General features: G+C 42.5%; 64 protein-coding genes (1 of these 64 running past the window's edge). 53 read left to right on the top strand and 11 right to left on the bottom strand.

Going from position 1 to position 57146, the window contains the following annotated elements:
• Positions 1-393: 393 nt before the first annotated feature.
• The 3 genes from VKA52_RS05535 (at position 394) to VKA52_RS05525 (ending at position 2082) form a co-directional block, all read left to right on the top strand.
• Positions 394-1080, top strand: coding sequence for a YrrS family protein (locus VKA52_RS05535; protein WP_326314477.1), 687 nt, complete (start codon positions 394-396; stop codon positions 1078-1080).
• A gap of 16 nt (positions 1081-1096) precedes the next feature.
• Entirely contained in the window at positions 1097-1789 is a 693-nt protein-coding gene (gene mtnN, locus VKA52_RS05530; protein WP_326314476.1) for a 5'-methylthioadenosine/S-adenosylhomocysteine nucleosidase, read from the top strand.
• Positions 1790-1854: 65 nt separating this feature from the next.
• Positions 1855-2082, top strand: a complete 228-nt coding sequence (locus tag VKA52_RS05525) for a YrhC family protein (protein WP_326314475.1) — start codon at positions 1855-1857, stop codon at positions 2080-2082.
• A gap of 44 nt (positions 2083-2126) precedes the next feature.
• On the opposite strand, the gene sigK is transcribed toward VKA52_RS05525, so the two are convergent.
• From sigK to VKA52_RS05485, 8 genes are all read right to left on the bottom strand, one after another.
• The gene (gene sigK / locus VKA52_RS05520) at positions 2127-2840 is read right to left on the bottom strand and encodes an RNA polymerase sporulation sigma factor SigK (RefSeq protein ID WP_089654342.1); all 714 of its coding nucleotides are present in this window, start codon (positions 2838-2840) and stop codon (positions 2127-2129) included.
• Between the two features lie 138 nt (positions 2841-2978).
• A complete protein-coding gene (gene mnhG / locus VKA52_RS05515) occupies positions 2979-3365 on the bottom strand; it encodes a monovalent cation/H(+) antiporter subunit G (RefSeq protein WP_160915140.1) in 387 nt (128 codons plus the stop codon).
• A complete protein-coding gene (locus VKA52_RS05510; protein ID WP_370551065.1) occupies positions 3346-3639 on the bottom strand; it encodes a Na(+)/H(+) antiporter subunit F1 in 294 nt (97 codons plus the stop codon). The genes mnhG and VKA52_RS05510 overlap by 20 nt, the downstream gene beginning before the upstream one ends.
• An 18-nt stretch (positions 3640-3657) precedes the next feature.
• A complete protein-coding gene (locus VKA52_RS05505; RefSeq protein ID WP_089654339.1) occupies positions 3658-4134 on the bottom strand; it encodes a Na+/H+ antiporter subunit E in 477 nt (158 codons plus the stop codon).
• 6 nt (positions 4135-4140) lie between these two features.
• Positions 4141-5625: a Na+/H+ antiporter subunit D gene (locus VKA52_RS05500; protein WP_160915134.1), complete on the bottom strand. Its 1485-nt coding sequence runs from the start codon at positions 5623-5625 to the stop codon at positions 4141-4143.
• Positions 5618-5956: a Na(+)/H(+) antiporter subunit C gene (locus VKA52_RS05495; protein ID WP_160915132.1), complete on the bottom strand. Its 339-nt coding sequence runs from the start codon at positions 5954-5956 to the stop codon at positions 5618-5620. Before VKA52_RS05495 ends, VKA52_RS05500 begins: the two co-directional genes overlap by 8 nt.
• A 3-nt stretch (positions 5957-5959) precedes the next feature.
• A complete protein-coding gene (locus VKA52_RS05490) occupies positions 5960-8296 on the bottom strand; it encodes a Na+/H+ antiporter subunit A (protein ID WP_326314474.1) in 2337 nt (778 codons plus the stop codon).
• 279 nt (positions 8297-8575) lie between these two features.
• The gene (locus VKA52_RS05485) at positions 8576-8728 is read right to left on the bottom strand and encodes a sporulation histidine kinase inhibitor Sda (protein WP_160915210.1); all 153 of its coding nucleotides are present in this window, start codon (positions 8726-8728) and stop codon (positions 8576-8578) included.
• A gap of 338 nt (positions 8729-9066) precedes the next feature.
• Between VKA52_RS05485 and VKA52_RS05480 the strand changes: the two genes are divergently transcribed.
• Genes VKA52_RS05480 through VKA52_RS05445 form a run of 8 tightly spaced genes read left to right on the top strand, consistent with a single transcriptional unit; the run spans position 9067 to position 14092 of the window.
• On the top strand, positions 9067-9591 hold the full coding sequence (locus VKA52_RS05480; protein WP_160915128.1) for a YqeG family HAD IIIA-type phosphatase: 525 nt from the start codon (positions 9067-9069) through the stop codon (positions 9589-9591).
• Positions 9591-10691, top strand: a complete 1101-nt coding sequence (yqeH, locus tag VKA52_RS05475; RefSeq protein WP_202412507.1) for a ribosome biogenesis GTPase YqeH — start codon at positions 9591-9593, stop codon at positions 10689-10691. The genes VKA52_RS05480 and yqeH overlap by 1 nt, the downstream gene beginning before the upstream one ends.
• 11 nt (positions 10692-10702) lie before the next feature.
• On the top strand, positions 10703-11539 hold the full coding sequence (aroE, locus tag VKA52_RS05470; protein WP_160915124.1) for a shikimate dehydrogenase: 837 nt from the start codon (positions 10703-10705) through the stop codon (positions 11537-11539).
• A gap of 1 nt (position 11540) precedes the next feature.
• A complete protein-coding gene (gene yhbY / locus VKA52_RS05465) occupies positions 11541-11831 on the top strand; it encodes a ribosome assembly RNA-binding protein YhbY (protein ID WP_160915122.1) in 291 nt (96 codons plus the stop codon).
• Between the two features lie 12 nt (positions 11832-11843).
• Entirely contained in the window at positions 11844-12416 is a 573-nt protein-coding gene (locus tag VKA52_RS05460) for a nicotinate-nucleotide adenylyltransferase (RefSeq protein WP_326314472.1), read from the top strand.
• Complete coding sequence (yqeK, locus tag VKA52_RS05455; protein ID WP_326314471.1) at positions 12400-12960, top strand: bis(5'-nucleosyl)-tetraphosphatase (symmetrical) YqeK; 561 nt, start codon at positions 12400-12402, stop codon at positions 12958-12960. The genes VKA52_RS05460 and yqeK overlap by 17 nt, the downstream gene beginning before the upstream one ends.
• Before the next feature lie 45 nt (positions 12961-13005).
• A complete protein-coding gene (rsfS, locus tag VKA52_RS05450) occupies positions 13006-13359 on the top strand; it encodes a ribosome silencing factor (protein WP_160915116.1) in 354 nt (117 codons plus the stop codon).
• 16 nt (positions 13360-13375) lie between these two features.
• A complete protein-coding gene (locus tag VKA52_RS05445) occupies positions 13376-14092 on the top strand; it encodes a class I SAM-dependent DNA methyltransferase (RefSeq protein ID WP_326314470.1) in 717 nt (238 codons plus the stop codon).
• Between the two features lie 119 nt (positions 14093-14211).
• Here VKA52_RS05445 and comER read toward each other — a convergent pair whose 3' ends face one another.
• Complete coding sequence (comER, locus tag VKA52_RS05440) at positions 14212-15021, bottom strand: late competence protein ComER (RefSeq protein ID WP_326314469.1); 810 nt, start codon at positions 15019-15021, stop codon at positions 14212-14214.
• Positions 15022-15093: 72 nt separating this feature from the next.
• Here comER and VKA52_RS05435 point away from each other — a divergent pair, with 72 nt between their 5' ends.
• From VKA52_RS05435 to VKA52_RS05425, 3 genes are read left to right on the top strand one after another with little or no spacing between them, the layout of a single operon-like run.
• Positions 15094-15678 carry a helix-hairpin-helix domain-containing protein gene (locus VKA52_RS05435; RefSeq protein WP_326314468.1) on the top strand — a complete coding sequence of 195 codons (585 nt, stop codon included), beginning with the start codon at positions 15094-15096 and terminating at the stop codon, positions 15676-15678.
• Positions 15679-15733: 55 nt separating this feature from the next.
• Complete coding sequence (locus VKA52_RS05430) at positions 15734-16291, top strand: ComE operon protein 2 (protein ID WP_160915110.1); 558 nt, start codon at positions 15734-15736, stop codon at positions 16289-16291.
• Positions 16288-18561 (top strand): DNA internalization-related competence protein ComEC/Rec2, encoded by a 2274-nt coding sequence (locus VKA52_RS05425; protein WP_326314467.1) that lies wholly within the window; start codon positions 16288-16290, stop codon positions 18559-18561. Before VKA52_RS05430 ends, VKA52_RS05425 begins: the two co-directional genes overlap by 4 nt.
• Positions 18562-18604: 43 nt before the next feature.
• Here VKA52_RS05425 and VKA52_RS05420 read toward each other — a convergent pair whose 3' ends face one another.
• The gene (locus tag VKA52_RS05420; RefSeq protein ID WP_089654323.1) at positions 18605-18739 is read right to left on the bottom strand and encodes a YqzM family protein; all 135 of its coding nucleotides are present in this window, start codon (positions 18737-18739) and stop codon (positions 18605-18607) included.
• Between the two features lie 348 nt (positions 18740-19087).
• Between VKA52_RS05420 and holA the strand changes: the two genes are divergently transcribed.
• Entirely contained in the window at positions 19088-20107 is a 1020-nt protein-coding gene (gene holA, locus VKA52_RS05415; protein ID WP_326314466.1) for a DNA polymerase III subunit delta, read from the top strand.
• 180 nt (positions 20108-20287) lie between these two features.
• Here holA and rpsT read toward each other — a convergent pair whose 3' ends face one another.
• On the bottom strand, positions 20288-20548 hold the full coding sequence (gene rpsT / locus VKA52_RS05410; RefSeq protein WP_160915105.1) for a 30S ribosomal protein S20: 261 nt from the start codon (positions 20546-20548) through the stop codon (positions 20288-20290).
• Positions 20549-20709: 161 nt separating this feature from the next.
• Between rpsT and gpr the strand changes: the two genes are divergently transcribed.
• The 38 genes from gpr to VKA52_RS05220 all read left to right on the top strand — a co-directional run.
• Positions 20710-21801: a GPR endopeptidase gene (gene gpr, locus VKA52_RS05405; RefSeq protein WP_160915103.1), complete on the top strand. Its 1092-nt coding sequence runs from the start codon at positions 20710-20712 to the stop codon at positions 21799-21801.
• Positions 21802-21879: 78 nt separating this feature from the next.
• Positions 21880-23028: a stage II sporulation protein P gene (gene spoIIP / locus VKA52_RS05400; protein ID WP_326314465.1), complete on the top strand. Its 1149-nt coding sequence runs from the start codon at positions 21880-21882 to the stop codon at positions 23026-23028.
• A 14-nt stretch (positions 23029-23042) separates the two neighbouring features.
• Positions 23043-23357 carry a hypothetical protein gene (locus VKA52_RS05395; RefSeq protein WP_326314464.1) on the top strand — a complete coding sequence of 105 codons (315 nt, stop codon included), beginning with the start codon at positions 23043-23045 and terminating at the stop codon, positions 23355-23357.
• A 99-nt stretch (positions 23358-23456) separates the two neighbouring features.
• Positions 23457-25271, top strand: a complete 1815-nt coding sequence (gene lepA / locus VKA52_RS05390; protein WP_160915097.1) for a translation elongation factor 4 — start codon at positions 23457-23459, stop codon at positions 25269-25271.
• A 73-nt stretch (positions 25272-25344) separates the two neighbouring features.
• Positions 25345-26484 (top strand): radical SAM family heme chaperone HemW, encoded by a 1140-nt coding sequence (hemW, locus tag VKA52_RS05385; RefSeq protein WP_206945756.1) that lies wholly within the window; start codon positions 25345-25347, stop codon positions 26482-26484.
• A gap of 379 nt (positions 26485-26863) precedes the next feature.
• Complete coding sequence (gene hrcA / locus VKA52_RS05380) at positions 26864-27886, top strand: heat-inducible transcriptional repressor HrcA (protein WP_160915093.1); 1023 nt, start codon at positions 26864-26866, stop codon at positions 27884-27886.
• Between the two features lie 117 nt (positions 27887-28003).
• Positions 28004-28534: a nucleotide exchange factor GrpE gene (gene grpE, locus VKA52_RS05375; RefSeq protein WP_160915091.1), complete on the top strand. Its 531-nt coding sequence runs from the start codon at positions 28004-28006 to the stop codon at positions 28532-28534.
• Between the two features lie 42 nt (positions 28535-28576).
• Positions 28577-30409, top strand: a complete 1833-nt coding sequence (dnaK, locus tag VKA52_RS05370) for a molecular chaperone DnaK (protein WP_160915089.1) — start codon at positions 28577-28579, stop codon at positions 30407-30409.
• Positions 30410-30552: 143 nt separating this feature from the next.
• Complete coding sequence (gene dnaJ / locus VKA52_RS05365; protein WP_160915087.1) at positions 30553-31683, top strand: molecular chaperone DnaJ; 1131 nt, start codon at positions 30553-30555, stop codon at positions 31681-31683.
• 142 nt (positions 31684-31825) lie between these two features.
• Positions 31826-32764 (top strand): 50S ribosomal protein L11 methyltransferase, encoded by a 939-nt coding sequence (gene prmA / locus VKA52_RS05360; RefSeq protein ID WP_160915085.1) that lies wholly within the window; start codon positions 31826-31828, stop codon positions 32762-32764.
• A 4-nt stretch (positions 32765-32768) separates the two neighbouring features.
• Positions 32769-33518, top strand: coding sequence for a 16S rRNA (uracil(1498)-N(3))-methyltransferase (locus tag VKA52_RS05355; RefSeq protein ID WP_160915083.1), 750 nt, complete (start codon positions 32769-32771; stop codon positions 33516-33518).
• An 89-nt stretch (positions 33519-33607) separates the two neighbouring features.
• Complete coding sequence (gene deoC, locus VKA52_RS05350; RefSeq protein ID WP_160915081.1) at positions 33608-34279, top strand: deoxyribose-phosphate aldolase; 672 nt, start codon at positions 33608-33610, stop codon at positions 34277-34279.
• A 586-nt stretch (positions 34280-34865) separates the two neighbouring features.
• Positions 34866-35432 carry a flavin reductase family protein gene (locus tag VKA52_RS05345; protein WP_326314463.1) on the top strand — a complete coding sequence of 189 codons (567 nt, stop codon included), beginning with the start codon at positions 34866-34868 and terminating at the stop codon, positions 35430-35432.
• A 94-nt stretch (positions 35433-35526) separates the two neighbouring features.
• Positions 35527-35700, top strand: a complete 174-nt coding sequence (rpsU, locus tag VKA52_RS05340; RefSeq protein ID WP_008638284.1) for a 30S ribosomal protein S21 — start codon at positions 35527-35529, stop codon at positions 35698-35700.
• 20 nt (positions 35701-35720) lie between these two features.
• Complete coding sequence (locus VKA52_RS05335; protein ID WP_146812806.1) at positions 35721-36167, top strand: GatB/YqeY domain-containing protein; 447 nt, start codon at positions 35721-35723, stop codon at positions 36165-36167.
• Between the two features lie 158 nt (positions 36168-36325).
• Entirely contained in the window at positions 36326-37684 is a 1359-nt protein-coding gene (locus tag VKA52_RS05330) for an NfeD family protein (protein WP_326314462.1), read from the top strand.
• A 14-nt stretch (positions 37685-37698) separates the two neighbouring features.
• The gene (gene floA / locus VKA52_RS05325; RefSeq protein WP_202412515.1) at positions 37699-38667 is read left to right on the top strand and encodes a flotillin-like protein FloA; all 969 of its coding nucleotides are present in this window, start codon (positions 37699-37701) and stop codon (positions 38665-38667) included.
• A gap of 28 nt (positions 38668-38695) precedes the next feature.
• A complete protein-coding gene (locus tag VKA52_RS05320; RefSeq protein WP_160915074.1) occupies positions 38696-39187 on the top strand; it encodes a hypothetical protein in 492 nt (163 codons plus the stop codon).
• 71 nt (positions 39188-39258) lie between these two features.
• Positions 39259-39552 carry a sporulation protein YqfC gene (gene yqfC, locus VKA52_RS05315; protein WP_160910986.1) on the top strand — a complete coding sequence of 98 codons (294 nt, stop codon included), beginning with the start codon at positions 39259-39261 and terminating at the stop codon, positions 39550-39552.
• Between the two features lie 4 nt (positions 39553-39556).
• Positions 39557-40738 (top strand): sporulation protein YqfD, encoded by a 1182-nt coding sequence (yqfD, locus tag VKA52_RS05310; protein ID WP_160915071.1) that lies wholly within the window; start codon positions 39557-39559, stop codon positions 40736-40738.
• 2 nt (positions 40739-40740) lie between these two features.
• Positions 40741-41703: a PhoH family protein gene (locus tag VKA52_RS05305; protein ID WP_326314461.1), complete on the top strand. Its 963-nt coding sequence runs from the start codon at positions 40741-40743 to the stop codon at positions 41701-41703.
• A 64-nt stretch (positions 41704-41767) separates the two neighbouring features.
• On the top strand, positions 41768-43885 hold the full coding sequence (locus VKA52_RS05300) for an HD family phosphohydrolase (protein ID WP_326314460.1): 2118 nt from the start codon (positions 41768-41770) through the stop codon (positions 43883-43885).
• A gap of 1 nt (position 43886) precedes the next feature.
• Positions 43887-44357: an rRNA maturation RNase YbeY gene (gene ybeY, locus VKA52_RS05295; protein ID WP_202412505.1), complete on the top strand. Its 471-nt coding sequence runs from the start codon at positions 43887-43889 to the stop codon at positions 44355-44357.
• Positions 44332-44709 carry a diacylglycerol kinase family protein gene (locus VKA52_RS05290; RefSeq protein WP_326314459.1) on the top strand — a complete coding sequence of 126 codons (378 nt, stop codon included), beginning with the start codon at positions 44332-44334 and terminating at the stop codon, positions 44707-44709. Before ybeY ends, VKA52_RS05290 begins: the two co-directional genes overlap by 26 nt.
• Before the next feature lie 77 nt (positions 44710-44786).
• Complete coding sequence (era, locus tag VKA52_RS05285) at positions 44787-45692, top strand: GTPase Era (RefSeq protein ID WP_160915064.1); 906 nt, start codon at positions 44787-44789, stop codon at positions 45690-45692.
• A gap of 52 nt (positions 45693-45744) precedes the next feature.
• Positions 45745-45939 (top strand): YqzL family protein, encoded by a 195-nt coding sequence (locus tag VKA52_RS05280; protein ID WP_326314458.1) that lies wholly within the window; start codon positions 45745-45747, stop codon positions 45937-45939.
• An 18-nt stretch (positions 45940-45957) separates the two neighbouring features.
• Positions 45958-46704 carry a DNA repair protein RecO gene (recO, locus tag VKA52_RS05275; protein WP_160915062.1) on the top strand — a complete coding sequence of 249 codons (747 nt, stop codon included), beginning with the start codon at positions 45958-45960 and terminating at the stop codon, positions 46702-46704.
• Positions 46705-46991: 287 nt separating this feature from the next.
• Entirely contained in the window at positions 46992-47879 is an 888-nt protein-coding gene (gene glyQ / locus VKA52_RS05270) for a glycine--tRNA ligase subunit alpha (protein WP_160915060.1), read from the top strand.
• The gene (gene glyS / locus VKA52_RS05265; RefSeq protein ID WP_326314457.1) at positions 47872-49956 is read left to right on the top strand and encodes a glycine--tRNA ligase subunit beta; all 2085 of its coding nucleotides are present in this window, start codon (positions 47872-47874) and stop codon (positions 49954-49956) included. Before glyQ ends, glyS begins: the two co-directional genes overlap by 8 nt.
• A gap of 81 nt (positions 49957-50037) precedes the next feature.
• A complete protein-coding gene (locus VKA52_RS05260) occupies positions 50038-50667 on the top strand; it encodes a helix-turn-helix transcriptional regulator (RefSeq protein WP_326314456.1) in 630 nt (209 codons plus the stop codon).
• Between the two features lie 25 nt (positions 50668-50692).
• The gene (locus VKA52_RS05255; RefSeq protein ID WP_089654291.1) at positions 50693-51505 is read left to right on the top strand and encodes a pyruvate, water dikinase regulatory protein; all 813 of its coding nucleotides are present in this window, start codon (positions 50693-50695) and stop codon (positions 51503-51505) included.
• A 255-nt stretch (positions 51506-51760) separates the two neighbouring features.
• Complete coding sequence (locus VKA52_RS05250) at positions 51761-52222, top strand: YaiI/YqxD family protein (RefSeq protein ID WP_160915054.1); 462 nt, start codon at positions 51761-51763, stop codon at positions 52220-52222.
• Between the two features lie 37 nt (positions 52223-52259).
• Complete coding sequence (gene dnaG / locus VKA52_RS05245) at positions 52260-54071, top strand: DNA primase (protein ID WP_326314455.1); 1812 nt, start codon at positions 52260-52262, stop codon at positions 54069-54071.
• Between the two features lie 37 nt (positions 54072-54108).
• Positions 54109-55242, top strand: a complete 1134-nt coding sequence (rpoD, locus tag VKA52_RS05240; protein WP_089654288.1) for an RNA polymerase sigma factor RpoD — start codon at positions 54109-54111, stop codon at positions 55240-55242.
• A gap of 79 nt (positions 55243-55321) precedes the next feature.
• Positions 55322-55852, top strand: a complete 531-nt coding sequence (locus VKA52_RS05235) for a hypothetical protein (protein WP_326314454.1) — start codon at positions 55322-55324, stop codon at positions 55850-55852.
• A gap of 108 nt (positions 55853-55960) precedes the next feature.
• Entirely contained in the window at positions 55961-56329 is a 369-nt protein-coding gene (cccA, locus tag VKA52_RS05230; RefSeq protein WP_146812822.1) for a cytochrome c550, read from the top strand.
• 69 nt (positions 56330-56398) lie between these two features.
• Positions 56399-57106, top strand: a complete 708-nt coding sequence (locus VKA52_RS05225; RefSeq protein WP_160915048.1) for a tRNA (adenine(22)-N(1))-methyltransferase — start codon at positions 56399-56401, stop codon at positions 57104-57106.
• On the top strand, positions 57103-57146 hold the start of the coding sequence (locus VKA52_RS05220) for a Nif3-like dinuclear metal center hexameric protein (RefSeq protein ID WP_326314453.1). The gene runs 1075 nt beyond the window's last position; 44 of the gene's 1119 nt are visible here — the first part of the coding sequence; it begins with the start codon at positions 57103-57105; its stop codon lies off the right edge, out of view. Before VKA52_RS05225 ends, VKA52_RS05220 begins: the two co-directional genes overlap by 4 nt.

The following is a 57146-nucleotide window of genomic DNA, read 5'->3' as shown; positions in this document are numbered from 1 at the left end:
AGGCGCCTCGATCAGCGGCGTATGGACTGGACTGAGCTGGCGGAGATAAAGGAAACACGGAGAGCGTAGCGATTCGATGTTGACTTATCGTACAGAAGCGAGGGAAGTCTCACTAGCCGCTAGGCGCCGGAACCGGATATCTACGAGGAAAAAAGTGCATGGTGAGACCCCACAGGACGCAGTCCGAGGATGCTCACCGCGCTCCCGCGGAAAGCGAGTTATTCCCCGCAGCCCCCGTCACTCAACAAAAGTCTCGAAACTGAGTCTTCAACTAAAGGGAGCGAGAGTGAGGTTTGGAATATAGCCCGGGAAATGAGATAGGAAAAAGAAAGCATTGGTAAGAGTCAAAACTTCATGTATAATAAACGGCGAGTAAAAAGGAGGCAGAAGATCATGTCGAACAAACAATCCCCGTATTCCCGTTCAGGTCGTTACGAGAAAAAGCGTCGTGGTACGAAGATGTTGACTTGGCTTGTAGGGGCAGGCGGTGTTTTCATGTTGTTACTCATTGGAATAATGGTCTTTGGTGGAGAGGAACAAAAAGGACAAGCTCAGGATAAAGAAAGTCCACAGGTCACAAAGGAAGAACAAGGTTCAAATGAAGATGCTTCGGCAGAAACCGGCAAGAAGAGTGACAAAGAAGATAAAGAAGTAAAAGATACAGAGGAGCAATCAGATAAACAACAGGTTTCCATTGAAGAATTTGAAGAACTGAAACCGATTGAAGACGAAAAAGGATTGAAAATTGAGAAAAGTGATGACCCTAATGTAGAACGCGTGATCACAAAGGGTTGGCCGGTTATCCCTACAGAGATGGAAACGAACGGTGAACATGGGATTACCTACCAACCAGGTACGCAGGACTATGAAGAGTTAAAGCAGGCAATCAGAAGCGCTGTCGGCCTTTCTGAGGACAATATCATCTATTGGGATGTAAGTAACAGAGGTCACCATCAAAAAGCTAAGGCGACAGTCTCTGACAAAAATAAGACCGGATACCTCCGGGTACAAATTGACTGGATCGATGGACAAGGGTATAAACCAGTCAAACTTGAGATTCTAAAAAATAAAAACGGTTGAGAGAGGAAGTTCAGTTATGGCCATTGGAATTATTGGTGCTATGGATGAAGAAGTTGAATTATTAAAAGCAAATATGGAAGTAGCCTCAGAGAAAGAGGTAGCGGGCAGTCATTTTGTTGATGGCCTTTTGCATGGGAAGAAAGTTGTTTTATTAAAGTCGGGCATTGGTAAAGTTAATGCAGCGATGGCAACGACTATTCTTCATGAACAATACGAAATTGATGCCGTCATCAATACTGGATCAGCTGGAGGTTTTGCCAAAAATCTTGAAGTGGGTGACGTGGTCATTTCATCCTTAGTGACACATCATGATGTCGATGTCACAGCTTTTGAATATAAATATGGACAAGTTCCGGGCATGCCCGACATGTATGCCGCAGATGAAAAACTTGTGAAACAAGCGATGACTGCTGTCGAAAAGACAGATGCTAAAGCGGCGAAAGGTATCATTGCCACAGGTGATTCCTTTATGCAGGAGGAATCCAGGGTGAATTTCGTTCGAGGCAAGTTTCCTGAGATGATTGCAGCAGAAATGGAAGCTGCTGCGATTGCCCAGGTTTGTTATAAGTATGGAACACCCTTTGTTGTCATTCGCGCGTTGTCTGATATCGCTGGTAAGGAATCTTCCATTTCATTTGATCAGTTTCTACCGAAAGCTGCAGAAAATGCAGCTGTCATGATTATGGAAATGGTTAAAAACTACGAATGACATTTATTTCCACCGACACTATGATTCTCATATGTTAAGATCTTCATAGTAGGAGGTGGACCGTTTTGGATACTTCCCAAGAATTAAAGAAAAAAGTAATGGATTATAAACGGTTTGTGATGACGTTATTAATCATGAGCACTTATCTCTATATAGGCACATTGATCAGCCTTTATGAATACGGTACAACGACTTATTTGTTTTTATATCCGGTCATTGGTCTGACCCTTTTCACAGCTTTCTTCATGACTTTGAAAATCAGAAAATGGAAAAGACAACTCATAAAGGACTGAATGAAACAGCCACTCCATTCTCATAAGATGGTAGTGGCTGTTTTTTATCCATTCTTCCCTTGTTTGCTCTGCTTATAGAATTCATGAAAAATTTTCATTAATGCTCGCTTTTCGATTCTTGATACATAACTCCTAGAAATACCCAGCTCTTTGGCAATTTCCCGCTGCGTTTTTTCTTCTGTCTGGTTTAGTCCGTAGCGGAAGATAATCACTTCTTTTTCCCGCTCATCCAATACAGTAATGAAATCTTTAATCTTCTCCAATTCCATATGAAGTTGGATTTCCTCCACAATATCCGTAACATCAGCCTGAAGAATATCAAGAAGGTTCAATTCGTTTCCTTCTTTATCATGGCCGATCGGGTCTTGCAGTGAAATATCCTTGCTCATCTTTTTCGTCGACCTGAGGTGCATGAGGATTTCGTTCTCAATGCAACGTGCGGCATAAGTGGCAAGTTTCGTTCCTTTCCCTGTCGAATAACTTTCTATTCCTTTAATTAAACCGATGGTTCCGATAGAAATAAGGTCTTCAAAATCTTCTTTCGTGTTTTCAAACTTTTTCACAATGTGTGCGACAAGTCGTAAATTGTGTTCAATCAGTTTGTTCCTGGCTTCATGACTTCCTTCTGCCATCAATTGGAGTTGTTTAGCTTCTTCTTCTGGAGGCAGGGGATTCGGAAAAGCCTGGTTTTTTACATAAGACATGAAGAAGAGAGACTCTTTGAAAAAATAAAGGATGGAAGCGATGAGACTGCTCATAGGACGCACCTCCTCAAGGATTAGGCGAATGCCTACAACATACTTATGTCCTTGAGATGTCGTCTGTGCTTGTCTGTCGTTAAAAATAATGTTCATAAAGGTAAAAAAATGCCCCCATTGGAATGGAGGCATGTCGTATTATGAATCTGGTGCTTGTCGCTTCTGCTCTTTTTTTAATACTTCAGCGTATTCATCCTTAACACTCTTTTCCCAAAGAGGAACACCAGCCCGGTAGGCAGCTCTTGAAATCATATGTCCCGATACCGGAGCAGTCAACAGGACGAAGAATATTCCGAGAAGCAGCTTACCACTTACGATGTCATGTTCTACGTAGTGAAACAAAAATGCACCGATCATGATTCCGGAAACTCCGAGGGTCGAACTTTTTGTCGCTGCATGAAGTCTTGTGTACACATCAGGAAAACGCAAAATTCCCAGGGAGCCAGAGATAAGGAAAAAGGCACCAATCAATAGAGATAGACATATAGTGATGTCGAAAATTAAATTAATCCATGTCCCGCTCAATGATAACACCCTTTTCTAAGAATTTCGCCAGTGCGACCGTACCGATGAAGAGTAGTATTCCAATCAGTAGGACCACGTCATTAAATCTTGTTGTTACGAGCAGGACGGCGATTAGTCCTGCTAAAGCCATGAGATTTATTCCTATAATATCAAGGGCAACCGCTCTATCCGGGTTCGTCGGTCCAAGGATTGCGCGATATAAAAGAAGAATCACAGAGATTGCTACAGCGACAACTGCAATGATCGCTGATATTTGTATCCATGTTTGCGTCATATTGAGGATGTCTTCCATTTAACGGGTCACCTCCATGATACGCTTCTCGAATGAATTCTTAATTTCACTCACAGATTCCTGAACATCCGGCATATCCATTGCATGAATGAAAATCTTCGTATGATCCTCACTAACTACAACAGATAGGGTTCCGGGAGTCAATGATATCAAGTTGGCGAGAAGAGTGATTTCAAAGTTTGTTTTCACATCAATCGGAAGTGCGAATATCCCTGGCTGCATATCCATTTTTGGCTTATAAACATGCTTGACAATGTCGATGTTGGACAAGAAAAGCTCTCGTATAAACAAGAGAATGAGAAGGAAAAACTTCCACGCCCGTTTCATATAGAATGAATCTGGTACAAAACGCTGCAGGACGAAGAGGAGTATGATTCCTAAGATATAACCGACAAAGAAGGTTGTGAAATTGTATGTTTCACTCAGGAACATCCACATCATAGCGATGATGATGTTCAGTACGATTTGTAAAGGCATCAGCTTCTACTCCTTTAACACAGAATCAATGTAGAGTTCTGGATCCATCATGTATTGAGAGATGGTTTCTATTGTCGGGAAGAACCATTCAGCACCCACACCGAGGAGAATGGAAACCGTAAGCAGCCCGGCAGCAGGAAGAGCCATTCGTTTTCCTTTCTTTTCCCGCTCTGGAACAGGAATGTCCATTTTTTCTCCCCAATATCCTCTGATGAATATTCTGATCATCGAAAATAGGATCAGTAGGCTTGAGATGAGAGCGGTGATGACGATGAAGATTTCCTCTTCACCTAATCCGCCTCGTAATAATAATAGCTTTCCTATGAAACCACTGAAAGGTGGGATTCCAGCCAGTACCAAGGATGCTAGAAACATAAGCCATCCGAGAACGGGATAATGGTGGATCAATCCACCCATTTTACGGAGATCCGATGTCCCGGCTACATAGGCAGTAGCTCCCGCCAGGATAAAGAGTGCTCCTTTGATTACCATATCATGAACAAGGTAATAAATGGTCCCGCTTATCGAAACCTCTGTAAAGATTCCTATTCCCATAAGCATGAAGCCTACGGCTGGGATAATATTGTACGCGACAATCAGCTTAATATTGTTGGTTGAAAGAGCACCAACTACTCCGAAAATCATCGTCAATGCTGCTAAGTAGATGAAAAGGGTGTGCGTCAAAGCAACCTCTTGATTAAATATCAGGGTGAACGTCCTCAAGATCGAATAAACCCCTACCTTAGTTAACAACGCTCCGAATAAAGCGGATACGACCGGATTCGGAGATATATACGGTCGTGGCAGCCAATAATAAAGAGGAAAGACGGCCGCTTTTGTTGCAAATACAAAGAAGAACAAAATAGCAATGGTCGTTAGAATCCCCTGTTGGTCCACTTCCTGAACGCGCTGAGCAGCCTGAGCCATGTTGACTGTTCCCACAACCGAATATAGGAAAGCAATCGTTGTGACGAATAACATGGAAGAAAATAAGTTGATCAGCACATATTTGATGGATTCCCTAAGTTGTGCCTTCCCATTCCCAAGTACAATCAATCCATAGGAAGCCATCAAGAGTACTTCGAAAAATACGAAGAGGTTGAATAAGTCACCCGTTAAAAATGCACCGCTCACTCCTGAGATCAACATGAAGAAAAACGTATAGAAGTAAAAGGATTCTTCTTTTTCTGATAAGGATTGAGGTGCAAAGAAAACACTCGCTACAGCAATAATGTTTGTAGTCAGAACCAAAGTCATTGCAAGTAAATCAGCGACAAGCACAATGCCGAAGGGGGCTTCCCAGCTCCCCATTTCAAGAACAATGTTTCCATTTCCTCTCACTTGCAGGAAGATGATCCCGACCACGAGGAGGTTAATGATTGCAAATGCTTTGGATAAATTCCGAACTAATTTTGTTTTTGTGTGTATGAAAGCTAAGAAGATGCCTGCTAATAAAGGCAGCAGAATAGGCAATACAGCTAAATTACTCATAATCGTTACCCCTTAATTGCTCCATATTATCAGTTCCGTTAATTTTTGCAGCACGATAAGCCAATACAAGTAGCAGGCTTGTCACACCGAAACTTATGACGATTGATGTCAAAATCAAGGCTTGTGGGAGCGGATCCGTGTACTTTTCTACTCCTTCAGTTAGTACAGGCGGTGCCCCTGTTTTCAACTCTCCCATTGTAAGGATGAACAGGTGGGCTCCATGTGAAATGAGTCCTGTACCAATGATGATTCGTAACAATTGCTTTTGAAGGAGGTTGTAGACACCCGTAGTGAAGAGAATGCCGGCTAAAACGGCCATAATAATTTCCATGTATTATTCCTCCTCCTTGTTCTTTCTCAAGCGGATCAATCCGTAAATGGCCATGGCAGCAATTCCAAGTACAACAATTTCAAACAATGTATCCAATCCACGAAAATCAACGAGGATGACGTTTACAATGTTATCTCCGCCGCCGAGTTTGTAAGAATTGTCTGTAAAGTATTCAGAAATTGAATCAAAGAACTTACTGCTGTGAGATGAAATGGCTACCATTGTCATTAATGCGCCGAAACCGACAGAAATAACAAGATTAAGCACCTTCGTACTTGCGGGTTCATCTTTTTTACGTAGCTTTGGTAAATGGTAAAAGACAAGCAAGAACAAAGCGACGGTTACAGTTTCTATGATTAATTGAGTTAGAGCTAGGTCAGGTGCGCGGTATAGGACGAAAAGCATTGATAACCCATAACCTACGACCCCAAGAATGAGGATGGCCGCTATTCGATTATTGGTTAGAGCGGTACCTATGGCTGCAATGACCATTGTCACGGCCACAAGTATTTCTGGAGCCGTAATCTCAGCAACATTCGAAGCATCCACTGTGAATCCACCTGTGATGGCCATGAAGGCGAATGAAATAACAATGATGGCCGCTAGGATTAATCGGACATATCGTCCAAGGGAACCATTCATGTATCCTTTGGTGATGGTTGTAGAATATCGTTCTACACGATCAACGGCGCCGTCATAAACTTTGTTCATACTTAGAACTCCCGGCACAATGTTGTAAACGGGCGACCAGACTTTTCGGGATAGAGCCAGGATACTTCCAAAGACGAGAACAGTAAGGGACATAATGAATGGCGGAATAAATCCATGCCAGAAATATATGTGTTTCTCTTCTAAAGCTGCCCCTTTGACAGCCTCAGCCGCATGGGCAATAAAAGGCTCATTAATCAAACTTGGGAATAAGCCAATAATGACGACACCAGCGACTAGAACCATCGGTGATATAAGCATTCCGATGGGGGCTTCGTGAGGTTTTTTAGGTAGTTCATTCAAATGTGATGGACCACGGAAAGTTCCAAAGAAAAAGTACATGGAATATACAAAGGTAAATATACTTCCTAAAACAGCTAGGTAAGGTACACTGGTTTGCAGTATTCCGGCGATCCCGGTACTAGCTGCTTCCAAGTGCAGCGAAGATTCAAAGAACATCTCTTTACTATAGAACCCGTTTAAGAACGGCAGGGGCACCCCAGCCATTGAGAACGAGGCAAATAATGCAAGCGTGGCTGTCATAGGCATAAACGTCATCAGCCCGCCAAGTTTCCTGATGTCCCTTGTCCCTGCTTCATGGTCAACAATACCGGCTACCATAAATAGACTGCCTTTGAACGTAGCGTGGTTCAAAATATGGAATACAGCGCCGAAGATTGCTGCTTTTGTACCGAAGCCAAGCATAGCCATAATCATTCCAAGCTGACTGATTGTGGAGAAGGCTAAGATTCCTTTCAAGTCAGTTTGTCTTACAGCCATATAAGAACCCCAGCATAATGTTACGATCCCTGCAATTGATACAATGATAAAAAACCATTCATTGGCGGAAAGCATAGGGGAATAGCGGGCAACCAAATAGATGCCTGCTTTTACCATAGTTGCCGAGTGTAAATAAGCACTGACCGGTGTCGGTGCTTCCATAGCATCTGGTAGCCAGATGTGGAATGGAAATTGAGCAGACTTTGTAAAAGCGCCCAGTAGTAATAGAATCAGTATCAATGGGAAATATTCATGGTTAAGAATCAACTGTTGTTGATCTATCATCCCTCGTATACTTGACGTGTTCGTCAACACACTCATAAAGACTAGAGCACCCAAAAGACTCAACCCACCAAAAACCGTAATGAGCATCGATTTTAATGCACCATATCTTGATTCTTTCTTATAGTTCCAAAATCCGATCAATAAGAAAGATGAGAGGGAAGTGAATTCCCAAAAGCTGTAAAGGGCAAATACGTTATCAGATAATACAACTCCCAGCATAGAGCCCATAAATATGAGGAAGTACACATAAAAATGTCCCAGTTGCTCCGATTTATGTAGGTAAAAAACCGAATAGAAGGCAACTAGGGCGCCGATTCCGCTGATTAATAAAACAAAAAGTAAACTCAGTCCATCCAGATGAAAGACCATATTCATATCAAGGGATGGAATCCAGGAGTACTCATGGACGACTGGTTCGAAACCAGTACCTAAAAAGCGGGCAAAATAAATAAAAATCAACACAGGTACAATCGTAACGAAAAATCCTGTGTGAACCTTTTCTTTCCATTTACTTAACATTGGGATAAAAATAGCAATGATAAAGGGCAATAATACAGCCACCAACATGTGGTATGTTCCTCCTTTGACGTAACTTTCTTCTATTTTTTAATTGGATTTTGGATGTTCGTAACCATGTGTTCACTCAATTGTAATCAAAAAAAGGTTCATTATTCAACTGTAGCATACCGGGGATATGCGGCGATAGGCTTTATTTAGTCTGTCCTTATAAATAAGAAGAAAGACATCATTTATCCAAATAAAAAAGTCATAAAAAAAACTCGCCCTCTGCTGGATGGACGAGTATTTCTCGAGTAGAGACTAACAATTTGTCATAAAGTGTAAATCTCAGCCTACATGTGAAATATGCTTTTCAAGAAGATGCTGGATGGATCGCGTGTTTATTTCTCTCCTGATTTGTTCAATGAACTCATCTGAAAGATTGAGTTCTATGGCTTTGTGGTAAGATTGTATTAGTAGGGAATCTGATAATTGCTTCATGCCGCTGTCACACATGTGACAGTCACCTCCCGCTTCATTTGAATCACTGAACGTTCGAATTTTTAATGTATTCTTACCTTATCACGACCCTAATTTCGCCACAATATGGAAGTTATCTACATAAAATTGTAGATAACTTTTTGCAAAAAGAGGTTTAAGTGAGTGATAACAAAGAAGTTACTGTGTGGAATATGTGAATAAACTTATCCACAACCTATTTTTGTCGGGATTTGTCGAACGATTTTTGTTCTTACCGTAAGTCTTTTTGAAACATGCTTCGATTTTGTATATGATGGTGAAGGAGATTTTGCCGTTGTATGAGGAGATGAACTGTATAGATGTTAAAAAACTTTTTACCTGATGAACATGTGCCGAGCGTTTTTGATATCGACCCGGACAAGTTAAAAGAAAAAGGAATCAAAGGTGTGATCACCGACTTAGATAATACCCTTGTTGCCTGGGATGAACCGGATGCCACAGAAGACATCAAGAGATGGTTTAATAAAATGAGCGATCACGGTATCCAGGTTACGATTGCTTCTAATAATAATGAAGCTAGAGTCAAGCTTTTTTCCGAGCCATTGAATACGAGGTTTATCCATAGTGCAAGGAAGCCATTGTCAAAGGCTTTCAAGAAGGCTCAGAAACAGATGAAGTTGAAAAAGGATGAAGTTGCTGTAATTGGAGATCAATTGCTCACTGATGTCCTGGGTGGGAATTCCGCTGGATTCCATACCATCTTAGTTGTTCCTATCGTGGAAACAGATGGATTTATTACAAAATTCAACAGAAAGATTGAAAGAAGAATTTTAAATTGGATGCGAAGAAAAGGAAAGATTACATGGCAGAGGAGAGATCAGTGATGGCTGAAATACAATGTCAAGGATGCGGAGCCGTCATTCAAACGACAAACCCGGAAGAAGCAGGCTATGCCCCTGCCTCAGCACTGGAAAGGGAAGATATCATATGCAAGAGATGTTTCCGCCTGAAACATTATAACGAAGTGCAGGATGTTCCCTTTCAGGATGATGACTTCCTTGAAATGCTGAACCAAATCAGTGATACAAAAGGGCTGGTCGTTCAACTTGTAGATATTTTCGATTTTAATGGAAGCTTTATTTCAGGATTGAAGCGGTTGACTGGAAACAATCCTGTCATACTTGTAGGGAACAAGATGGACGTACTTCCAAAGTCCGTAAACCATGGAAAGGTCAAACATTGGTTGAAACGTTCAGCAAAAGAGAATGGATTAGAGGTTGAAGATGTGTTCTTAATTTCAGCCGAGAAAAACCAGGGAATTCAGCAACTATCCCAAGCCATCGAACAACACCGTGAAGATGGAGATGTTTATGTAGTGGGGACGACCAATGTTGGCAAGTCAACGTTTATCAACACTCTTATTTCAAATACATCTGGCGTTAAGGATGCTATTACGACATCTTATTTCCCTGGTACAACTTTAGGTTTTATCGATATACCATTAGATGAAAAAAGTTCCCTTTATGATACACCAGGTGTCATTCAGCGCCATCAGATGGCTCACTATGTATCAGATAAGGATTTGAAGCTGATTACCCCACGTAAAGAAGTCAAGCCGAAAGTCTACCAGTTAAATGAAGAGCAGACGCTTTTTGTAGGCGGCCTCGCTCGACTTGATTTTGAGACAGGCGAAAGGAGTTCTTTCGTGTGTCACTTTTCTAATGAATTAAACATTCATCGTACAAAGTTGGAAAAAGCCGATGAATTGTATGAAAATCATTTAGGAGAACTATTAACACCACCAGACCAGGATACAATCCATAAGCTCCCTCCGTTGAAAGGTCACACATTAAAAATTAAAGAAGACAAAACGGATATTGTCTTTTCCGGGCTCGGCTGGGTGACTGTTCCAGAAGGTGGTATCACGGTAACAGCACACGTCCCGGAAGGAGTGAAGGTGTCCTTGAGAGAATCACTCATATAGGAGGGGATCATTTGTACAAACTAGGGTTGATCGGCCACCCGATTGGTCATTCCATGTCTCCATGGATTCATGAAAAACTTATGGAGCAACAGGGGATTGAAGGAAAATATGAACTCTTGGAGATTCAGCCGGATGAGTTTGATGAAAAAGTCAATTTATTGAAGGAAAAAGGGCTGGATGGTTTCAATGTAACCGTGCCATATAAAGAGAAAATCATCCCATACCTTGATGGTCTGGATGATAGCGCCCGACACTTGGGCGCTGTGAACACTGTTCATCATACTGATCAAGGATGGATTGGATATAACACAGACGGAATAGGCTTCGTCCATTCTCTGAAAAATCGTTTCCCGGATATTTTCCACAAAAATGCAAAGGCCTTATTGTTGGGAAGTGGAGGAGCGGCAAGAGGAATATTTGAAGCACTTACCAGGTCTGATATCGATCGCGTAGACATAGCCAATCGGACGATGAAAAGAGCCGAGGACCTCATTCAGGATATACCTTCAAAGGTGTATTCTAGTGCCCTGACACTGGAGCAGGCGAAAAACACACTCAAGGACTATGACTTAATAGTCCAAACAACAACGGTCGGGATGAACCCTGATTATAATCATATGATCGTATCATTAGACCACTTGACAGAAGGAACCGTTGTAAGCGATATTGTTTACCGTCCTATGAAAACGAAATTTTTAAACGAAGCGGAAAAAAAAGGGGCGCGTCTCCATTTTGGACATGAAATGCTGTTGCAGCAAGCTGTTTATGCCTTTCAAATATGGACAGACACCGAGCCTGAGTCTTCGCTATTGCTCAATGAATTCGAACAGAAATTGAAAGGGGTATAGAATGTTAACAAGTAAACAGAAAAAGCATTTACGAGCGGCTTCCCATAATATACAGCCGATTTTTCAAGTCGGAAAAGCCGGTGTGAATGAAAATATGACCAAACAGATTGATGAAGCTCTTGAAAAAAGGGAACTGATAAAAGTAAGCATTCTGCAAAACTGCTTTGAAGATAATGATGTTGTTGCGAATGAGATTGTGGAAGCAACCGATGCTCATATTGTCCAGGTGATTGGAAATACCATCATCCTTTATAAAGAGTCCAAAGAAAATAAACAAATCGAATTACCATAAAGGGGAAGGTCAATGAAAAAAGTCGGAATTCTTGGCGGTACGTTCGACCCTCTTCACCAAGGTCATCTAATTATGGGGGAGTTTTCCCGTGAAGCCATGGACCTTGATGAAGTATGGTTCATGCCTTCCTATATCCCTCCACATAAACAGGAGTCTTCAACTAATCCTGAGACGCGACTTGCTATGGTGCAGACGGCAACCAAGGACCATCCACATTTCCGAGTTTGTGATGTTGAATTAGTCCGGAAGGGAACATCTTTCACAGTCGATACCATAACTGATTTAGTAAAGCGATATCCTGAAATTCAGTTCTTTTTCATCATTGGAGGGGACATGGTCGAACATTTACCGAAGTGGCACCGAGTCCAAGATCTATCGGAATTGGTCCAATTCATTGGGGTTAAAAGACCTGGGTATGGGTGGAATAACGAAATTTCCGTCCATTTTGTTGATATCCCGTCAGTTGATGTATCTTCTACCATGATACGCGACCGTATTTTAAAAGGGAAAAGCGTTCGCTATTTAGTGCCTGAAGTTGTAGATACTTTTATAAAGGAGCATCACCTGTATGATAATGAGTCGTGAAGAAGCGCTTGAATATGTTCGTCCTGCCTTGAAAGCCTCCCGGTACGAACACACAGTGAGGGTAACAGACAAGGCTGTTGAACTTGCCGAGCAGTTCCATGTAGATGTTAAAAAGGCGGAATTGGCAGCTGCTTTCCATGACTATGCCAAGTATAAACCTCTGGAGCTCATGAAACGTTGGATTGAAAGTGACCGTCGACTGCCAAAGGATTTATTGGATTATCATCATGAGCTTTGGCATGGACCTGTAGGGGCTTTAATGCTTGAACAAGAGGTTGGGCTTGCGGATGCGGACGTCATATCTGCCATCAGCAGCCACACAACAGGGAAAAAACACATGTCTAAGTTGGATAAAGTCGTGTTTTTAGCTGATTATATAGAACCCGGCCGTGAGTTTCCTGGAGTGGACCACGTACGGAAGAAAGCCGAAGAAAATCTGGATGAAGCATGTGCCCTAGCTTTGAAGAATACCATCAATTTTCTTGTTGGTAAGGAAAGGACCGTTTATCCGGACACGTTTCATGCATATAATGATTTAATATGATCAATTGATCATGGAAAAGATAGAGATGAAATAGGGAGGAAACCCATGGAAAGTAAAGAATTAGTAAATTTAGCAGCACTAGCATGCGATGAAAAAAGAGCACAGGATATTGTTGTTTTAGATATGTCAGAAGTTTCTTTAATCGCGGATTATTTCTTGATTTGTGAAGGGTCCAATGAACGCCAGGTGCAGGCAATTGCGAGAGAATTGAAGAGTCAAGCGGAAGAACACGGGATAGAAGTGAAACGGATGGAAGGATTTGAGCAAGCACGCTGGGTCCTTGTAGATCTTAATGACATTGTCTGCCACATCTTCCACAAAGATGAACGCCATTACTACAACCTGGAAAGACTATGGGGCGACGCGGATACGGTCGCTGTAGAAGGGTTAGAAAGCTAAAATGAGCTATGGGGATATGGCGCGTGTGTACGATCTCCTTATGCAGGGTGCCCCCTACGAACAATGGGTGAAATTTACGAAGCTAATGCTTCAGCAATATCACTCCGAGGGTCAAAGGATCCTTGATGTAGGTTGTGGTACAGGGGAGATCACCCACCGTCTCCATCAAGAAGGGTTTCAAATGACGGGTATCGATTTATCTTCTGATATGTTGACCGTTGCGCAACAGAAGAACCCTCAAGCTGCCATCGAATGGATTCAACAGGATATGACAACATTAGAAGGATTATCAGCATATGATTGTGTCATCAGTTACTGTGATGTCGTCAACTATTTAACTGATGATCAGAAGGTGCAGCAGGCATTCCATTCCATTTATCAATCCCTTGCACAGGGAGGCGTGTTTTTATTTGATGTGCACTCTATAGATCATATTCGCAACGATCTCAGTGGTGCAACATTTGCTGAAGTCCGTGATGATCTATCTTTTATTTGGTTTTGTGATCCCGGGGAATCGGAAAACAGCCTTGTGCACGATTTGACGTTTTTTGTTGGGAATGATGGGGAATATCATCGTTTTGATGAAATTCATGAACAGCGGGGGTATGACCATACCGTTTTAAATGCATGGCTCACTCAATCTGGTTTTAAAGTGCAAGGAGTATTTTCTGACTTTAGGGAAACACCATCCACAGACGGAGAACGATGGTTGTTCGTTTGCACAAAAGAATAAAATTCATGAAAGAGTCCGTAAATGCCGGACTCTTTTTTATTAGAGTTTGTTAAATGAAATATTCCTGTAACAGAAGGGATTTTTTGCAGGATAATCGAAACTTTTGTCGAATGTATGGATTATAAATGAATGTGTTTTTTATCTTCTTTGTGTTTATTTTGGGTTGCTTCAAACATTTTTTGAAACAAAGGACCAATGTGATCTTCTAAAGCTTGTAATCCCTCTCCTGTAACTCCACCTTTCACCGTTACCTTTTCCATCAATTCTTCCAACGTCATAATTTTTTGTGCCAAAAGTTCTCCTAGTCCTACCATCATATTTTCCGTTAACGAGGTAGCTTTATCTTTGGGGAGGCCTGCCACATCACCAGCAGCTGTTATCCATTGACTGAGCAGATAACTAATGAATGCAGGCCCGCATGAAACGATATCTGATGCTACACGAATGTGTTCCTCCTTCACTTCAATGGGGGTGGAGATATGCTGGAATGTCTGCTTTAATAAGTCTCGATTTTCGTGCTTTATTTTTGATCCGAAAGTGAAGAGACTTACACCCGACCATGCATGATTGGTTATAGATGGAACAATTCTTGCGACTTGACAAGGCGTAACTTTTTCCAACTGATCAACAGCTACCGGGCTGGTAATGGAAACAAGGCATTGGTTTTCCGTCCATTTTCCTTCTAGTGCATCAATGATGTTTTTGTAGTGATGCGGTTTCACACAGATGAAAATGATATCACTGCTATTCTGCAGTGCGGCTAAATCCTTCGCTACTTGGATCTTCGGAAATTCTTCTTGAATTTTTTCCGCCTTTTCTAATGTCCGATTGTAAATCATCAACTTCTCAGCAGGTACGGCTCCGCTTTTAATAAGGGTAGAGATGAGCATGCTTCCCATGTTCCCTGTGCCGATGATTCCCCAATTCATTGGAATCCCTCCTTATTGATTACCTATATATCCTTATTCCGAAAATACATAATTATGAAAGAAGGTCAGAACATGAGCGTATTAAAAAGATACGTGTGGTTCATTATGGTTCTAGCAGTCATTGGTGTCCTTTATTTTTCCAATCCTTCGAATGATGGAAAGACCGAGAGGACCGAGGTGGAGGAAGTGACCATCCAGGGTGAAGAAGAGAAAAAAACTCCTTCCGCCACCATGAAAGTTGACGTGAAAGGAGAAGTGAATACTCCGGGTGTTTATACAATGAAAGAGGGCACAAGAGTAGATGACGTCATTAAAGAGGCTGGTGGAATGACAGAAAATGCAGATATGACCAGTGTGAACCTAGCGCAAAGAATACAGGATGAAATGGTGATATTTGTAACTTCTATAACTACTGCACAATCTACGTCAAACGAATCAGGTGAAGGAAATACACTTTCTGGTGAAAAATTGAGTATCAACCGTGCTTCAGCAAGTGAAATGGAAACATTAAATGGAATTGGACCTTCAAAAGCTGCTAGTATTATTAAGTATAGGGAAGAGAATGGTCCATTTGCTTCTGTGGAAGATCTCGTGAATGTTCCGGGGATAGGTGAGAAGACGCTCGAAGGTCTGAAGGAATGGATTACTGTCCCGTGAGTTTGACGGAATTCAGAGGTCAGAGTAAACTTGATGAAAAAAGTGGGGGTACATAATGGAGCGTATTACTTGGAATCAATACTTTATGGCTCAAAGCTATTTATTAAAATCACGCAGTACGTGTCAGAGGCTGGCTGTAGGTGCGGTCATTGTAAGAGATAAGCGTATGATTGCTGGAGGGTACAATGGGAGTGTCTCCGGAGGTGTCCATTGTATCGATGAGGGGTGTTATGTCGTGGATGGACATTGTGTACGTACCATTCATGCGGAAATGAATGCGCTTCTCCAGTGCTCGAAGTTCGGTGTGGCTACAGAAGGGGCAGAGATTTACGTGACTCATTTTCCGTGTCTGCACTGTACGAAGGCCATTATTCAGGCAGGGGTCAAAGCAGTTTATTATAGCGAAGATTATAAAAATGATCCCTATGCGATAGAATTGCTGCAACAGTCGGGGGTCCGCATGCAAAAGGTTCCTGTCGACCAAGAACCGCTTCCTGACGAACAGCAGCTTCTCATACGACAAATGCTTGAAAAGCTCGAGTCGAATGGGGATCCCGAATCCGAGCGGCTCGTACAAGAAGCAGCTCAACTTCTAAGGTTGGACAGTCAATGATTTCCTTGAGGGGATCGTGGCACATTCCCGTCATAGCATTTGTGCTTGGCGGGGTGTTAGCGATCCAGGAAGGTTTTGCTTTTTACATTGTTGGGTTTGTTTTTCTTGCCTGGTTGTATAGTTACCGTGAACATCTTCTATTTCTTTTCATCCTCCTCCTATTCGGCGCAGGTGGGTATATCCATCTTCCTCTCGATTCCTCATCTTTTTCTCCTCCACCCCTCAATAATGATTTCTTAAAAGGTAAAATTGTATCTGATTTGACAGAAAGTGATCAATCCTTCTCGGTCATCTTAAAAGACGATGCTGGTAAAGTACTCGTTCGCTATTTGAAAGAGAAAGGGAATGATTCGGTCCAAGAAAGTTTGAAACATGGAGCTGTTTGCAGGATCAAAGGAGAGAAAAAACCTTTGGAGGGGGCAAGGAACCCAGGGCAGTTTAATTATCAGGCTTATATGGCCGGCAAAGGCATTCATTCTCAAATCATCATAAAAAATGAAGCGGCTATCCAGTGTGATGGCAAATCGTGGCTCAGCTCCCTTTACGACACTAGGAAACAGTTGAAAATGACGGTTAGGGAAAAGGTGACCCCTACCACTTATATATGGATAGAGGCTCTGATATTTGGAGATACATCCTTTATTGACTCTTCAACGGTAGAATGGTTTAGAGAGTTCAATTTGTCCCATATTCTTGCCATATCAGGGTTGCACGTTGGTCTTACACTCGGCGGGGTTTATTTTCTACTATACCGGACAGGCCTGGCCACAAGAAAGCAATCCAAGGTCTTCTTGCTTCTCCTCCTGCCTTTTTATATGTTTATCTCGGGTGGTGCCCCTTCTGTTTTACGTGCAGGATTCATGGGCGTGCTCCTTCTCCTCACCACTTCTTTGCAAAAAAAGATCCCCATTATTGACCTCCTCTCCTTCACCTGCTTATTCTTGTTGATTTCGTCCCCGTCCTATTTTTACCACTTGGGTTTTCAGTTTTCATTTTTAGTCACGTTCAGTCTGCTGCTTACGATTCCGATATTGAAGCAATATGAAAGTAAGTGGAAACAGTCTGCGATTATCGGACTGGTCAGCCAGCTTTCTCTCCTCGCTTTGCAGGTCCATTATTTTTATGAATTTCAACCATTTTCCTTATGGGTTAATATGATCGCTGTTCCTTATTTTTCATTCTTTGTTATCCCTTTCCTAATGATGATTTTTCTCCTCTCCTTTCTCGTACCGACGGTTTGTTTATTTCTTTCCTCCGTATTTTCCAACGTGCATGAATTTTTAATTTCCATGTTAATCACACAGTCTGAATCTCTTGACTACATCTGGGTTATTGGTGAACTGCCTTCATTTTTCATTATTTTGTACGCAGTTTTTTTCGTCATTATGATGAAAAAATGGGAACAAAAAGAAAAGGTGAAAGCATTTCTTGCTTCTCTAGCTGTTGTTTTTGTTTTGATTTTTTATAGTTCAATGCCGTATTTCTCGGAGGAAGGAGTCATAACCATGCTGGATGTTGGCCAGGGGGACGCGTTTGTCATAGAACTGCCGCATAGAAAGGGAGTCATTATGATCGATGCCGCTGGTCCGTCAATTTTCACATCAAATAAAGAAAAGACGGCCAATGATGTGATCTTACCTTTTTTTAAGTCAAGGGGCATTAACCGTATACATGCTCTTTTTATTACTCACGAAGACTCTGATCACAGTGGGAGCGTGCCTTTCATACTTGAGGAAATGAGAATTGATCGCATCTATGTGAGTCCTTTTCATACAGAAACATACGAAAATGGAGTGATCGTTGAAAAAGTAAGTGCGGGTCAGAGCGTTCAAGTAGGGGGGCATGATTTTGATGTGATTCATCCGTTAATCAATGGAAATCTCGGAGACCCAAACGACAATTCGCTCGTATTAAATAGCATATTTGGTGGTCAGCGATGGTTCTTTACAGGAGATATATCTGCACAGGTGGAAAGAGAGATCGTAATGAGGAAATCGATACGGCAGACAGATGTGTTAAAAGTCGCCCATCATGGAAGTCATACCTCGACCTCAGAGGAGTTATTAAAGGGGCTGCAACCTAAAATCGGTTTGATTTCTGCGGGGGTGGACAATCGTTATGGACACCCGCATTCAGAGGTGGTGGAAAGATTAACGGAACATGGAGTTTTATTGCTTCAAACCAATCGTCACGGTGCAGTTCAATACTTTTTTTCTGGGCAAAGTGGAACGTTTTCAACGTTTATCCCGTATAATGCGAGCAGAGAATAAAAAAAGACTGCCGAAAACAGCAGCCTTCCGGTTTTGCCTTTCATTACTGTCCAAGAAAAGAAAACAAAACACCGATGAAAAAGATGACGAAGAAGAAAACAAATGAAAATACAAACCCTAACCCAGAGTCGATCACATCATTAGTTTTGGATTGAATATCGTTTTTAAACTCGTTCACTGTTACCCCTCCTATATCAATTACTAAGTATAGTCCATTTTTAACCAAAAATCTACATTTACCGGGCATGAAAACGAATTTTATCGATGATTCATACTCTTCCCACTCCTAGCAAGACTTGTCACAGATAATTCTTACGTAAGCGGTCAAACTAAACGCAAGAGAGGAACAACATCGTCCTCTCCAAGAGCTCCCGGGGCTTTTGGAATGGCGTTTATATAGATGGTTCATACGGCGGCATCAGCACACCATTTTGACAGAAATTCCAAAGAAACATAAAATGGTGACACTGAGTTCCCCTTAATGGGGCGCCGTACTCTTTTTTTATAAAGGAAGGACAACCACTTTATGGTCAATGTAAAACAATCACAAGTGTACTTATTATATGGAGAAGAACCTTATTTAATTCAAGAACATAAGAATAAAATCATTAAAAAAACGTTAAAGAAAGAAGACCGTGAGTTTAATATCTCCCAATATGATTTAGAGGAGACTCCCATTGAAGATGTCATGATTGATGCTGAAACGTTTCCTTTTCTCGGCGAGGGAAAAGTTGTCATTGCCAATCATCCTGTCTTTTTAAAGGCCAAACCAGATAAACTGTCGTTCGAACACGACACAGATTCATTACTGGAATACCTTCAAAATCCTGCTGACTATACGGTACTTATTTTGATTGCTCCTTATGAAAAGCTCGATGAAAGAAAAAAAGTGTTCAAGCAATTGAAAAACAATGGAGAGGTTATCAATTGTCAGCCTGTTAAAGAATGGGACATTGATCAATGGATTCAAACATTAGCCAACGATTTACATATCACGGTTCCTAAAGACATTCATGAACTTTTCACCCAAGAGATTGGCGCGAATCTTATGGCGCTTAGGAAAGAAATGGAGAAATTGTCTTTGTATGTCGGAGAAGGCGGCGTGGTCACGAGAGAAATTGCAGAGCAGCTTCTTTCTCACAGTGCAGAAGCTTCAGGGCTTAAACTTGTTGATGCCGTTATGGAAAAAGATTTGGGGAGAGCCATTCGAATTTATAAGGATTTGGAAAAACTGAATGAGGAGCCGATTGCTCTAACGGCTCTTTTAGCTTCTCAATTCAGGATTATCAGTCAAGCCAAGGTCCTCAAGCAAAAAGGGTATGGCCAGAATCAAATGAAAAGTTATATCAAGGCCCATCCTTACGTCATTAAAATGGCGCTGAAGAGGGAGCGTGCCTTCACTCAACAGGAACTGGATCAAATTATGAATCAACTGGCAGAAACGGATTACAACCTGAAACAGGGGAAAATGGAGAAAGCATTGGCTTTTGAAATGCTTCTCTATCGTTTGATTAACATTAAACAAAATACATCAGTCTCTTCGTGATTACATCCCATTTAGATGTTCGTGCTGATATGGGGTAGTGGATCGCTTCTCAATCTTGAATAGGTTATAAACAATGGTGACATAAAAAGAAGCCCTCCGATGAATCGGAGGGCTTCGTTCATGTAAAAACGACCCATTCAATCAAGAAGGATCGTCTGTTGGTCATAAATTACGAATGAATTATAATGCGTTGACTAGTTTAGTTAGGCGGGATTTTTTACGGTTCCCTGTGTTTTGAGGAAGGGCACCACGTTGAACAGCTTTGTCGATTTTCTTAACAGCTGTAGGAAGTGCTTCTTTCGCGTTCTCTACATCGTTGCTTTCAACAAGCTTTTCTACACGTTTAACCGCTGTACGCATGTCAGATTTGAATGCTGCATTCAAAGAACGAGCGTCATCATTCGTACGTACACGTTTTTTCGCTGATTTAATATTAGGCATAGTTTCACCTCCTAGGTAAAAACAAAAGACTCATTCATATCGAACAAGAGACATTTTACCAGAGCAGGGTGCTGTTTTCAATACTTATCTCAATACCATTCCTTTCATTTGAATAGTTTTTATCTGCTTGGGAGAAGATTTTCTTAAGGAGGTTGAAGTGAATGGAGGAAAATTTCGACTACACGTTGAGAACGGACCTGGCGCTTGAAGCTCAGGAGATGAATGTTAAAGATGAACCTGGATCCTCAGATACCGACGGGGTCGAGGTGCATGAAAACGAGAAAAATGAGATTAAAATTACGTATGTGACGGTGGATGAAGCAGGTGCTGAGCGAATCGGGAAAAAAGCGGGGCATTATGTCACGTTGGAATCACTGGCTATCCGTAAGCAGGATCATCAATTGCAGGTGAATTTATCCAAGACATTATCCGGTCAGTTAAGAAAATTAATGAATGAGTGTGGCATCAAAGAAATGGACCGTGGGTTAATTGTCGGCCTTGGTAATGCAAATGTAACCCCGGATGCATTAGGACCATTGGTCACAGAAGAAGTTTATGTAACCACCCATTTATTTGAGCTTCACCCGGAAACCGTATCGGATGGTTATCGACCTGTTTCTGCTTTTACACCAGGGGTCATGGGCGTAACGGGCATTGAAACCAGTGATATGGTGCACGGGATTATTGAACAGACAAAACCGGATTTCGTTCTGGTCATCGATGCCCTTGCTTCACGGTCAATTAATCGGATCAATGCGACCATACAACTTTCTGATACCGGGATTCACCCAGGATCAGGAGTAGGCAACAAGCGGAAAGAAATAAGCCGAGAGACATACGGAATCCCTGTAATATCCATCGGAGTTCCAACAGTAGTCGATGCCGTAACCATCACGAGTGATGCGATTGATTATGTGTTAAAACACTTTGGAAGGGAATGGCGTGAAAAAGATCGTCCTTCCAATGCTTTGTCACCCGCTATGAACCCGTTTGAAAGAAAGACATTGACGGCTGAAGATCATCCGAATGAGGAACAGAGTAAAGCGGTCATGGGTATGTTCGGCCAACTGGAAGAGATGGAAAAGAAGCAACTGATTAAGGAAGTACTGACTCCCCTCGGCCACAATTTGATGGTTACACCTAAAGAGGTGGACAGCTTCATCCAGGATATGGCTCATGTCATTGCTAAGGGAATCAATGGGGCATTGCATCCTGGGATAGAAGATGGAGAAGCACAATCTTATTTTAAATAATGATTTAATAGAGAGGTTCTATTAAATTCCTCTCTCTCATACCATTTACTAGATAGTGGATGAGGGGGAGGATTTTTCATGTCTCGTTACCCGATCATGAAGAAAACCAAGAAGAGTTATATGAAGCAGGGGACTAGGTGGACCGTCATCGCAGTCACCGTTTTGCTTTTATTATTTATTGGGATTGGTATTCTTACAGGTGCAAAAACAACCTATCGTATTTACTCAAGTACGATACAGGAATGGACCACCAAGCTTGAAGGCAGTGCTTTTTTATATCTATTTGAAATGGAAAACCGCGCCTTTAAAGATGCCCATCCCGAAGGAAACCGAATTCCAAGTTTAACGACATTGTCCTTTCAGTTACTTACGAGTCTTACCCCAAATGACCCAAGAAGCCTCCTGGGAAGGGAAATCCCAGGATTATCTTCTTACAATAGTCAAATCATCATCGCTGGTAAAGGGACGGACTATTCCACCCTTCCTATTGAGTCTGAGCCTCCTATGATCGTAGATGACCGCGGAGAGGAAGGGGATGTGGAAGAAACGAACGAAGAAGATGACAAACAGGAAGAGAAACCAGTGGGTGAAGATCGTGTCTATATATACCACACGCACAACACGGAATCTTTTTACCCGCATTTACCTGATGAATCTACCGACCATGATGGAAAAGTAAACATCACCCTTATCGGCGAACGTCTTGGGGAGAGTTTGGAAAAAAGAGGAATTGGAGCAATTGTGGATAAAACAGATGTAGCCGCTTTAAGAAGTGAAAAAGGAATGGAGTACTATCAATCTTACGATGCAATGCGTCCTGTAGTGGAAGAGGCCATCAGCCAGAATGGAGGCATTCAGTATTTATTTGACCTTCATAGAGACTCCCTTTCCAAGGAGCACACCACAACATCGATCAATGGCAAGGATTACGCACGGTTTGCTTTCGTTATCGGTGCTGAGCACCCAAAATATGAACAGAATTTGCAGCTGGCATCAAAAATTCACCAGCTTCTTGAAGAAAAATATCCTGGGATCAGCCGAGGAGTCATTACGAAGAAGGGTTCAGGGGTAGATGGGATTTATAACCAGGATCTGCATCCGAATGCCATACTTATAGAGTTCGGCGGTGTTTATAATCATTTAGATGAATTGTATCGTTCAGCTGATGTCATGGCAGAAGTTTTCAGTGATTATTACTTCGAAGATGAAAAAGTATCTACAGATTAGGGAGGAGGAGCAGGATGAAATGGTTAGTGGGGGGATTCATCGTTGTCATCGTTTTTGTGACGGGAGCTTTTTATGGGATTGACAAAACGAACGAAAAGCTGGATGACCGCCCCGCTGTTGTGACGACTCAAAAACCCCACCAAGAAGCGGATCATAGGGTGGAAAAGCAAGTATTAGCAGCACCGGAATCCGATGATTTTTGCTCCCCTCCTAAAATAGAGGTTGAAGCACCCTGGATCTCGCAACTTGCTGGAGGCATGGGAAAAGGGGTAGCTTCGACCTTCAATGGAGTCATCGTTGTTTTGTCTGAAATGATCCAAGCAGGTTAATAAGATTCAGATGTTGTTGGGCTTTACATTGAATAATGCTGGCGGTATTGCTATAATCAACCTAGATATTTGTGTCGAATTCAGTAGGAGTGATTTAAGTTGACAGCACAATCTAAACAAGAAAGGGTCCGCAATTTTTCGATTATTGCCCATATCGACCACGGGAAATCGACACTTGCAGATCGTATTCTGGAAAAAACGAAAGCATTAACCCAAAGAGAAATGAAAGAGCAATTCCTTGACGCGATGGATCTCGAGCGTGAGCGTGGAATCACGATTAAATTAAATGCCGTTCAATTGTCTTATGAAGCCAATGATGGACAGGATTATACATTCCACTTAATTGATACCCCGGGTCACGTGGACTTTACATATGAGGTCTCTCGTAGTTTAGCGGCCTGTGAAGGAGCGATCCTGGTTGTAGATGCTGCTCAGGGGATAGAAGCACAAACATTAGCCAATGTTTATCTGGCACTGGAAAATGATTTAGAAATCATTCCGGTCATAAATAAAATTGACCTTCCGGGTGCCGACCCTGAACGAATTAAACAAGAGATAGAAGATGTCATCGGAATCGATGCTTCTGACGCTATTCTTGCCTCTGCTAAAGAAGGTGTGGGCATTGATGAAATTCTGGAGCGGATCGTGAGTGACATTCCAGCCCCTGAAGGCGATGTGAAAGATCCGACGAAGGCTCTGATTTTCGATTCCTTGTATGATTCCTACAGAGGGGTCATTGCCTATACCTGTGTTCGTGAAGGCTCTATCAAACTTGGAGATAAAATTAAGATGATGGCTACGGGCAAAGAGTTTGAAGTGAATGAATTGGGTGTATTCCGCCCAACCCCGACTCCATTGAAAGAGTTGAGTGTTGGGGATGTCGGTTATTTGACGGCATCAATTAAAAACATCGGCGACAGCCGTGTAGGTGACACGATCACACTGGCTAATAACCCTGCATCCGAACCACTACCGGGTTACAAAAAGATGAATCCGATGGTGTTCTGTGGAATGTATCCAGTAGATGCGAGCAAATATAATGACCTTCGTGATGCTCTGGAACGTTTGGAACTTAATGATTCCTCCCTTCAGTTTGAGCCGGAAACTTCCCAAGCTCTTGGCTTTGGATTCCGTTGTGGCTTCCTTGGAATGCTTCATATGGAAATCATTCAAGAACGTATTGAGCGGGAATATAAAATTGACCTCATTACTACGGCGCCAAGTGTTATTTATCAGGTGACCCTTACAGATGGGTCGGTCTTCAACGTGGATAACCCTTCTATGATGCCGGATAACCAGAAACTTGAAGAGGTTCAAGAGCCATTTGTAAAAGCGACGGTTATGGTCCCTAATGATTATGTCGGTCCAGTCATGGAAATCTGTCAACGCAAACGAGGCAATTTCATGGATATGCAGTATTTAGATGACAACAGGGTCAATATCGTTTATGAGATACCATTGTCTGAAATTGTTTACGATTTCTTTGATTCCTTGAAATCCCAAACGAAAGGGTATGCATCCTTTGATTACGAGTTGATTGGGTACCGTGTCTCCAATCTCGTGAAAATGGATATCTTGCTTAATGGAGATACCATTGATGCATTGTCCTTTATCGTACACCGTGACTTCGCGTACGAACGTGGGAAGCTCATTGCTGAAAAACTTAAGGAATTAATTCCGAGACAGCAATTTGAAGTCCCTGTCCAGGCAGCTATCGGGAATAAAATCGTGGCTCGGACGACGATTAAAGCGATGCGTAAAAACGTTCTTTCCAAATGTTACGGTGGAGACATTTCCCGTAAACGTAAATTGCTTGAAAAGCAAAAAGAAGGGAAAAAACGCATGAAGATGGTCGGATCTGTCGAGGTTCCTCAAGAAGCCTTCATGTCCGTCCTTGACTTGAACGAAGACTAAAGCTAAAGGAACACAGTTGAAACCGCAGGAGATTTCTCTCTTGCGGTTTTCCTTATGAAAGGTGGTAACATCCATGAACATCCCATCCGCATATATTCACATCCCTTTCTGTCAGCAGATTTGTCATTATTGTGATTTTACGAAGTTTTTCTATAATGAACGTCTGGCAGACGACTATTTAGAAGCTCTTGAAAAAGAAATTCACACTTATATCCCGGGAGAAAAAGCGAAAGTGAGAACCATTTTTGTCGGTGGCGGGACTCCGACAGCCGTGAACCACAAGCAGTTAGAAAAGCTTCTACAAATGATTAACGACCATTTTGATATTGCTGGCTGTGAAGAATATACCTTTGAAGCAAACCCCGGCGATTTGGACGTAGAGAAAGTGCGTCTGTTAAAAGAGTATGGCGTCGATCGTATATCTCTCGGAGTACAGGTTTTCGATGATGATATGCTGGAAAAGATCGGACGTGTACACAAAGTAAAAGATGTCTACACGAATATTGATCGTCTCGTTCAAGCAGGGCTGACGAATGTCAGTATAGATCTTATGTATGCTCTCCCTGGGCAGACGGTTGAAGATTTTGAAAAAACCATAGATGAAGCGATGCAATTCGGCTTACCTCATTACTCTTCCTACTCTCTTCAAATTGAACCGAAAACGGTGTTTTATCAGCGGTACAAAAAGGGTAAGCTTACCAAGGCGAAGGAAGATGATGAAGCAGAAATGTACGAATTGCTACAGCGGAAATTAGCAGAAGCTGGAGCTGTGCAATATGAAATCAGTAACTTTGCCAAGCCTGGGTTTGAAAGTAAACACAACCTGACATACTGGAATAATGAATATTATTATGGAATTGGAGCGGGGGCTCACGGGTATCTGCCGGGTAAACGGACGATCAACATCCGCCCGCTGCCTGCTTATGTGAAGAAAGCCTCAGAAGATGGAAAGCCCATTCTCCATGAGGAACCTATTGGTCTTAAAGAACAGTTGGAGGAAGAAATGTTTCTCGGACTTAGAAAGACTAAAGGGGTATCGAAGGAACTATTCCAGCAAAAGTATGGAAAAACACTTGTTGATGTCTTTGGAAACAAGCTTACAGAACTAAAAGAGCGCTCCTTAATAGAAGAAGACACTGGTTATATTTCTCTCACATCAAAGGGGCGTATTCTCGGTAATGAGGTATTCCAAGAGTTCTTATTGGATGAATAATCCTATGAACGTTCTTCCATATAAGAGGTTGGTCGATTAAATTGGACAATTGTGGGGAGACTCTACGAATTTAGAATGTGGTGACCTCCTCAAAGGTTTTGTTTTGCAGGGGGGGCGGAGCTTCTGGAAGAGCAGTGAGCCATTCCCCTCTCCAATCTAATCTCTTAATACGTCACTGACTGGACATCATATCATCAAAATGGGTGCTTTAAGGAATGGAATAAGGAAGTTCAACATCGACATTTTCCAAAAGAGAAGAATGATCTGGAGGAACGACTAAAAAAAAGAGGTTTATCCGTTGACATCCCTCACCCCTTTTGATAATTTATTATTAGATTTAGCACTCACTGTAAACGAGTGCTAACAGGGGTGATCATCGATGTTAACAAATAGACAATTGCTCATTTTGCAAGTCATTATTGATGATTTCATTCTGACCGCACAACCTGTAGGTTCGCGGTCTATAGCTAAGAAAGATGCTGTAACATTCAGTTCAGCAACGATAAGGAATGAAATGGCTGATTTAGAGGAATTGGGTTTTATTGAAAAAACTCATTCATCTTCCGGAAGGGTCCCTTCTGAAAAAGGGTATCGTTTCTATGTCGACCATCTTCTTTCTCCATTGCGCCTTTCCAGTCAAGAGATTGTGACTATACGGGAAGCATTCGATGATAAAATGATGGAGTTTGAACGTGTGGTTCAGAAGTCAGCAGGTATTCTTTCCGATTTGACGAACTACACATCCATTGTGCTCGGACCTGAAGTGTTCGAAACAAAACTAAAACAATTGCAGATCGTTCCATTATCTGATCAGTCTGCTATTGCGATTTTAGTTACGGATACCGGACATGTAGAGCATCGTGCTTTCAACGTTCCTGTAGAGATCAAGGGTGCAGATTTGGAAAAGATGGTGAATATTTTAAACAGCCGGCTCCAAGGAGTCCCGTTGGTGAAATTGCATGAAGTACTCTATTCTGAGATCAATGATCTATTGAAGACACATACGGATCATCACGAAGAAGCTTTCCAGTATTTGCGTGCAGCGCTCGTGGATGAGCATCCTACGAAACTGTACATTGGTGGAAAGACAAACATTCTCATGCAACCCGAATTCAGGGATCTTGATAAAGTCAGGTCTTTGTATGCAACCATTGAACGGGAAAGTGAGATGGCTGACTTGCTGAGGACTGGCAAGGAAGGAATTCAAGTCCGAATAGGACAAGAAAATCCTTTTGATGCTATGCAGAACTGCAGCCTGATTACGGCAAGTTATCAGCTCGGGAATGATCAAGTGGGTACGATTGCCCTTTTGGGACCGACCCGCATGGAGTACAACCGGATGTTTTCATTGATGAACGTCTTATCCAAGCATATGACAGATACGTTCCGTGGCTGGTATTAGTACGGTGGAAAAGAAGAGACTCATGCACCGATTGCTTCTTTAGGTCTCATACTTTTTCAGGATAAGGATTCATGTTATAGTCAGTAACGGTGTAATGGAAAGTAGGAGGTGGAAGTCGTGGAAGAGAACAAACAAGAGATCATTGATGAAAAAGATGAAACTCAAAATGAGGAACCTGAACAAACAGTAGTCGAAGAGACGGATGAGCTGGAACAGCTTCGTCAGGAAAAAGAAGAGGTCAATAATCGACTGCTTCGTTTGCAAGCGGATTACGATAATTTCCGCCGTCGTACTCAAAAAGAGAAAGAGGCGGACAGGAAATATAGATCCCAGAGCCTTGTAGAGGAATTAATACCGGCTCTGGATAACTTTGAAAGAGCTCTCCAAGTGGAGGTGGAAGGCGATGCAGCCCAAAACTTCGCTAGTGGAATGAAAATGGTTTATGACCAATTCAAAGCAGCTCTTGAAAAAGAAGGTGTCGAAGAAATTCCTGCAAAAGGGGAAGAGTTCGATCCTCATATGCATCAGGCGATCATGCAAGTGGAAGACGAAAATTATGAAAGTAATATCGTCGTAGAAGAGTTGCAGAAAGGTTACCGCCTGAAAGATCGGGTTATCCGCCCGTCAATGGTAAAAGTGAACCAGTAAAAATTATCTTATGAACGAGTACGTAAAGGAGGACATTTAACCATGGGTAAAATCATTGGTATTGACTTAGGTACAACAAACTCTTGTGTAGCAGTAATGGAGGGTGGGGAAGCGAAAGTAATCCCTAACCCAGAAGGGAACCGTACGACTCCTTCTGCTGTTGCATTTAAGAATGGTGAACGTCAAGTAGGGGAGGTCGCAAAACGTCAGGCGATTACAAACCCGAACACGATTCTTTCCATCAAACGACATATGGGTACAGACTACAAAGTAGAAGTCGAAGGTAAAGAATACACGCCTCAAGAAGTTTCTGCGATCATTCTTCAGTATATCAAGAGCTATGCTGAAGATTACCTGGGAGAAACAGTAGATAAAGCGATTATTACAGTTCCAGCTTACTTTAACGACGCTGAGCGTCAGGCTACAAAAGATGCTGGTAAAATTGCTGGTCTTGAAGTTGAGCGTATCATCAATGAGCCGACAGCAGCTGCGCTTGCCTACGGTATTGATAAAGAAGACCAAGATCAAACGATTCTTGTTTACGACCTTGGTGGCGGTACATTTGACGTATCCATTCTTGAAATTGGAGATGGAACATTTGAAGTTATTTCTACAGCCGGTGACAACCGTCTAGGTGGAGATGATTTCGACCAAGTCATTATTGATCACATGGTAGCTGAATTCAAAAAAGAAAACGGCATTGATTTGTCCCAGGATAAAATGGCAAAACAGCGCCTGAAAGACGCGGCTGAGAAAGCGAAGAAAGACCTTTCCGGCGTTGCTCAGACACAAATTTCTCTTCCATTCATCACTGCAGGAGAAGCCGGTCCGCTTCACCTTGAGATGAACTTGACTCGTGCGAAATTCGAAGAGCTTGCCTCTGATCTTGTTGAGCGTTCTATGAAACCGACACGTCAAGCACTTAAAGATGCAGACATGAGTGCAAGCGACATCCACAAAGTTATTCTTGTAGGTGGGTCTACTCGTATCCCAGCTGTACAAGAAGCCATTAAGAAAGAAATCGGTAAAGAACCTTCTAAAGGTGTAAACCCTGATGAAGTTGTAGCACTTGGTGCCTCCATTCAAGGTGGCGTACTTCAAGGAGATGTGAAGGACGTTGTACTTCTTGACGTTACTCCACTTTCCCTTGGAATTGAAACAATGGGTGGCGTTACAACGAAATTGATCGAACGTAACACGACAATTCCTACAAGCCACTCTCAAGTATTTTCAACTGCTGCTGACAATCAGACGGCTGTTGATATTCACGTCTTGCAAGGTGAGCGTGAAATGGCGCAAGATAACAAGACACTTGGCCGTTTCCAGTTGACAGATATTCCACCAGCACCACGTGGTGTGCCTCAAATCGAAGTAAGCTTCGACATTGATGCTAACGGAATTGTTAATGTACGTGCGAAAGATATGGGTACAAACAAAGAACAATCCATCACGATCAAGTCTTCTTCTGGTCTTTCTGATGAGGAAGTAGAAGAAATGGTTCGTCAGGCGGAAGAAAACGCTGAAGAAGACAAGAAGAAACGTGAAGCGATTGAACTTCGTAACGAAGCAGACCAGCTGATCTTCACAACAGACAAGACGATCAAAGATCTTGGTGAACAAGTAAGTGAAGAAGAAAAACAAAAAGCTGAATCTGCGAAAGAAGAACTTCAGACTGCCCTTGAAGGCGAAGATCTTGACGCAATCAAAGAGAAGAAAGAAGCACTTCAAGAACAAGTGCAAGCTCTCTCTGTGAAGCTTTATGAGCAGGCGCAAGCTCAGGCTGAAGCTGCGCAAGGCCAAGAAGGCGGCGGAGCTGACGACGATGTCGTTGATGCAGATTATGAAGAAGTGAACGACGACGAGAACAAGAAGTAAGAAAAGGTAGAAAAAAAGTCAAAGTCAGGTTCTTCTTGACTTTGACTTTTTTCATGAACAGGTAAAAAGATGACGTTTGCCTGCCTAGATTTTCAATGTTAATATAAACCTTATGTAATAGCGTCCGGGAGAGTGATCGACAAGTGAGTAAACGTGATTATTATGAAGTCCTTGGCGTGTCCAAGGATGCTTCAAAAGATGAAATTAAGAAAGCCTACCGTAAACTGGCGCGTAAGTATCACCCTGACGTCAGTGAGGAAGACAATGCTTCTGAAAAGTTCAAGGAAGCGAAAGAAGCTTACGAAACGTTAAGCGACCAGCAGAAACGTGCCCAGTATGATCAATTTGGTCATGCCGGTCCGAACCAGGGTGGCTTCGGCGGTTTTGGTGGAGGCGCAGAGGATTTCGGCGGCTTTGGCGACATTTTCGATATGTTCTTTGGTGGCGGTGGACGTCGCCGTGACCCGAACGCACCAAGAAAAGGTGCAGATTTGCAATATACGATGACTCTTCAATTCGAAGAGTCCATTTTCGGGAAGTCCACTGATATTGAAATTCCTATGGAGGAAGATTGTGATACTTGTGATGGCTCGGGTGCTAAACCAGGAACCTCACCTGAAACATGTTCCCACTGCCAAGGCTCTGGTCAAGTCAATCAGGAACAGAACACTCCGTTTGGCCGCGTCGTAAACCGTCGTGTATGTCACCACTGCCAAGGGACAGGGAAAATCATCAAAGACAAATGTAACACCTGTGGCGGAGATGGCCGAGTGACGAAGCGCAAGAAAATTCACCTGGACATCCCAGCAGGTATCGACGATGGTCAACAAATTCGTGTCCAAGGAAAAGGGGAAGAAGGTGTCAATGGAGGCCCTGCGGGAGACTTATTTGTTGTCATCCGCGTACAGCCTCATGAATTCTTCCAACGTGAGGGGGATCACATTTTCTGTGAGATTCCTCTTACCTTTGCACAGGCCGCACTTGGTGATGAAATTGAAGTCCCAACTGTACACGGAAATGTGAAACTGAAAGTGCCTGCCGGAACACAGACTGGAAAGACATTCCGTTTGAAAGAGAAAGGTGCACCGAACGTCCATGGCCGTGGCCAAGGGGATCAGCATGTGAAGATGAAAGTGATAACGCCTAAGAATTTGACAGAACGACAGAAAGAATTGCTTCGTGAATTCAATGATATTAGTGGCAATGAAGCAACAGATGAGCAGCACGGTAACTTCTTCGAACGTATGAAACGTGCGTTTAAAGGGGACAGCTAAAGGTTAAAAGGAAGGTGTCTGTACGATGGGTTGATGGGTAGTTCATGGAATTTCCCGTTCTTTCGTGCAGGCACTTTTTATTGAGCGTCTGGTTTACTATCCATAGATACTTAGAAAAAATAATGAAGAGGGTGGATCATCAATGAAATGGTCTGAAGTATGTGTCCATACGACAACAGAAGCGGTAGAACCGGTTTCGAACATTCTACATGAGTCAGGAGCGAGCGGGGTCGTTATTGAAGACCCGTCGGATATGAATAGAAAGGAAACGAAACTGGGTGAAATTTACGAATTGAACCCGGACGATTATCCAGCAGAAGGGGTTTATGTAAAAGCCTACCTGCCTATGAACAGTTTTCTTGGGGAAACTGTCGACGGGATTAAAAAAACCGTATCAAATTTAACGGAGTTCGGAATAGATATTGGACATAATAATGTGACAATCAGCGAAATTCATGAAGAAGATTGGGCAACCGCCTGGAAAAAATATTATAAACCCGTCAAAATATCAGAAAAAATCACCATCATACCGACATGGGAAGATTATACGCCGGTATCCAGTGATGAAATCATTATTGAAATGGACCCTGGAATGGCTTTTGGTACAGGAACTCACCCGACGACAGTTCTTAGCATACAGGCCTTGGAGCAGTACTTAGAAAAAGGTGATAAGGTACTTGATGTCGGTGCTGGATCTGGAATACTAAGTGTAGCTTCCGTCCTTTTAGGAGCTGAGCATGCTTATGCTTATGATTTAGATGACATAGCCGTTTCTAGTACAAGGAACAATGCCGCTTTAAATGGTGTGGAAGATAAAGTTACATCAAAACTCAATGACCTTCTTGAAGGCGTAGATTGGGAAGCGGATTTAATTGTGTCGAACATTCTGGCCGAGATTATCGTCAAATTTACAGATGATGCCTATCGTGTAGTTAAGCCAGGAGGTTATTTCATAACTTGTGGAATTATTTCTGGGCGTAAGGAAATGGTCCGGGACCAATTAATCCAATCAGGGTTTGAAATTATTGAAACAAACAAGATGGAAGACTGGGTAAGCATCATCGCTAAAAAACCGGAGTGATTGTATGCAACGTTACTTTGTTGAACAAGAATGTTGGAACGAAGCCACCTTTTATGTGAGTGGAGAAGATGCCCATCATATGGTGAGAGTTATGAGAATGAGAGAAGGGGACAACCTCGTAGCCATCCATCCAGAAAAGGGTGCCGCTTTAAGCGAAATCACGAATGTGGTAGAGGGTGTTGTTTATTGTACAGTTGTTTCCTGGATGGAGGAAGACCGGGAGCTTCCTGTCCATGTGACAATCGTAGCGAGTCTTGGAAAAGGGGATAAGCTGGAACAAATTATCCAAAAGGGGACAGAACTTGGTGCTTCTGCTTTTATTCCATACCAGGCTGATCGTTCTGTAGCTAAATGGGATCAGAAAAAAGCAGTCAAAAAGGTGGAGAGGTTGCAAAAGATATCCAAAGAAGCGAGTGAGCAGTCCGAACGAACCAGGGTTCCTAAGGTACAACCTGTTCATACTCTCCATCAGCTTTTGGAATTAAAAGAGCGCTATGAGCACTGTTTATTTGGATATGCAGAAGAGGCACGACAGGAAACGTCTCCCTCTTTAAGTTCAGTCATCGAATCAGTGAAGCCTAAAGAAGCTATTTTAGTGGTTTTCGGACCTGAAGGTGGATTCTCTGAAACCGAAGTGGAAAAACTTTTACAAGAAGGGTTCAAGTCAGTTCGGCTGGGTCCACGAATTTTACGAATGGAAACAGCGCCTCTTTATTTCCTATCGAGCCTCTCCTACAAATTGGAAGAAGCTTAAAATGCGTAAGCAAACTCGCATTTTAATCGCTTTCATGCTAAGATAGAAGAGATGTACGAACAACTTAAATTTGAAAGGGCGATCTACAAATGGAACAAAATCTAGCTAAAATGATTGATCATACACAGCTTAAACCCGATACACTGAAAGATAAAATCACACAAATATGTACAGAAGCAAAAGAACAAAATTTTGCTTCCGTATGTGTAAATCCTCACTGGGTTTCTTACTGTGCAGAGTTACTAGAAGGAACAGACGTGAAGGTTTGTACAGTGATTGGTTTCCCACTAGGAGCGACAACGAAAGAAACAAAAGCTTTTGAAACAAAGCAAGCTATCGAAAAAGGCGCGACTGAAGTGGATATGGTGATCAATATCGGTGAATTGAAATCAGGAAATCACGAACTAGTTCAGCAGGACATTGAAGCAGTCGTACGTGAAGCGGAAGGAAAAGCTATTGTGAAAGTAATCATTGAGACTTCCCTGCTCACGGAAGAAGAAAAAGTTACAGCATGTGAACTTGCAAAAGCTGCAGGAGCAGATTTTGTTAAAACATCTACTGGTTTCTCCGGTGGAGGAGCAACGGTAGAAGATATCAGCCTTATGCGTAAAACTGTCGGCCCGGATATGGGTGTGAAAGCCTCCGGTGGAGTGCGTGATTACGAAGGTGCAAAAGCAATGATCGAAGCTGGTGCTACCCGTATCGGTGCAAGCTCCGGAATCGCTATCGTAAACGGCGAACAAGGAACTTCTGATTATTAATAAAACATATAAAAAGAAGCCATCTCAAAAAGGAGATGGCTTCTTTTTATATGTTTTATGAGTATAAAGACCAACCCATATCAAGCTTTTCGCATGCAGAATAGCGTCCTTAGAAGTTCGTTCTGTTCGAATGACAACTTGCAAAAGCGACTTATTCCAGAGGTTGTTTCGAGATGCTTATATGACGAGGGGGCGGAGGGGAATGGCGAGACTCCTACCTTAAGTGTGCAGGCGCCTCGATACAGCGGCGTATGGACTGGACTGAGCTGGCGGAGATAAAGGAAACACGGAGAGCGTAGCGATTCGATGTTGACTTATCGTACAGAAGCGAGGGAAGTCTCACTAGCCGCTAGGCGCCGTAACCGGATATCTAGGAGGAAAAATTGCTTGGTGAGACCCCACAGGACACAGTCCGAGGATGCTCACCGCGCTCCTGCGGAAAGCGAGTCATTCCCCGCAGCCCCCATACACTCAACAAAAGTTTCGAAACTGAGTCTTCAAGAATAGGAAGCTATAGTGGAGGTGAGGGTAGTATCGTTTGACTTTAGAGTTGATTTGAAAGATTGTATAGAAAAGGAGGGATGAAATGAAAAGGAAAGATCATGTCAAAATGCATAGTTATCCAGGAATGGTTGCCGTTGTGGGAGTTTTTCACGAAGGCAAAGTAAACTTTATGGCAGCCGGATGGCACGCCTATCTTTCTATGTCTCCACCAATGTACGGCGTAGCTATAGGAAGAGAACGGCATACATATGATATGGTGAAAAAATCGAACCGATTTACGATTAACTTCCTCCCCTTTGATGATGCTGGCTTTATTCAATACAGCGGAACGGTTTCAGGTGCAGAGGTGGATAAAACCCAAACATACGGTCAACCTTGGAGAATGGAGGAGGATTATCCCCTGCTTGAACGTGCTTATCTTGCCTACGAGTGTAGAGTTCATCAAATCGTTCCTACAGGAGACCATGACTGGGTGATCGGTAACATCGAAGGCTGCCACTACAAAGAAGAAAAATTTCTTGAAAATGGCTTGCCGAACTTTGAGGATTTGAACATTCCGCTTTATCTCGGGCGTTCAAGTTATGTAAGTTTGAATGATGAGGTAGAGATTAAAGAAGTTAAAGACCCTTTATCTTTCAAAAAAAGTTGACCATATGAGATGCATATAATATAATTGTCAAAGGTATGGGGGGTTCCCATACAAGAGAAACAGTTTTGTTTGCTTCGGAGGGAGGGAAATTAGCATGTCAAAAACAACTCGCGTTCGTAAAAACGAGTCTCTTGAAGATGCTCTTCGTCGCTTTAAGCGTGATGTATCAAAAAGTGGTACATTAGCGGAATATCGTAAGCGTGAATATTACGATAAGCCTAGCGTACGCCGTAAGAAAAAGTCTGAGGCGGCTAGAAAGCGTAAGTAATTAAAGAGGGTGTTGAAGAGATGACAATTACAGACCGTCTCACCCAGGATATGAAAACAGCCATGAAGGCCCGTGATAAGGAAAGATTATCAACGATCCGCATGGTGAAAGCTTCTATGCAGAATGAAGCCATTAAACTGGGAAAAGACTCATTATCTGAAGAAGAAGAATTGACTGTTTTATCTCGTGAGGTAAAGCAGAGAAATGATTCCCTCCATGAATTCAAAGAAGCTGGACGTGAAGATCTTGTAGAAGGACTCGAACGTGAAATTGAGATTTTACAAGTATATATGCCGAAACAGCTGACAGATGAAGAACTCAAGCAAGTCGTTGATGAGACGATTCAGGAAGTAGGCGCTACTTCTAAGAGTGACATGGGTAAAGTCATGAGTGCCGTCATGCCTAAGGTCAAGGGCAAGGCCGACGGAACCAAGGTCAATAAGCTCGTTCTTCAGCAACTATCGTAAATATAAAGGCCTCTCTTAGTTAAGAGAGGCCTTTTTACATACACTAAACATCTCTTCAAGGTTTTTTTAAAAGTCGTAAACTTTTTGAAACCAACCCTGCTTTTGATTCGTAAACGTATTATATGATGGGTAGGCTACCTGTAAAGGAGGTGAAATGGATGAAGCGATCTTTTCGTCTAGGTATTTGGGGCACACTCATCCTTTTAGGAAGCGTTTTATCATTTTTCCATCTTCAATCATCTGTTCAGGCAGACGGAGAAGGTCAGACGGTTTATGTCATTCCAGTAAAAGATACAGTAGAGCGTGGGATGGCTGCGTTCCTCACCCGAACGACAGAAGCAGCTCGTGAAAATGGTGTGGATCATATCATATTTGAAATCGATACGCCGGGAGGCCGCGTGGATGCGGCAGGCGACATCGGACAAATCTTTCAGGATTTGGATGTTCCGAATAGTGCATTTGTAACGAACAGGGCCTATTCCGCTGGTTCGTACATTGCTTTAAACGCAGATGCTATCTACATGAAACAGACAGCGACCATGGGGGCTTCCGGGGTTATTAATTCTGATGGGACAGCTGCTGATAAAAAGGCTCAATCAGCCTGGATTTCAGCTATGGTAGCCGCGGCTGAGTCTACAGGGCGTGACCCTTTATATGCACGGGCTATGGCGGATGCATCCGTTGATTTAAAGGATTATGGAGCTCCTGAAGGAGAATTTTTAACATTGGGGGCAACGGATGCGGAAGAGGTAGGCTATGCTGAAGGGATTGTGGATGACCGTAATGAGCTTCTCAGTGTGCTTGGTTTGTCTGATGCAACCGTCATAGAGGAGACCCCTACTCTTTCCGAGAACATTGCCAGATTCCTGACAGATCCTGTTGTTATTCCGATTTTATTATCCATCGCAAGTATTGGTCTTGTAGTTGAATTGTATTCGCCGGGGTTTGGTATACCAGGAACAATGGGAGCGCTCTCGCTCGTCCTGTTTTTTTATGGTCATATTGTGGCTGGGCTTGCAGGATACGAAGCGATTATACTCCTTATTTTAGGGATTGGGTTAGTGATAGCTGAATTCTTTTTACCAGGAGGTATTGCAGGGATAGCGGGGGTCGTTGCAATTGTATCCTCATTGATGCTTTCATCAGAGGATATGGGGCACATGGCCATGAGTATAGGCATTGCTCTTTTAGTAACGATTGTTGTATCCATTGTACTATTTAAATTCGTTGGTTTGGAAAGAGGATTCTTTCGTCATATCATTTTGAATGATTCCACTTCATCTGAACAAGGTTATGTATCTTCACAAAACCGTTTGGATTTAATCGGTATGGAAGGAGAAACGATTACGCCACTCCGACCTTCCGGGACAGCGGATTTTGATGGTGAACGGTTGGATGTCGTGACTGAAGGTGGTTTCATTTCTGTGCATCAAGCAGTGAAAATTATAAAAACAGAAGGTTCACGTATCGTTGTGCGTGAGGTTGAAAAAGTAGAACAAGAGGAGGAAACAAAGTGACACTTGAACAATTAATGCCAATCATCATCATTGGTATCATAATTATTGTAGTAGCGGTGTTGTTTACATTCATACCTGTCATGCTATGGATTAGTGCGTTAGCTGCAGGCGTGAAGATTAGTATTTTTACATTAGTAGGTATGCGGTTAAGAAGGGTTATTCCTTCCCGTGTAATCAATCCGCTAATTAAAGCTCATAAAGCAGGTGTGAATGTGAACACAAACCAGCTGGAGAGCCACTACCTGGCAGGTGGTAACGTTGACCGTGTAGTAAACGCTCTTATCGCAGCACAAAGAGCGAATATTGAACTAAGTTTCGAGCGTTGTGCAGCCATTGATCTTGCTGGCCGTGATGTATTGGAAGCTGTCCAAATGAGTGTAAATCCTAAAGTTATCGAAACGCCATTTATCGCAGGTGTAGCGATGGATGGGATTGAAGTAAAAGCGAAAGCGCGTATTACCGTAAGGGCAAATATTGACCGCCTCGTCGGTGGTGCAGGCGAAGATACTGTCATTGCACGTGTTGGTGAAGGAATCGTATCCACGATCGGGTCCAGTGAAAATCATAACAAAGTATTGGAAAATCCAGATAGGATCTCCCAAAATGTATTAGGAAAAGGTTTAGATGCTGGAACGGCCTTCGAGATTCTTTCTATTGACATTGCCGATATTGACATCGGTAAGAACATTGGTGCGATCCTGCAAACAGACCAAGCGGAAGCAGATAAGAATATTGCGCAGGCAAAAGCCGAAGAGCGTCGTGCTATGGCGATCGCTCAAGAACAAGAGATGCGTGCCCGTGTACAAGAAATGCAGGCGAAAGTGGTTGAAGCAGAAGCTCAAGTCCCTCAGGCGCTTGCTGAAGCTTTGCGTTCCGGTAAAATGGGTGTCATGGATTATATGAACTATCAGAACATCAATGCGGATACGGATATGAGGAACACACTCGGGAAAATGTCCGATGAAGAGGAAGAAGATAAATAATCCTTGATTAATTTAAAGGAGAGTTTGTATGGGAGATTTGATTGAACTCATTTTCAGCAATTTCCTTATTCTTGCGGCTATTATTGGCGGGATTATCAGCTGGTTCAGCGGTATGACAAAAGAAAATGAGAATAAACAAAGACCTGAAAAGAAGACATCTCCAATTCCCCCTGCTTACCCTAGTGGTCCTTCAAGGAATTTTCATGAAGCAGAAACCAAGGATCAATCAGGAGAAGATAGGTTAAGGGATTATTACGAGACCAAACAGAAGAAACTTGCTGAAGTTGAGACATTTCGATCTGAAGAACATCAAAAAGAAGATGAGGAAATGTATGCTCATACGTCAGCGGAGTCAAGAAAAAAACAAAAGATATCTTCTGAGTTGAATTTAAATGGTCCACTAATAGAAAAAACAAGAAAGTGGGATAAAAAGCGGTTAGCTGAAGGGATTTTAATGTCTGAAGTACTCGGTCCGCCCCGGGCTCGCAAGCCTCACAGCTCCCACCCACGAAAAAGATAAGCAGAACGCACGAATTGTAGTGATACAATTCGTGCGTTTTTCGTATAAATGAAAAGAGGGGAGGGCGTCACATGTCAAAATGGCAGCAGCAAATACGGACTTGGATCAGTCGTTACTTTGATTTACCATCTGATGTCATGTTGGATCTTCCTAGAATCACAACCATCGGGTCCATTCATGTGTACATAGAAAATCATACAGGCCTCCTTCATTTTTCTGATGAAGAAGTTAGAATTCAATACAAAAAAGGTCAAGTTCGGATTTTGGGTAAAGACCTTGGAGTGAAAATGATGCTGAAGGAAGAGCTATTACTGGAAGGTGAACTCAAGTCTGTAGAATTCTTGCCGGAATCAAAAGGGGGGTGAGACGATGAAGAACCAGCATGATTTCTTTCAGGGAATCATGACGGTACAAGTAGAGGGACCGTTGATCGAGCCATTTTTACAAGCATGCACGAAACGTGGCTGTCATATTACAAATATGAGAAGATTGGATGATTCTCTAGTCATTTTAACGATTCGATTAAAGGACTGGAAAACCTTCAGACAATTGAGGAAGAAATACCGTTGTAAAATATCCATCAAGAGTGGGAAAGGTCTTCCGTTTCTTATCCAGCATATGGTTGGGAGGCTTTCGGTTCTTCTCGCCTTCATCGCAGCGGTAGTGATCATTTTTGTGCTCGCGAATACGTTGTGGTCCATTAAGGTGGACGGCCTTTCACCGGAACTTGAAGCAGATGTTGAAAGTAAGTTGAATAGTTATGGTGTCTCTCCTGGAAAACTAACGATAGGGATGAAGGATCCTATCGAAATACAACAGCAGTTATTAGAAGATATTCCTGATTTGTTATGGATCGGTGTGAAAAAGCAAGGGACGAGCTATCATTTGTATGGTGTGGAAAAAACGAGATACGATATAGAGAAGAATACTCGCCCTTCCAATCTTGTAGCAGCTAAAAAAGGAATGATTATTGAAACATTTATAAAGAAGGGTCGACCGATGGTGTCGGTTCATGATGTTGTACAAAAGGGACAAATTCTTGCTACGGGTCAGCTGGTAGAAGAGGAGGATCTATTTATACACTCTGAAGGGGAAGTGATTGCAGAAACATGGTATCGCGTCGCTCAGAATCTCCCTATGAAACAAGTGCTTTCCTTAACGGATGGTTTCGTGGAAAGTGAATATCATTTGAAGATTGGGAAGTTCTCTATTCCTGTTTGGGGGTTCTGGCGTGGAGGGGAAGGAAACTTTAGGGAAGAATCTCATACCTCAGACTGGAGTATCTTTGGGTTCCGAATTCCAGTGAACATGAAAACGATTAATTACTTCTCCATTGATCGAAAAGCCTATGAATCATCTCGTAAAAATATCGAGAAAATAGGGATATCTTCAGCAAGGAGCAACCTTCAACAAGAACTCGATCCAGATGCGGAAATAAAGGATGAAAAAGTTTTGCACCTCAGTGAGGAGAATGGTAAAGTAAAATTAATCCTAATGTACAAAGTTTATGAAAATATTGCAGTTACCAAGTATGTAAGTCAAGGAGATTGAGTATGCCAGAAGATTTAAAAACAATGGACATTCAATTAGATAATACAACAGAAGCATTAGCTCTTTTTGGTACAGAAGACCGTAACCTTAAGCAAATTGAGGAACAGCTGAAAGTTACGATCATTTCACGTGGGGAACAAGTGAGAGTATCCGGTCAAGCGGAACATGTTCAGCTCGTGGAGGAAATCCTCAACAGCGTTCTTGCAATTATCCGTAAAGGTTTAACTGTTACGGAACGAGATGTCGTATACGCTGTGGAACTTGCTAAAAAAGGGAAAATCAACCAATTCGAAGCATTGTTCGAAGATGAAATCACGAAAAACTCAAAAGGGAAATCAATCAGAGTTAAAACACTTGGTCAGAGAAATTACATCGCAGCCATTAAGAAGAATGACCTTGTCTTTGGTATTGGCCCTGCTGGTACAGGGAAGACCTACCTTGCTGTGATTATGGCCGTCAATGCTTTGAAAAATGGAGATGTGAAGAGGATCATTCTGACTCGTCCGGCAGTGGAAGCTGGAGAAAGTTTAGGTTTTCTTCCGGGTGATCTTAAAGAGAAAGTTGATCCTTATTTAAGGCCGCTTTATGATTCTTTGCACGATGTATTCGGCGCAGAACATACGGCACGATTGATCGATAGAGGATCGATTGAAATTGCTCCGCTTGCTTATATGAGAGGGCGGACATTGGATGATGCTTTTGCTATTTTGGATGAAGCTCAAAATACGACACCTGAACAAATGAAGATGTTTCTGACTCGTTTAGGATTCGGTTCAAAAATGATTATCACTGGAGATATCACACAAGTGGATCTTCCAAAAGGCGTGAAGTCCGGTTTGCGAGTCGCTGAGGAGCGGTTAGCTAAAGTGAAAGGGTCTGCCTTCATTCATTTGGATCAATCCGACGTTGTCAGGCACCCTCTTGTGCAGCGGATTATTGATGCATATGAGGAGGAAAGTAAGTAAGGCCCAGTGATTGGGTCTTATTTATTGTTCTTATTTGGAATTATATGGGAAGGGGTGGGGTGTTTTGAAGGAGCGATTCCTTCTACAGCTTCAAAAACTTAACCTGCATAAGTCGAAGCTGTTGCCGGCATTATCAGGGCTTATTGTGGCTATTTTCTTTTTCGCGCTCTCTATTCCAAATGTTTACACACAAACCTACGAGCTGGAGAAATACAGCACAGCGCCCGAAACGATCCGTTCCCCCATTACCATAGAGAATAAGAAAAAAACAGAACAGCAACTAAGAGCAGTTACTCAGGCGGTTGAGGATCAATATACGATTTCTGAAGATATTGCAGAAGAACGCCTTGGTATGGTAAATGAAATCTATGAAGTGGTAGAAGAAACAAAAAGTAAGGAGGAGAACCTGACTAAAGACGAACAATTAATTATGATTGAATCGCTTCTGTCAGATGAACTTTCTAAAGGTCTCCCTTCAGAAGCTTTTCTGCCGTTGCTGAAAGCAGAGCAATCGTTGTTGAACGAAAGCCACCGATTGTTAGAAACCCTTCTACATAACTACTTTAATGAAGGGGTGCAAGGGTCAGAAGTTAAAGATCTGGAAAGAAGGATGGAGCTGGAAATTCAATACTCAGAAACACCATCCTTTTTAAAACCAGTCCTTACGGATATAGGGACCTATGCTCTTGTCGAAAACGCTTTGTTCGATCATGAGAAAACAGAGGCAGTCATTAAAAACGCTGCTGCAACTGTGGAGCCAGTCATGATTAGAGCGGGAGAAGTGATTGTGTCAGAGGGGTCTATGATAACTGGAGATCTCTATGATGATCTTTTGTTGACGGGATTGCTCGATCAACAACGCAACCTACTGCCATCCGTTGGACTGGCCATATTTGCGCTCCTTTTAGGCGCAATTTTGTACACAGAATTCAGGAGAGCTGTTAAAAAGGAAAACTGGACATTCCGTCCTATCTTCATTTCCACCTTTGTTTCCTTATTGATCATTACGCTTATGAAGGTTTTCAGTTTGTTTGGATCAATGGAACAACCTGTGTACTTTCTTGTCCCGGCTGTTACAGGCGTCATGATTGTAAGGATCCTCTGTTCTGAACGTTTTGCGATCGTACTGGCGGTAGTGTATTCTTTGATGGCCTGCTTGTTGTTCAACGGACAGTTAGCTGGAGCACTTCATGCAACCGCAGGCATGTATTTGCTGCTTTCTCAGTTGGCAGGGATTTATTTCCTTACTCCAAGTAAAGAAAGGTTGTCCATTGTTCGAGCAAGTGTGGGGGTTGCTTTTATCAATATATGTGCAATCCTGTTTTTTCTATTCATTTCTTTTGAAAAATACACCTGGTCGGAAGTGTTTTTGTATGGGGGGTATGGAATTGCCGGTGCCTTTCTTTCGTCAGTTCTGACGCTCGGTCTCCTTCCCTTTATAGAGACTGGTTTCGGTGTCCTTTCTGATCAAAAATTGCTGACTCTTGCCAGTCCCAACCATCCAATCTTACGTAAAATACTCACGGAAGCCCCGGGTACGTATCATCACAGTATCATGGTAGCCAATTTAAGTGAAGCGGCTTGTGAATCAATTGGAGCTCATGGTCTTCTTGCGCGTGTGGCATCCTATTATCATGACCTCGGAAAAACCGTCCAGCCTCGTTATTTTATTGAGAATCAAATGGGTATGAAAAACCCACATGATTTCATGAAGCCTGAACAAAGTGCAGAGATAATCATCAATCATCCATATGATGGTGCGAGAATGTTGAAGGAGCATAAGTTTCCAGAAGAGGTCATCGATATTGCTGAACAACACCATGGAACGACGCTTTTGAAGTATTTTTATTATCAGGCAAAGGAAATGAATCAGGATACAAAAGAAGAAGATTACCGTTACCCAGGTCCTAAACCTCAAAGTAAGGAAGCGGCGATTGTGTGTATTTGCGATTCTGTGGAGGCAGCTGTTCGGTCATTGAATCATCCAACAGAAGAAAAACTTAAAAAAATTGTGGCGTCCATTTTAGAAGACCGCATGCTTGATGGTCAGTTGGATGACAGCAATCTGACGTTTAATGAGTTGAAGAGAATGGAAACAGCCATATGTGAAACGTTACAGGGTATTTTTCACTCGCGAATTGAATATCCGGTAACGAAACCATTAGTCAAGGAGGCAAAATAATATGATTACCATCGATTTTCAAGACGAAACCAATTCAGTAGATGAAGCATTTGTTGATATGATTCAACGGATTATCCGTTTTGCAGGGGAAAAAGAAGAAGTTAAGGGGGATGCGGAAGTCTCTGTCAGCTTTGTGGATAACAAGGAGATTCAGGAAATCAACCGCAATTATCGTCAAAAAGATGAACCTACAGATGTCATCTCTTTTGCGATGCAGGAGCTTGGTGAAGACGAAATGAATGTGTTGGATGAGAATATGCCGCTTATGCTTGGCGATATTATCATTTCCGTCGATAAGGCCAAAGAACAAGCGGAAGACTATAATCATTCTCTTGAACGTGAATTCGGCTTCCTCGCTCTACATGGCTTCTTGCATTTGCTTGGTTACGATCACATGAATGAAGAAGATGAAAAGCAGATGTTCGGAAGACAAGAGGAAATTTTACATGAGTTCGGACTTCAAAGATCCTAATAAGAAGAAAAAAATCGGCTTTCGTTTCGCTTGGAATGGGATAAAGGAAGTGTGTAGCTCGGAGCGCAACTTCCGCATTCATCTGTTGGTTGCTCTGTTAGTCATCATCGCTGCCTTTATGTTCGGTTTGTCAAAGGGGGAATGGGTGACCATCCTTCTCATCATATGCATGGTATTAAGCCTTGAAATGGTCAATACAGCTATGGAAAGACTGCTTGATTTTTACCATCCCGAACAAAACCCCATTATCGGTTCGATTAAAGATATTACGGCTGGCGCGGTTCTTGTAGCAAGTATTGGGGCGGTCATCATAGGAATGATCATTTTCCTGCCCAAGCTTTTCCTGATATGAGATTAGGAATGAACTTGAGAAGATGATATAGTAAGATAGAGTAGAACGAATGTGTGATATTTATTGGAGGAACATTTATGACAGAGAATTTCAAGTCGGGTTTCATTACAATCGTCGGCCGGCCGAATGTGGGCAAATCGACGTTCATGAATCGTGTGATCGGTGAAAAAATCGCCATCATGAGTGATAAACCCCAAACAACCAGAAACAAAATCCAGGGAGTCATGACAGATAAAGACTCACAGATCATTTTCATCGATACGCCTGGTATCCATAAACCCAAGCACAAACTTGGAGATTACATGGTCAACGTTGCCGAAAATACATTAAACGAAGTAGATGCTGTCCTTTTTATGATCAATGCAGAAGAAGGATACGGCAGAGGGGACCAATTTATTCTGGACCGCCTGCAGCGTGTCGAGCAGCCTGTTTTTTTAATCATCAATAAAATTGACAGGGTCCACCCGGATGACCTGCTGCCACTGATTGATCAGTACAAAGAGAAGCTTGATTTTGAAGAAATCATTCCAATTTCGGCGCTTGAAGGCAACAACGTCAATCATTTACTTGACGTCCTGAAAAAACATCTGCCTGAAGGTCCGCAGTTCTACCCGGAGGACCAAATCACGGATCATCCGGAACGCTTTGTCATCAGTGAATTTATCAGAGAGAAAGTTTTACACTTAACTCGCGAGGAAATCCCTCACTCCATTGCTGTGGTCATTGAATCAATTGAGCCTCGGAATGAACACGATAAAGTACAGATCCAAGCGGCCATCATCGTTGAACGTAAGTCTCAAAAAGGCATCATTATCGGTAAGCAAGGAAGTATGCTGAAAGAGATCGGTAAGCGGGCTAGAAGAGATATTGAATCTCTGCTGGGAAGCAAAGTCTATTTGGAACTCTGGGTCAAAGTGCAGAAAGACTGGAGAAACAAACAAATCCAACTCAGTGATTTCGGTTATCGCGAAGACGAATATTAAGGGTTGGAAAATATTAAGCCTTATGTTTTCGGTCAGGGGAAGCATTCTAGGAATGTACACTCGTTTAGCGATGATAAGAAAGGCGGTGTTTCTTGTGCGCGACAAGCTTTCATGGAACGTTTTCAGTCAAACAGGAAGTGTGGAAACATATTTATTGATGAAAGAATTGGAGTCTCAAGATCAGCAGTCTCAAGAACAGTTCGCTTCCCCTACTGAACCAATATCTACGGATGATCTTCATTCGTAAACGGAGCAGGTGAGCCATTTGATGGACAAGGTGGAAGGAGTCGTCATCCGGACGAATAATTACGGTGAAACACATAAAATCGTCACGATGATGACACGGGAAAAAGGTAAAATAGGCGTAATGGCTCGTGGGGCTAAAAAGCCAAAGAGCCGGATGTCCTCAATCACCCAACCATTCATCCACGGCACATTTTTAATTCAAACAGGGTCCGGCTTAGGATCAATGAGTCAAGGGGAGATGTTATCATCCCTGAGGTCTATTCGCGAGGATATTGTAAAAACGGCGTATGCGTCTTACATCGCAGAATTGACAGATAAACTCATTGAGGAAAAGCAGCCGGATCCTTTTCTTTATGAACAGTTGCTTCAAACGTTTCAATGGATGAATGAAGGAAAAGATCCAAACATCCTGACGTTGATGTATGAATTGAAAATTTACAAAAAAGCGGGGTTTGCTCCGGTCGTCGATCACTGTATCCAGTGCGGAAGCCAGGAAGGTCCTTTTGCCTTTTCTATAATAGAGGGTGGCCTCTTATGCTTTCGTTGTAAACAGCGGGACCCACAGGCCTACGGTTTGCCGGATCCTTTACCAAAATTGCTGAGGGTCTTTTTACATATGGATGTGAAGCGGCTTGGTCAAATTACGATGAAAGAAGAGAATAAAAAATTATTGCGTCATATCATGGATGAATACTATGATCGATATGGTGGATATTTCATTAAATCAAAGAAATTTTTAAAACAGCTGGATTTGTTTTCAGACTGAGGTTTGACAATTTTGCTGAAATTAGAGTATGATTCTATTACTAAATAACGTGTTGCTGTGAAAGAGAGTAGTAACCGGTTTTTACGTTTCCAAAAGCGAGCTTGTGACGGTGAGAGACAAGCGGAAGCCGACTGGTGAAGGCGTTCTGGAGCAATGATGAAAGTGGCTTCCTTATTTAGAGGAAGCAATTAGGGTGGAACCGCGGAGACCCCGTCCCTATGTCTGTATGCAGACGTAGGGACGGGGTCTCTTTTCTTTTGAAACACTCATTATCTAGGAGGAAACGTATGAATATTCAAGACATGATCTTAACTTTGCAAAATCATTGGTCAAAACAAGGCTGTCTTCTTATGCAAGCCTACGATACTGAAAAAGGGGCAGGAACGATGTCTCCAATGACGTTGTTACGAAGTCTCGGACCTGAGCCATGGAACGTTGCCTATGTCGAGCCGTCCCGCCGTCCTGCTGATGGTCGTTATGGCCAAAACCCGAACCGTTTATATCAACACCATCAGTTTCAGGTCATCATGAAACCTTCTCCTGATAATATCCAGGAATTATATTTAGAGTCACTTGAAGCTCTTGGAATTGACCCTAAGAAACACGACATTCGGTTTGTAGAAGATAACTGGGAAAACCCAACGTTAGGCGCCGCAGGTCTTGGTTGGGAAGTATGGCTTGATGGGATGGAAATCACGCAGTTCACCTATTTCCAGCAAATCGGAGGTCTTGAAGCGAAGCCTGTTTCTGCAGAAATCACATACGGTCTTGAAAGACTGGCATCTTACATTCAGGATAAAGAAAATGTCTTTGAATTAGAATGGACCAATGGAGTGACAGTAGGAGATATTTTCACTCAGCCGGAATATGAACATTCCGTTTATACTTTCGAAGCTTCTGATGAGGATATGTTGTTCAACCTATTCTCGACTTATGAAAAGGAAGCACAGCGAATTATGGAACAAGGCCTTGTTTTCCCAGCCTATGACTATGTGTTGAAGTGTTCTCACACGTTTAATTTGCTTGATGCAAAAGGAGTCATTAGTGTAACGGAAAGAACTGGTTATATTTCCCGTGTGAGAAACCTGGCGAGGAAGATTGCTAAAACCTATGTAGAGGAAAGGGAGCGTCTCGGCTTCCCTATGCTGAAGAAGGAGGAGGGTTATCATGAGTAATACCGTATTATTTGAACTAGGTGTAGAAGAGCTTCCCGCTCGCTTTATCAATGATGCTTTGGATCAGCTGGAGGATAAAACAGCTCAATGGTTCAAGGATAACCGGATTCCTTATGGGGAAATCACCGGCTTTGCTACCCCAAGAAGATTGGCCGTTAAAATTACAAACGTTGAAGAAAAGCAGCCAGATATTGAAGAGGAAGCAAAAGGTCCAGCCAAAAAAATCGCTCTTGATGAAGAAGGAAACTGGACGAAAGCGGCCATCGGATTTTCTAAAGGTCAAGGGAAAGATGTAGATGATATCTATTTCAAAGAAATCAAGGGAACGGAATATGTCCACGTCAATAAGTTTATTGAAGGAGAACCGACCACGAACCTTCTTCAAAACTTTCGGGATGTTTTCTTATCGCTAACCTTCCCAAAAAACATGCGATGGGGAAATCGCGACCTTCGTTATGCACGTCCAATCCGATGGATGATCGGTCTTTTCGGAGAAGAAGTCATCCCTTTCACAATCGAAGGCGTAGATACTGGCAATACGACATACGGCCATCGCTTCTTAGGGTCCCAGACCACAGTAGCAGAAGCTGATGCTTATGAACAAACGTTGAAAGACCAATATGTCATGGCATCCGTGGAGGAAAGAAAATCGGAGATTGTCAATCAGTTGAGGAAGCTTGAAAGTGAAAATGAGTGGAAGCTGATGATTGACGAGGATTTATTGAACGAAGTGACGCACTTAGTTGAGTATCCGACCGTTTTCAGTGGCACTTTCTCAGACGAATTCCTTGAAATCCCTGAAGAAGCCCTAGTGACATCGATGAAGGAGCATCAGCGGTATTTTCCGGTACGTTCTTTGAACGGACAGTTGAAACCTCATTTTGTCGGTGTTCGTAATGGGGATGACCAGCACATAGAGACCGTGGCAAGAGGTAACGAAAAAGTTTTGAAAGCACGCCTTAAGGATGCTCAGTTCTTCTATGAAGAAGACCAAAAGGGAAGCATTGATGAAAAAATGCAGAAGCTTTCTCGCATGGTCTATCAGGAGGAACTTGGAACGTTAGCAGATAAAGTACAACGGATTGTAGCCATTACTGGAAAACTTGGTGAATGGATCGGCCTAGAAGAAGCTCAACTGCAAAAAGCGAAACGGGCAGCCGAAATTTGCAAGTTCGATCTTGTAACTCAGATGGTTGATGAATTCACAGAATTACAAGGAACGATGGGGGAAAAGTATGCTCGTATCTTCGGTGAGGATGAAGAGGTGGCCGTGGCTATCAATGAGCATTACATGCCTCGTCAAGCCAATGGAGCCGTACCTGCATCTACCATCGGTTCTCTTGTAAGTATTGCAGATAAGCTCGATACGATTGTAGGTAGTATCTCCATCGGCATCATTCCGACAGGTTCACAGGACCCTTACGGATTGAGACGTCAGGCTTTAGGGATTCTGCAAACCCTAACGGCTCATGGATGGTCCATTCCAGTCGAACAATTGATTGATCTCGTGCATCAATTTTATTATGAATTGGAACTCCCAACTCGTGATGAAAAAGAAGTCCATAAAGACTTGCATGAATTCTTCCGCGTACGTGCGGCTTACTTAATGAGAGAAGAAGGGATTGCTCCAGATGTTGTGGAAGCTGTGTTGGCTAGAGGCATCGGTGTCTATCCTATAACGAAAGCAAAAGCCGTCCTTTTAGTAGAAAAACGTCAGGAACCTTCTTTCAAATCCGTCCATGAAGCACTCGGCCGTGTGCTGAATTTAGCCAAAAAGGCAGACACTGCGGATGTTGATCCTTCTCTGTTTGAGAATGAACAAGAGCGACAATTGCATGTGGCTTATCAACACATACAGGAAGACTATCGACAAGCATTACGAAAGAATCAACTAGATTTGGCCCTGGACCATTTATCCAAGCTTGCTAGTCCCATTCATACGTTCTTTGATGCAACGATGGTCATGGCGGAAGACGAGAGCATACGTCGGAACCGCTTAGGTTTATTAAAGCAAATTTCTGACGATGTCTATGCATTCGCCGACTTGAATGCCGTTGAATGGAAACAACAGTTCTAATCAGCTTTCTTTTCCGATAATTAAAAATGAGCTATAATTAAGAAATAGTATGTCACAGTTAGTGATCGGGGTGAAGAAAGATTGGAACTATCGAACAGGCAAGAACAAATCATTCAAATTGTGAAAGATAACGGGCCAATTACAGGTGAGAATATAGCGGATCAGTTGAACTTGACACGGGCTACGCTGCGTCCAGACTTAGCTATTTTGACAATGGCAGGCTTCTTGGACGCCCGCCCACGGGTGGGTTACTTCTTCACGGGCAAAACAGGGTCTGAACTCTTTACTGAAAAACTGAAGAAGTTCAAAGTGGATGAATATCAATCCCGCCCGATCGTTGTCGAAGAAGATGTATCGGTTTATGATGCCATTTGTGCCATGTTTTTAGAGGATGTAGGGACTCTGTTTGTGACGGATCAACATTCCATACTAACCGGGGTGTTATCAAGGAAAGATCTGCTCAGAGCGAGTATCGGCAATCAGGACTTAACGTCCGTTCCTGTCCATATCATTATGACAAGAATGCCAAATCTAACGGTTTGTGAACCTGAAGATTTGTTATTGGATGCCGCCCAGAAGTTGATTGAAAAACAAATTGATGGTCTTCCAGTCGTCCAACCTGTTGACGAAGGATTGAAAGTAGTGGGCCGACTGACGAAAACAAATATAACGAAAGCACTTGTGGAGTTGGCCAGGGACCAACACCTGTGATTTCAGTGGGGAGGAGGGATCGTTTATGGAAAAGCCCTTAATTTATGTCTTATCAGATTCAGTTGGGGAGACCGCAGAACTGGTCGTAAAAGCTTGTCTCAGTCAGTTTGATGATGGACCTTTTGATTTGCAGCGAATCCCTTATGTAGAAGATAAAGGGACGATTAACGAAGCGGTCCAGCAAGCCAAAGAACATAAAGCAATGATCGGTTTTACATTAGTGATTCCAGAGTTCAGACAGCACCTGAAACAAGAAGCTGAAAAACACGGCATTCAGTGTGTGGATATTATGGGACCAATGATGGAGGTTATGGAAAACCACCTGCAAATTAAACCTCGCCTTGAGCCGGGGCTTGTTCATAAATTGGACGAAGATTACTTTAAGAGAGTAGAGGCCATCGAATTTGCTGTTCGGTACGATGATGGTCGTGACCCACGGGGCATATCCAAAGCCGATATCGTACTGATTGGTGTTTCTAGAACATCCAAGACTCCATTGTCTCAGTATTTGGCTCACAAACGCCTGAAGGTCGCGAATGTACCGATTGTACCGGAAGTACAGCCACCATCTGAATTATTCCGCGTCGATCCCGATAAATGCATAGGCTTGAGTATCAGTGCAGAAAAACTAAATGATATAAGAAAAGAAAGATTAAAGTCATTAGGACTTGGAGATCAGGCAAGCTATGCGAATATGACACGTATTCAACAGGAAATCGATCATTTCAACCGGATTGTGGAGCGGATTGGTTGTCCAGTAATTGATGTTTCAAACAAAGCGGTTGAAGAGACAGCCAATGTTATTATGAACAAATTACGTCAGAATGCCCAGGAATAGTACAAATAGCGGAAGTCGCGCTTTGATTAAGCGCGACTTTTGTTGGGAAGAATGAAATTAGGTACAATTAGACATAGCGTAAACGATAGGAATGTATTATAATATCTATTTGTGGTAAAAATCCTTATAATGAAGGGATGTCCATTCCTAAAAAAATTTTCTGACCATGCGCTATTAAAGGCACTTACTTTTCAGAAAAATAAAACATTCACTTTTAAGGAGGATTCTACCGCTTATTGTAGAAATATTGATACTATGCCAAATTTAAATGTTCATATTTATGTCGATGCAGATAGCTGTCCAGTACAAGAAGAAATCATCGATGTTTGTATGCAGTACGATCTACATCCTTATTTCATAGCGACCGTTAATCATTATAGCCAAGAGAAGGCAGAGGCTGGATGGAGGTTCATGGATGATGGATCGCAATCTGTCGATATGTATATCCTCAATCAAGTGGAAGAAGGCGATGTCGTCATTACCCAGGATCTTTCTCTGGCTGTATTATTGACTTCTAAAGGGGTTTATGTACTTACTCCAAGAGGTAAACTGGTTAGAGAAAATGATGCAGATAACATCATGAACCAAAAGTTCATACGGCAGCAAACGATGAAGCAGAGAAAGAAATGGAAGGGTCCATCGGCATTTACAGCGGATGATCGCGCAAAGTTCCGATCTGTTTTCCAAAAATTGTTGTCAGAACATGAAGGAATTTAAGCTTTGAACGAGAATAATTGAGTAGTATGGTGATCTTATGGCTGGACATATTCCAGAAGAAAAAGTCGATGAAATTAGAAGATCAACGGATATTGTAGAAGTGATCGGCAATTACGTCGATTTGAAGAAACAAGGCAGGAACCATTTCGGCCTTTGTCCTTTCCATGGGGAAAACACTCCTTCCTTTTCCGTTTCTCAAGATAAGCAGATCTTTCATTGCTTTGGTTGTGGAAAGGGAGGGAATGTCTATACCTTCCTGATGGAGATTGAAGGGTTTAGTTTTATCCAGGCACTAAAACAACTGGCTGAGCAGACAGGTACTGATCTTCCTGATCAACTATCTGAAGAAGCTCCGTCAGAAAAGAGCCAGGAATCTCAGTCGATGCTTGAAGCCCATCAATGGTTGACTAAATTATACCACCATTTGTTAAAGAATTCCAAGGATGGTCGGGAAGCATATCAGTATTTAATCGACCGTGGTTTTACCGATGAAACGATCCAGAAATATCAAATAGGATATTCACCGGATTCCAGAGACTTTGTTGTAACTTTCCTTGAAAAGAAAGGGTATCATCCACAATCAATGGTCAAGGCAGGATTGCTCAGTACCAATGATCATGGAGAATATGCGGACAGGTTCCGTGGGAGAGTGATTTTCCCACTAAGGAATCACTTAGGGAAAACCGTAGCTTTTGCAGGAAGGTCTCTTGGACAACAGGAACCCAAATATCTAAACAGTCCGGAGACGGAACTTTTCCACAAGGGGCGTCTGCTTTATAACTTCGACCTTGCCCGCTCCGCCATCCGAAAGGAAAAAACGGTGATCCTGTTCGAAGGTTTCGGAGATGTCATCTCTGCTGATCAGGCGGGTATTCACCATGCCGTAGGCACAATGGGTACATCGTTATCAAATATCCAGGCGAACCTTTTGAAGAAATACGCAGAGCAGATCATCATTTGCTATGACGGGGACCGCGCTGGAATTGAAGCAGCTGTTAAAGCAGCGAAGCTCTTAAAAAGCGTGGGCTGTCAAACGTACGTTGCTCGTGTCCCTGATGAACTCGATCCGGATGATTTCATTCAAAAGTATGGAGGGGACCGGTTTAAACGTGAAATTATCGATACGAGTGATACGTATATTTCCTTTATGATGAATTACTTGCGTAGAGATTATAATCTGCAAGTAGAAGGAGATCGCATCACTTATATCGAAAAGGTATTACAAGAGATTGCAGGGCTTGACCGTGCTGTCGAACGAGAGCATTACCTGAATGAGATCGCTACAGAATTTCAGCTCTCCGGAGAGACTCTAAAAGAAGAAGTTCAGCGTATTCGATCGCAAAGCGGTGTCAAGGATAAGGAGCCAAAGAACCGATATACTAATGATACAAGGCAGCCAACGGTTCAAAAAAAACTTTTACCCGCTTTTCATAATGCAGAAAGAAAACTGATTGCGTATATGTTGAGAGATCCATATATCGCTGATAAAGTTCAAGAGGAAATCGGAGGAGCTTTCAATATTGAAGACCATCAGGTCATTGTCACCCATCTTTATGCATATTATGAAGACGGCAATGAATCGGATATCAGTCAGTTCGTCGAGATGATTGAAGATGCTTCCATTAAAAATTTGGCGATCGAGCTTGCAATGGCCCCTGTCAGCGAAGAAGTTTCTGATCAGGAAATCCATGATTACATCTCAAGGATTCGATCAGAACAGTGGGATCGAACGGATATTAGAAACCTTGAATCTGAGTTGAAAAAGGCTGAACAGCAAAATGAGCCGATCCGGGCAGCAGAAATTGCGATGGAAATCATCAAACGCAGAAAAGAGTTAAAACATCACTAGGTAGAGTTTGTATAGATTGTTGGAAGGAGGGGGACTTATGGCAGATAAGCAACAGCAGCCATCACGTTCTAAAGAAAATGAGAACCAAACAGAATTGACACTTGAGCAAGCGAAAGAGCAAGTGGTAGAGTTAGGGAAAAAACGAGGGATCCTCGCATATGAAGAGGTAGCGGAAAAACTATCGAGCTTCGAGCTGGATTCTGATCAGATGGATGAATTCTATGAGCACCTGAATGAGCAGGGTGTGGAAGTGATCGGGGATTCGGAATCAGATCCAAGTATGAAGCAATTGAATAAAGAGGAAGAGTTCGACCTTAATGACTTGAGTGTACCACCTGGGGTTAAAATCAATGACCCTGTACGTATGTACCTTAAAGAAATCGGTCGTGTGAACCTGCTATCTGCCAAAGATGAAATCAGCCTTGCTCAACGTATTGAGAATGGTGATGAAGAAGCGAAGCGTGACTTGGCAGAAGCCAACCTTCGACTTGTTGTAAGTATCGCTAAAAGATATGTAGGCCGAGGAATGCTTTTCCTTGATCTGATTCAAGAAGGTAACATGGGTCTGATCAAAGCGGTAGAAAAGTTCGATTATCGTAAAGGTTACAAATTCAGTACCTATGCCACATGGTGGATTCGACAGGCAATTACAAGAGCGATTGCCGACCAGGCTCGTACAATCCGTATTCCTGTCCACATGGTGGAGACGATTAACAAACTGATCCGAGTACAGCGCCAACTTCTTCAAGATCTTGGGCGTGAACCAACACCGGAAGAGATTGCGCAGGATATGGACCTTACTCCAGATAAAGTGCGTGAAATTCTAAAGATTGCACAAGAACCTGTATCCTTAGAAACACCGATCGGGGAGGAAGATGATTCTCACCTAGGTGATTTCATTGAAGATCAGGAAGCAACATCTCCTTCAGATCATGCTGCTTATGAACTGTTAAAAGAACAACTTGAGGATGTTCTCGATACATTGACAGATCGAGAAGAAAATGTACTCAGGCTCCGATTCGGTTTGGACGATGGCCGTACAAGAACACTTGAAGAAGTAGGGAAAGTGTTTGGGGTTACTCGTGAGAGAATCCGTCAAATTGAAGCGAAGGCTTTGCGTAAACTCCGTCACCCAAGCCGGAGCAAACGTTTGAAGGACTTCATGGAATAAAGGTTCTTTCCGACTCAGGGCTCCTTTCGCAAATGGATGCGGGAGGACTCCTGAGTTATCTTTTCTTTTGGAGGCTGCTATGAAGCATGAACGGACACAAACCATTGTTGATGAAATCAGGTACTGGAAACAAAATCGTCTGCTTCCAGATGAATATTGCAATTTTTTGTTAGCGCTTTATACTAAGGGTGAAAATCAAGGAAACAATGAAAGCTCGGGGGCACTAAGTCTAGGCTTTTATATGTTCGTAACAGTGAATGCTTTATTGTTACCCCTTTCATTTCTTGTCATTTATTTTACTGAAATGGGAATCATAATGCAAACAGTGGTTTTGTCGAGTTTTGTAATGGGAGTATGGATTAACGTTCGTTGGTTACAATATAAACAGCCGGACTGGCTTTTTATTCCGCTACTCAATGGCGCTCTGATTCTGCTGCTGATGACTGTCCATCTTAATCAACAAATCATAGGTTCTTTGTTTTCCTTTTACATAACTCTCTCTTTACATTTAATTTTGTGGGTTTTTCTTGGTTGGTTATGGAAAGTGAAAACGCTTTTCTATTCAGGTATCATGGGCTTTATTTTTTTAATAATTTACATTGTTTCATAAGTTTTCACATCAAATCTCTTTAATAAGTAACGGTTTTCAAGTAAAATAAATATAGTCGAATAGACACGAAAATTCTATATGAGGGAATACATAAGGAGGTTGCAACAAATGAGAAAGAACCCTGTGATTCCATTCGCCATTATCGCTGTACTGGGGATCGTCGTTATGATTGTCGTATCTGCAGCGGGGATTAATCAACGCGAAGCTATTCAGAACGAAGAAGAGGGCGGCGGTGAGAAGCAAGAAGAAACCGCAAGTGCAAGTCCTGAAGAATTGTATCAGAACCAATGTGCAAGCTGCCACGGTGGAGATCTTGGCGGAGGAGCCGGCCCTAACCTTCAAGAAGTAGGAAGCCGCTATTCAGCTGAAGAAATTAATGACATCATCGTAAATGGTAAAGGCTCAGCCATGCCTGCTGGTCTTTATACAGGAGAGCAAGCAACTAAATTGGCTGAATGGCTGGCCGAAAAGAAATAACAATAAGATGAAGAACGAAAAGCTTTCTGGCCAATCAGAAAGCTTTTCTTTTATGAGAGGAAAGAGTCTATGAATGTTAATCAATTATCCCAACGTTTAGCACTTGTTGCTGATTATTTACCGGAGGGGGCCCATTTTGCTGACATCGGTTCGGATCACGCGTATCTTCCGTGCTTTGTATGCCTGAAGGACCCGGAAGCAAGAGCTGTTGCAGGAGAAGTAAATCAAGGTCCGTATGATAGTGCGAAAAGCGAAGTGGAAAAACATAAGCTTGAGAACCGCATCGAAGTCCGTCTCGGGGACGGGCTCGCAGTTGTTGATCCAGGAGAGATAAAGCAAGTGGTCATTGCAGGTATGGGTGGACCTTTAATCCGTGATATTCTGGAAAAAGGGAAGGAGAAGCTTTCTAATGTCCACCGGATTGTCGTACAGCCCAACATCGATTCCAGGTCTTTAAGAAGGTGGTTCTTCCAGCATGACTATACACTCGTGGATGAGGCAATTGTAGAGGAAAGTGGGCACATTTATGAAGTCCTTGTTGCAGAAAAGGGAGATCCTTCCTCCTCTTACCATCAGCAGGTGATAGAGAAAGAAATGTGGCTCGGGCCATTCTTATTAAAGAAACGACCGGATCCGTTTATTAAGAAATGCAAAGAGGAATGGAAGAAGAAACAATATATTGTGAAACAGATGAAGCAAGCAACTTCCCCTGATGAAGAAAAATTGAAACAACATCAAAAGGAAATGGAATGGTTAGAGGAGGTATTGCAATCATGAATCGAACGTACACGGCTCAAGATATCATCCGCGAATTTGA

The sequence above is a fragment of the Halobacillus sp. HZG1 genome, from assembly GCF_035818575.1.
Lineage (GTDB): Bacteria > Bacillota > Bacilli > Bacillales > Halobacillaceae > Halobacillus > Halobacillus litoralis.
This window is presented reverse-complemented; position numbering and strand designations above follow the sequence as displayed.

Excerpts from the sequence above, each read along its gene's own strand:
- VKA52_RS05535 (WP_326314477.1), top strand. The coding sequence starts at position 394 with ATGTCGAACAAACAATCCCCGTATTCCCGTTCAGGTCGTTACGAGAAA.
- mtnN (WP_326314476.1), top strand. The coding sequence starts at position 1,097 with ATGGCCATTGGAATTATTGGTGCTATGGATGAAGAAGTTGAATTATTA.
- sigK (WP_089654342.1), bottom strand. The coding sequence starts at position 2,840 with ATGAGCAGTCTCATCGCTTCCATCCTTTATTTTTTCAAAGAGTCTCTC.
- VKA52_RS05510 (WP_370551065.1), bottom strand. The coding sequence starts at position 3,639 with ATGACGCAAACATGGATACAAATATCAGCGATCATTGCAGTTGTCGCT.
- VKA52_RS05505 (WP_089654339.1), bottom strand. The coding sequence starts at position 4,134 with ATGCCTTTACAAATCGTACTGAACATCATCATCGCTATGATGTGGATG.
- VKA52_RS05500 (WP_160915134.1), bottom strand. The coding sequence starts at position 5,625 with ATGAGTAATTTAGCTGTATTGCCTATTCTGCTGCCTTTATTAGCAGGC.
- VKA52_RS05495 (WP_160915132.1), bottom strand. The coding sequence starts at position 5,956 with ATGGAAATTATTATGGCCGTTTTAGCCGGCATTCTCTTCACTACGGGT.
- VKA52_RS05490 (WP_326314474.1), bottom strand. The coding sequence starts at position 8,296 with ATGTTGGTGGCTGTATTATTGCCCTTTATCATTGCTATTTTTATCCCA.
- VKA52_RS05485 (WP_160915210.1), bottom strand. The coding sequence starts at position 8,728 with ATGAAGCAATTATCAGATTCCCTACTAATACAATCTTACCACAAAGCC.
- VKA52_RS05480 (WP_160915128.1), top strand. The coding sequence starts at position 9,067 with ATGTTAAAAAACTTTTTACCTGATGAACATGTGCCGAGCGTTTTTGAT.
- yqeH (WP_202412507.1), top strand. The coding sequence starts at position 9,591 with ATGGCTGAAATACAATGTCAAGGATGCGGAGCCGTCATTCAAACGACA.
- yhbY (WP_160915122.1), top strand. The coding sequence starts at position 11,541 with ATGTTAACAAGTAAACAGAAAAAGCATTTACGAGCGGCTTCCCATAAT.
- VKA52_RS05460 (WP_326314472.1), top strand. The coding sequence starts at position 11,844 with ATGAAAAAAGTCGGAATTCTTGGCGGTACGTTCGACCCTCTTCACCAA.
- yqeK (WP_326314471.1), top strand. The coding sequence starts at position 12,400 with ATGATAATGAGTCGTGAAGAAGCGCTTGAATATGTTCGTCCTGCCTTG.
- rsfS (WP_160915116.1), top strand. The coding sequence starts at position 13,006 with ATGGAAAGTAAAGAATTAGTAAATTTAGCAGCACTAGCATGCGATGAA.
- VKA52_RS05445 (WP_326314470.1), top strand. The coding sequence starts at position 13,376 with ATGGCGCGTGTGTACGATCTCCTTATGCAGGGTGCCCCCTACGAACAA.
- comER (WP_326314469.1), bottom strand. The coding sequence starts at position 15,021 with ATGAATTGGGGAATCATCGGCACAGGGAACATGGGAAGCATGCTCATC.
- VKA52_RS05435 (WP_326314468.1), top strand. The coding sequence starts at position 15,094 with ATGAGCGTATTAAAAAGATACGTGTGGTTCATTATGGTTCTAGCAGTC.
- VKA52_RS05430 (WP_160915110.1), top strand. The coding sequence starts at position 15,734 with ATGGAGCGTATTACTTGGAATCAATACTTTATGGCTCAAAGCTATTTA.
- VKA52_RS05425 (WP_326314467.1), top strand. The coding sequence starts at position 16,288 with ATGATTTCCTTGAGGGGATCGTGGCACATTCCCGTCATAGCATTTGTG.
- holA (WP_326314466.1), top strand. The coding sequence starts at position 19,088 with ATGGTCAATGTAAAACAATCACAAGTGTACTTATTATATGGAGAAGAA.
- rpsT (WP_160915105.1), bottom strand. The coding sequence starts at position 20,548 with ATGCCTAATATTAAATCAGCGAAAAAACGTGTACGTACGAATGATGAC.
- gpr (WP_160915103.1), top strand. The coding sequence starts at position 20,710 with ATGGAGGAAAATTTCGACTACACGTTGAGAACGGACCTGGCGCTTGAA.
- spoIIP (WP_326314465.1), top strand. The coding sequence starts at position 21,880 with ATGTCTCGTTACCCGATCATGAAGAAAACCAAGAAGAGTTATATGAAG.
- VKA52_RS05395 (WP_326314464.1), top strand. The coding sequence starts at position 23,043 with ATGAAATGGTTAGTGGGGGGATTCATCGTTGTCATCGTTTTTGTGACG.
- hemW (WP_206945756.1), top strand. The coding sequence starts at position 25,345 with ATGAACATCCCATCCGCATATATTCACATCCCTTTCTGTCAGCAGATT.
- hrcA (WP_160915093.1), top strand. The coding sequence starts at position 26,864 with ATGTTAACAAATAGACAATTGCTCATTTTGCAAGTCATTATTGATGAT.
- dnaK (WP_160915089.1), top strand. The coding sequence starts at position 28,577 with ATGGGTAAAATCATTGGTATTGACTTAGGTACAACAAACTCTTGTGTA.
- prmA (WP_160915085.1), top strand. The coding sequence starts at position 31,826 with ATGAAATGGTCTGAAGTATGTGTCCATACGACAACAGAAGCGGTAGAA.
- VKA52_RS05355 (WP_160915083.1), top strand. The coding sequence starts at position 32,769 with ATGCAACGTTACTTTGTTGAACAAGAATGTTGGAACGAAGCCACCTTT.
- deoC (WP_160915081.1), top strand. The coding sequence starts at position 33,608 with ATGGAACAAAATCTAGCTAAAATGATTGATCATACACAGCTTAAACCC.
- VKA52_RS05345 (WP_326314463.1), top strand. The coding sequence starts at position 34,866 with ATGAAAAGGAAAGATCATGTCAAAATGCATAGTTATCCAGGAATGGTT.
- rpsU (WP_008638284.1), top strand. The coding sequence starts at position 35,527 with ATGTCAAAAACAACTCGCGTTCGTAAAAACGAGTCTCTTGAAGATGCT.
- VKA52_RS05335 (WP_146812806.1), top strand. The coding sequence starts at position 35,721 with ATGACAATTACAGACCGTCTCACCCAGGATATGAAAACAGCCATGAAG.
- VKA52_RS05330 (WP_326314462.1), top strand. The coding sequence starts at position 36,326 with ATGAAGCGATCTTTTCGTCTAGGTATTTGGGGCACACTCATCCTTTTA.
- floA (WP_202412515.1), top strand. The coding sequence starts at position 37,699 with ATGCCAATCATCATCATTGGTATCATAATTATTGTAGTAGCGGTGTTG.
- VKA52_RS05320 (WP_160915074.1), top strand. The coding sequence starts at position 38,696 with ATGGGAGATTTGATTGAACTCATTTTCAGCAATTTCCTTATTCTTGCG.
- yqfC (WP_160910986.1), top strand. The coding sequence starts at position 39,259 with ATGTCAAAATGGCAGCAGCAAATACGGACTTGGATCAGTCGTTACTTT.
- yqfD (WP_160915071.1), top strand. The coding sequence starts at position 39,557 with ATGAAGAACCAGCATGATTTCTTTCAGGGAATCATGACGGTACAAGTA.
- VKA52_RS05305 (WP_326314461.1), top strand. The coding sequence starts at position 40,741 with ATGCCAGAAGATTTAAAAACAATGGACATTCAATTAGATAATACAACA.
- ybeY (WP_202412505.1), top strand. The coding sequence starts at position 43,887 with ATGATTACCATCGATTTTCAAGACGAAACCAATTCAGTAGATGAAGCA.
- VKA52_RS05290 (WP_326314459.1), top strand. The coding sequence starts at position 44,332 with ATGAGTTCGGACTTCAAAGATCCTAATAAGAAGAAAAAAATCGGCTTT.
- era (WP_160915064.1), top strand. The coding sequence starts at position 44,787 with ATGACAGAGAATTTCAAGTCGGGTTTCATTACAATCGTCGGCCGGCCG.
- VKA52_RS05280 (WP_326314458.1), top strand. The coding sequence starts at position 45,745 with ATGTACACTCGTTTAGCGATGATAAGAAAGGCGGTGTTTCTTGTGCGC.
- glyQ (WP_160915060.1), top strand. The coding sequence starts at position 46,992 with ATGAATATTCAAGACATGATCTTAACTTTGCAAAATCATTGGTCAAAA.
- glyS (WP_326314457.1), top strand. The coding sequence starts at position 47,872 with ATGAGTAATACCGTATTATTTGAACTAGGTGTAGAAGAGCTTCCCGCT.
- VKA52_RS05255 (WP_089654291.1), top strand. The coding sequence starts at position 50,693 with ATGGAAAAGCCCTTAATTTATGTCTTATCAGATTCAGTTGGGGAGACC.
- VKA52_RS05250 (WP_160915054.1), top strand. The coding sequence starts at position 51,761 with ATGCCAAATTTAAATGTTCATATTTATGTCGATGCAGATAGCTGTCCA.
- dnaG (WP_326314455.1), top strand. The coding sequence starts at position 52,260 with ATGGCTGGACATATTCCAGAAGAAAAAGTCGATGAAATTAGAAGATCA.
- rpoD (WP_089654288.1), top strand. The coding sequence starts at position 54,109 with ATGGCAGATAAGCAACAGCAGCCATCACGTTCTAAAGAAAATGAGAAC.
- VKA52_RS05235 (WP_326314454.1), top strand. The coding sequence starts at position 55,322 with ATGAAGCATGAACGGACACAAACCATTGTTGATGAAATCAGGTACTGG.
- cccA (WP_146812822.1), top strand. The coding sequence starts at position 55,961 with ATGAGAAAGAACCCTGTGATTCCATTCGCCATTATCGCTGTACTGGGG.
- VKA52_RS05225 (WP_160915048.1), top strand. The coding sequence starts at position 56,399 with ATGAATGTTAATCAATTATCCCAACGTTTAGCACTTGTTGCTGATTAT.